The sequence below is a fragment of the Rathayibacter sp. PhB151 genome (assembly GCF_004366415.1).
GTDB classification, from domain to species: Bacteria; Actinomycetota; Actinomycetes; order Actinomycetales; family Microbacteriaceae; genus Rathayibacter; species Rathayibacter festucae.
In genome coordinates this window covers 342,796-399,597 of the sequence record NZ_SOEN01000008.1, presented here as the reverse complement: position 1 = coordinate 399,597, position 56,802 = coordinate 342,796, and the positions used below count along the sequence as shown (strand labels likewise).

Sequence of the window (56,802 nt, the reverse complement as noted above, 5' to 3'; positions counted from 1 at the left end):
GCGGTAGGGCGCGCGGTAGCCGTCCTTGACCGCGGCCGGGATCGCCGGGTGCCCGAGGGCGAGCGTCGTCTCGAGGAACGCGGGCGTGCCGACGGTCGAGGCGCCGAGGACGCCGGAGGCGAGCGCGAGCCGCAGCGGCGCGGGGATGGGAGCGTCGGCCGCCTGGTGGATCGCGGTGTTGAGCAGCATCGTGCCGCGCAGGAGCTCGGGGTGGTCGACCGCCCAGCCGAGCGAGACGACTCCGCCCCAGTCGTGGCCGAGGGTGACGACGTCGCTCAGGCCGAGCACGTCGGTGAGGTTCGACAGCTCGCGGACGCGGTCGGCGAGGGCGTGCAGCTCGCCGGTGCGCTCGGAGAAGCCCATCTCGAGCTGATCGACGGCGACGACCCGCCAGGCCGGCTCGCCGCGGCGGGCGGCCGCGACGGTGGCGGCGGCGAGGGCGCGCCAGAGGTAGGACCAGGTCGGGTTGCCGTGCACGCAGAGGATCGTGCCGAGCGGCTCGACGTCCCCCAGCGCCTCGTGCGTGTCGAGCAGGTGCCAGCGGCGCGGGACGCCGTGCGCGTCGGGCGCGTCGACGAGGCGCGACCAGGACGGATCGAGGCCGTCCAGTCCCGCCGGCGGCAGCTCCGCCGCCGAGGTCGAGCCGAGTGCGCGGCGGATCCTGGCGGCCGGGTGCCGGCCGGCGGCGACGCTCACCAGGCGATCTCGAGCATCGCGGTGTTGATGCCGGAGCCGACGCCCAGCAGCAGGACGCGGTGGCCCGGCTCGAGGGTCTTCGACTCCTGCGCGAGGGTGATCGGGATCGACGCGGGGCCGACGTTGCCGAGGGTCGGGTAGGTGGTGGGGACCAGCTCGGGGTCGATGCCGACGGCCTTCACGAAGGCGTTGGTGTGCACGTCCGACACCTGATGCATGATGTAGCGGTCCATCCCGCCCCAGCTCCAGTCGCGCTTCGCCTCCTTCCAGGCGGAGACGACGAGCTCCATGCCGCCCTTGAGCAGCGCCTTCGCGTCGGTGAACATCCCGTCGACGCTGCCGACGCAGAGCTCGTTGAACTGGGTGGCCGCGCGGGTGATGCCGCCCAGGATCCGGTGGCCCTTGGGGTGCTCGTCGGCCGGGCCGAGGATCGCGGCCGCGGCGCCGGACCCGAGGGTCAGGCTCGCGAACTCGCTCATGAAGTCCTTGCGCTTGATGCCCTCGCGGCTGAGGCGCTCGATGGTGTTGACCTGGATCTCGTCGGCGTCCTCGCCGTCGATGATCATCGCGTACTTGATCTGGCCGGAGTCGATCAGCTGGGCGGCGAGCGTCATGCCGTTGACGAAGCCGAGGCAGGCGTTCGCGATGTCGAAGTTGATCGCGGAGGAGGGCAGGCCGAGCCCGTGGTGCAGGCGCACGGCGACCGAGGGCTCGAGGTGCTTGCGGGTGACCGAGGTGTTGATGATCAGCCCGATCTGGTCGGGCCGGATGCCGGCCTCGGCCAGCGCGCGCTTGCCCGCCTCGATCGCGGCGCCGTCGAAGCCCTGCTCGGGGCCCCAGTTGCGCCGCTCCTGCACGCCCGCGACGCGCTGGAGGAGTCCGGTGGGGAGTCGCAGCCGCTTCAGCGCCGGCGCCAGTCGCGCGTCGATCTCTTCCGACGTGGTCACCCGGGGGGCCATCGTGGTTGCGACGGACAGCAATGCGACGTTGCGGTGCGTGGTCGTTGCGTTTCCGTCCAACGGAACTCCCTATCGAGTTGTCGATCTCGGCATGTGCCCCCGTGATTTTACGCTGTCGTTCACCCGACGCTTGCTGGACGCGGGCTGGACGGCGGCGACATGCACACTCCGGGGGCCTGCTGCGCGCTCTGGCGCGGAATCGCGCGCGTTTTCGCGGAGGTGCTCCACGATGGCCACAGCCGACCCTCCGGTGTCAACCACCCGACGCTCGGGGCACCTCCGGCTCGCAGAACCGACTTCGGCTCGCAGGAACAGCCGGATTCCACGAGCCGAGGCCGGAATAGCGAGCCGGAGGTGTCGGCGCAGCAACAGGCGGCCGAGGTTCGGCTCGCGGAGACAGCCCCGGCTCGCCAGAACGGCTGGATTCCACGAGCCGGGGCCGAAACTGCGAGCCGGAGGTCCGCGCCACCGACGTTCGGCTCGTGGAAACCGCCCCGGCTCGCCAGAACAGCCGGATTTCACGAGCCGTGACCGAAAGTGCGAGCCGGAGGTCCGGGCCGCGGACGTTCGGCTCGCGGAAACCGCCCCGGCTCGCCAGAACAAGCGGATTCGACGAGCCGTAACCGGAACTGCGAGCCGGAGGTCCGGGCCACCGACGTTCGGCTCGCGGAAACCGCCCCGGCTCACCAGAACAGGCGTATTCCACGAGCCGTAACCGGAACTGCGAGCCGGAGGTCCAGGTCACCGGCATTCGGCTCGCGGAAACAACCTGGGCTCGCCAGAACACGCGGATTCCACGAGCCGAGGCCGGAATCGCGAGCCGGAGGTGTCGGCGGAGGATCGGGCGGCCGAGGTTCGGCTCGCGGGACCAGCTCCGGCTCGCCGGAACAGCCGGATTCCACGAGCCGTGACCGAGAGTGCGAGCCGGAGGTCCGAGCCGTCGACGCTCGGCTCGCGAAAACAGCCTCGGCTCGCCGGAATTGGCGGATCCCGCGAGCCGAGGCCGGAATCGCGAGCCGGAGGTGTCGGCGGAGGAACGGGCGGCCGAGGTTCGGCTCGCGGAGACCGCCTCGGCTCGTCGGAGTCCGCCGGTCTCGCGAGCCGTAGCCGGTTTCGCGAGCCGGAGGTGCGAACGGAGGTGCGAACGGAGGGGAGCCGGAGGGGAGGTGCGGACGACAGCCGCGGGGTGCGCGAGCGGGGTCAGGTGCCCATCGCCCAGGGCTCGCGGTCGCCGCGGAGGCGGGCGGCGAGCGCCATCGCCTGCTCGTCGGTGAGGGTGGCGACGTAGTCGACGACGCCGCGGGCCCGGCCGAGGCGCTGCAGAGACTCCGCGTCGACCCGCGGGCGGCCGCGCTCGCCGGCCGGCAGCCACTCGGGGCGGTCGGCGCGGAGGCGGAAGTAGCCGTCGGTCGCCAGCTCGATCAGGTCGAGCAGCTTCTGCGGGGCGCGCGGGCCGTCGCGCGGGTCGTCGAGCCAGGCGTCGAGGTGGGTGACCAGCGTCCCGAGCACTTGCGACTGGCCGCGCTGATAGGTCGCGAAGTCGGGCCGGTCGATCACGAAGCGGGTGTGCACGAACTTCAGCACCGCGACGTCGTGCCAGGCGTCGGGCAGGAGGGTCAGGTGCCCGGAGCGCACGTTCGGCTCGGCGAGCACGAGCACCGAGCGCTGCAGCCGGCCGATCCAGGAGGAGACGAACGACTCGATCGCCCGCTCGGTGCGGGTGGAGCCGTCGAACGGGACCGCGAGCAGGCCCTCGACCAGCTCGGCCGAGACCCGCTCGACGGAGGAGCGGAAGTGCTCGTCGCTGGCGATCCACGGGTCGCGGGCCACCAGACGGCGCCGCAGCATCTCCAGCGAGTGGCCGGGGGCGCGCGCCCACAGCTCGTCGGCGTCGAGGGCGGCCAGCGCGTTCTGCTCGCGGAGGAAGGCGCGGAACTCCACGGCGACGGCCGCCTGCTGCAGCACGCCCGCGCGGTAGAAGTCGTCGAGGTCGTGCAGCGAGTAGGCGATGTCGTCGGCGACGTCCATCACCGAGCACTCGAGGGTCTGCTGCCAGGGCGCGATCGCGGTGAAGCCGGTGCGGGAGTCGAGCAGGTCGTCGAGGTCGAGGGTGTAGGCCGAGAACTTGGGCGGCGCGGTCTCCCAGCGGCTGGCGGTCGAGCCGCGCGGCAGCTCGGTCGGGTCGGCGGTCTCGAGGTCCGGGCGGCAGACGGTGCGGCCCCACGGGTACTTGAGGACCGCGGCGCGCGAGGCGGCGGTGAGGTTCAGCCCCGCCTCGACCGTCTCGCAGACGTCGAGCTCGGAGAGGATCCGGAACGACTGCGCGTTGCCCTCGAAGCCCTCCTCGAGGCCGAGCTTCTCGCGGGCCAGGCGGTCGAGCGCCTGCTCGCCGAGGTGCCCGAACGGCGGGTGGCCGAGGTCGTGCGCGCTGGCCGCGGCCTGCACCACGACCGGGTCGCAGCCGCCGAGGCGCTCGACCAGCTCGCGCTGAGCGGTGTCGGTGGTGGTCAGCTGCATCGCGATCGCGCGGGCGACGGCGGTGACCTTGATGGAGTGGGTCAGCCGGTTGTGCACGACCTGGCCGACGCCGGAGGGCGAGATCACCTGCGTGACCGCGGAGAGCCGGGCGAAGTAGGGCGAGAAGCGGATCCGCTCCAGGTCGACCCGGTACTCCGGGAACTCCTCGCCGGTGGCGAAGCGGTCGACGGGCTCCGGCGTGCGGCGGTCGCGGCGGGTGTCGTGCGCCCGGTCGTCCGCGTGCGCTCGGTCGTTCGCGGGGGGCAGTGCCGGTGTCGCCTCGTGCATGGGCCCACCCTACGGGCGGAGCTCCCCCGGCTCTCCGCGGCCCGGCTCGTCCCGCCCCGGCTCCTCGCGCTCGAAGCGACCGCGCGGCGCCACCGCGATCAGCACGGCGGCGGCGACCACCGCGCCGAGCACGTACGCGGCGATGTCCAGCCAGGAGAAGGTGCTGCCGACGACGAGCCGCAGCGGCGGCCACAGCTCGACCAGTCGGGCGGCCGCTCCGATCGCCTGGAGCTGCTCCATCGCGATCGACCAGGCGAGGGCGATCCCCGCGGCGGTCACCGCCGGGATCCGCGGCAGCAGCACGCAGACCAGCAGCGCGACGAGCACGACGTAGAGGACGCTGCCGGCGACGTCGGCGAGCAGGCCGACCAGGAGGAAGCGCAGGGCGAGCCCGAGCGCGAGCGCGCCGATCGCGGCGAGCGCGAACGGCAGCCGGGCCCTCATCGAGCGCCGTGCGCGCGGCGCACCCGGTCGAGGGCGAGGAGGAAGGTGCGGTCGTCGGCGACGGTCCAGCCGAGCGGCCCCGGTGTGGCGACCACGAGCGGCACCAGCACGCGGCGGCGCGCCCGCGCGGCGAGGGCGGCGGCGGAGGCGCGGGCCGCCTCGGAGACCAGGCCGCGGAAGCCCTGGCCCGCGGCGGCGCCCCGCTCCGGCCGTGCCGCCGTCACAGCGAGCACGACGGCGCGGACGCGGAAGGCGCCGTGCGCGACCGTGCCGACCTCGACCGAGAGGACGTCGCTCCAGTCCGCGATGGCCAGGGCGTCGGCACGCTCCCCGGCGAGCGCCGGTCCGTCCGGACCCAGGGTGACGACGCCCGTGGCGTCCGGTGCGACGGCGGCGGCCGGGGCCGCGATCCGCCGCAGCGCCCGGTCGAACTCGCGGCCGCGCAGCAGTGCGACCCCGTCGGCGACCGCCGCGAACTCGGCCAGCCGCCGCCGGTTCGCCGGGGACGTCTGCCGCAGCTGCGCGGCGAGCGCGCCCCGCGCCCGGCGGACCTCGGCCGGCGAGGTGATCAGTGCGGTCGGCTCGAAGCGGCGCCGCGGGGGCAGTGGATCGGAGGGCAGCGGATGCGCGGAGGCGTGCGGCGGCGGGGCGCCCCAGTCGGGCGTCGGTGCGGCGGCCATGTCCCCTCCCCCGGAGCACTCGGGACCGCGGCGCTCCTCCGTCGATTCTCCCGCCTTCCGCCTCCGCCTTGCCCGCGAGCGCCGACGGGCTTACGATGGGAGTACCCCCGGGGGGTATCCCTCCACCGGGTCCCCCGCCCCACGCAAGGAGAACAGCATGACCGCGCACCTCGATCTCGGACTCACCGCTAAGGGAGCCGTCGGCGGGTCCGGGGGCGGCTGCGGGTCGGGCGGCGCCTGCGCCTGCGGCGGTCACGACTCCGCGCACGCGTCCGGGCACGGCTCCGCCGCCGGCGGCGCCTCGGTGCAGAGCTTCGGCGTCGCCGGGATGACCTGCGAGCACTGCGTCCGCAGCGTCACCGAGGAGCTCGCCGCCTACCCCGAGGTCGACAGCGTCGACATCTCCCTCCTCCCCGACGGCGTCTCCACCGTCACCGTCGGCTCCTCCCGTCCGCTCGGCCGCGAGGAGATCGCGGCCGCCGTCGCCGACGCCGGGTACCGCCTCGCGCCCCTGGCCTGACGTGGCCGACGCAGCCGCGACCGGCCGCTCGGAGAAGCCCGCCGAGCTCGAGCTCGCGATCGGCGGCATGACCTGCGCGTCCTGCGTCGCCAAGGTCGAGCGCCGCCTGGACGCCCTCCCCGGCGTCCGAGCGAGCGTCAACCTCGCCCTGGAGCGCGCCACGCTCGCGCTGCCCGAGGGCACCACGGCCGCCGACGCGATCGCCGCGGTTGAGGCCGCCGGTTACACGGCCACGGTCTCCGGAGCGGCGCCCGCGGCGGACGACGGCACGGACGGAGGCACGGACGACGGCGCCCCGTCCCGCGAGGAGGAGGCCGCCGAAGCCGAGCGCCGCGTCCTGCGCACCCGCCTCACGGTCTCGGCCCTGCTGGCCGCGCCGGTCGTGCTGCTGTCGATGATCCCCGCGCTGCAGTTCGCGAACTGGCAGTGGCTCTGCCTCACCCTCGCCGCGCCCGTCGCCGTCTGGGGCGCCTGGCCGTTCCACCGCACCGCCTGGCGGGCGCTGCGGCACGGGACGACCACGATGGACACCCTGATCAGCCTCGGCACCACCGCGGCCTTCGCCTGGTCGCTCTACGCCCTCTTCCTCGGCGACGCCGGCCGGCCCGGAATGAGCATGCCGTTCGAGCTGCTCGGCACCCGCTCCGGCCACGACGAGATCTACCTCGAGGTCGCCGCCGCGGTCCCCGTGCTGGTGCTGGCCGGCCGCTGGCTCGAGGCCCGCTCCAAGCGCGACGCCGGCGCCGCGCTGCGCGCACTGCTGAGGCTCGGCGCGAAGGAGGCGACCCGCGTCGCCGCCGACGGCTCCGAGGAGCGCGTCCCCGCCGCGACCCTCGCGGTCGGCGACCGCTTGCGCGTGCGGCCCGGTGAGGTCGTCGCCGCCGACGGCACCGTCCTCGACGGCTCCAGTGCCGTCGACGCGAGCCTGCTGACCGGCGAGAGCGTGCCGGTCGAGGTCGGGCCCGGCTCCGTCGTCACCGGCGGCGTGCTCAACGCGCACGGCGTGCTCACCGTCCGGGTCGACCGCGTCGGCTCCGACACGACCCTGGCCCGGATGGGCCGCCTCGTCTCGCAGGCGCAGGCCGGCAAGGCGCGGGTGCAGCGCCTCGCCGACCGCGTCTCCGCCGTCTTCGTGCCGGTCGTCGTCCTGCTCGCGCTGGCGACCCTCGTCGGCTGGCTGCTCGCCGGGGCGGACCTCGCCGCCGCCGTCTCACCCGCCGTCGCCGTGCTGATCGTCGCCTGCCCCTGCGCGCTCGGCCTCGCCACACCGACCGCCGTCCTCGTCGGCACGGGCCGCGGCTCGCAGCTCGGCATCCTGATCCGCGGACCCGAGGTGCTCGAGACGAGCCGCCGCGTCGACACGGTCGTCCTCGACAAGACCGGCACGCTGACCACCGGCGCCTTCACCGTCGCGGCGGCGAGCGACGACGAGTCGCTCCGCCTGCTCGCGGCCGTCGAGCGCGGCTCCGAGCACCCCCTCGCCGCCGCGATCGTGCGCGGCGCGGAGGAGCGCGGGCTGAGCATCCCGGAGGTGACCGGGTTCCGCGCGAGCGCCGGCTTCGGCGTCCGTGCACGGGTCGACGGCCGCCTCGTCGTCGCCGGGCGCCTGCGCTGGCTCGACGAGCAGTGGGGCTACGCACCCGGCGACCTCGCCGCCCGCGCCGAGCAGGCCGCGGCCGACGGCGGCACCGTCGTCGGGATCGGCTGGGAGGGCGAGCTGCGCGGCTTCGCCGTCCTCCGCGACGAGCCGCGGCCCGAGGCGGCGCGCACCGTCGCGTCGCTCCGCTCCCGGGGGCTCCGCGTGCTGATGCTGACCGGCGACAACCCGCGCGCGGCGTCGGCCGTCGCCGCCGCGGTCGGCCTCGACGAGGTGATCGCCGAGGTGCTGCCGGAGGAGAAGCTCGCGGTGATCGAGCGGCTGCGCTCCGAGGGCCGCACGGTCGCCTTCGTCGGCGACGGCGTGAACGACGCGGCCGCCCTCGCCGCCGCCGACCTCGGCATCGCGATGGGCGCCGGCTCCGACGCGGCGATCGAGGCGAGCGACGTCACCCTGGTCGGCGACGACCTCGCCCGCGTGCCCGACGCGCTCCGGCTCGGCCGGCGGACCCTGGGCGTCATCCGGGGCAACCTGTTCTGGGCCTTCGCCTACAACGTGGCGGCGATCCCGCTGGCGATGGCGGGCCTCCTCGGCCCGCTGGTCGCGGGAGCGGCGATGGCGTTCTCCAGCGTCTTCGTGGTGCTGAACAGCCTGCGGCTGCGCTCGTTCCGCGCGGAGTGACGTGCACGGAGTGACGTGGTTGGCTGGGTCCATGCGCACCGAGACCCGCCAGGGCGTCCCCCTCCTCCTCGTCGACGACGACGGGCCCGCCCTCTCCACCTCGGAGGACGCGCTCGCGGTCATCGGCGAGATCTACGGCAGCGACGCCGAGACGATCGTCGTCCCGGTCGGCCGCCTCGATCCGGAGTTCTTCCGGCTCCGCTCCGGCATCGCCGGCGAGTTCGTGCAGCGCTTCGTGATGTACGGCAAGCGGCTCGTGGTCGTCGGCGACATCACCGAGCAGGTCTCGGCCTCGAGCACCCTGCACGACTTCGTCGTCGAGTCGAACCGCGGCGACCACCTCTGGTTCGTCCCCGCGCTCGACGCCCTCGACGCCCGCCTCCGCGACTCCGCGACGGCCGAGGAGCCCGGCGCCGACGGCGGGGTGGAGCCGACCCCCGGCCCCGCGCTCTGATGCCGGACGGGCGACCCACCGCGCCGATGCTGCGGCTCGACGGCCCCGTCCGGCTGCTGCTGCTCGCCGACACGCACCTCCCCAAGCGCGCGAAGGCACTGCCCGACGAGGTCTGGCGGGCGGTCGACGAGGCCGACCTGGTCGTGCACGCCGGCGACTGGGTGGACGAGGCGGCGCTCGACGCCCTCGAGTCGCGGGCCGCGCGCCTGCTCGGCGTCTGGGGCAACAACGACCCCGCCGGGCTCCGGGCGCGCCTCCCCGAGGTCGCCCACGCGGAGATCGCCGGCCTCGACGTCCGCGTCGTGCACGAGACCGGCCCCGCCGCAGGGCGGGAGGCGCGCGCCGACGCCGCCCACGCCGGCGCCGACCTGCTCGTCTTCGGCCACAGCCACATCCCCTGGGACTCGCGGACCGCGGCCGGGATGCGACTGCTCAACCCCGGCTCGCCGACCGACCGCCGCCGTCAGCCGGCCTGCACGTACCTCACCGCGGTCGCCGAGGACGGCGAGCTGCGCGACGTGCGCCTCGTCGCGCTACCGGTCCGCGTCCCCGCCCGCTGAGGGCCAGCCCTCCTGCCGCGCGAGCGATCCTTCCCGCCGCGCGAGCGCGGGGCTACGCTCGCCGCATGATCGAGGACGCCGTTCCGCTCGTGAGCCACCGGGTCGGCGACGGCCCCGCCCTCGTCCTGCTGCACCCGGGCGGCACCGATTCGCGCTCGCTCGAGCCGCTGGTGGCGCAGCTGCAGGGCGACTACACACTGCACCTGCCCGACCAGCGCGGGCACGGCCGCACGGCCGACACCGGCGCTCCCCTGAGCTTCGCCGCGATGGCGCGCGACACGATCGCCCTGATCGAGTCGCTGCCCGGCGCCCCCGTGCACCTCCTCGGCCACAGCGACGGCGCGATCGTCGCCCTGCACGTCGCCCTCCGTCGCCCCGACCTCGTGGCGAGCCTGGCCTTCTCCTCCGGCGTCTTCCACCGCGACGGCTGGCTGCCCGGCGTGCTCGACGGCGAGGCTCCCGACTTCCTGAGGGACGGCTACGCCGAGGTCTCACCCGACGGCGCCGCGCACTGGGACGTCGTCGTCGCGAAGCTCGACGCGCTGCACGCCAGCGAGCCGGAGCTCACCACCGCGGACCTGCGCGGCCTCGCGGTGCCGACGCTCCTCCTCTTCGGCGACGACGACGAGATCCGCTCCGAGCACGTCCTGGCGATGTACGACGCGATCCCGGACGCCGAGCTGGCCGTCGTCCCGCGCGCCAGCCACGGCGTGATCGTGGAGAAGCCGGACCTCGTCGCCCGGCTGGTCCGCGACTTCCACGACCCCGGAAAGACCGACGGCTTCGCGCCGATCCGCCGCGCCTGAACGCCCGCCTTCGAGACCGCTCAGCCGCGGCACGACCGGTTCGGGCCGGCGGCGCAAGGGGGTCACAGCGGAATACGGTCGGCCTAAGCTCTCGGAGATGACCAGCTCACACGACCACCCCGATTCCGCGCACCTGCGTCCGGACGGTCTCGACGACGCCACCGTCGCTGCGCTGGGCAAGCTCTCCGAGGCGCTCGAGACCGTCGAGCACGCGCGCGGGCTCCTCTACGGCTTCCACCGGCTGACCGGCGCCGCGGACCTCGCGCTCGGCGAGGCAGTCGACGCCTTCCGCGAGGCGGGGCGCGACGAGCTGGCCGACACCCTGGAGAAGGAGCTGGTCGGCCGCAACGTCATCGAGGGCCGCTGGACGTTCCAGATCGTCGAGGACTACGACGACGGCTACTACGCCGCCTTCCGCGACCAGGAGCGCGCCGCGCGCGACGAGCTCGCCGCCGGTCGCCGCCACCTCTTCGAGTCCGAGATGAAGGAGGACCGTCGCTCGCACGGTCTCCGCCACCACGAGTCCCGGCCGGATCCCGAATGAACTCCGTGATCCGGATGCACGCCTCCCCGATGCGCGTGCGCGCCGTCACCCCCGGCTCCGAGCGGCGCGGGGCACCGACGCCCGCTCCCACGACGCGGCGCACCAGCCTGAGCATCGACGGCCGCCGCTTCCTGCTCGCCCTCTCCTTCGACACCGAGGAGCTGGAGAAGAAGCTCGTCGAGGCCGTCCGCGAGCGCGGCGGCATGGTGAGCTTCACCGTCGCCGGTGACCGCGAGGTCTGCGTGCTCGTCTCCCCGGGTGTCGCCGTCATCCTCGAGCACGAGGACGTGCCGGTCGACGAGTTCGATCCGGACGACGCCTCGGTGCAGTACGACGACGTCGAGTACCTGACCTAGGTCGCGGGCCGCTCCTGCGCGGCTCTGCTCCTGCGCCACTCCGCGCTGTCCGGTCTTCTCGAGTTCCTCGTTATTGACACGAGTAAACCCGCGTGCTGAACTGGGTCCGCCGCGCCACCGATCGTCGTCGGCATTAGGAGAGAACCATGACCTTCACCCTCGGAATCGTCGGCGCCGGCCAGTTCAGCCGCCACTTCGCCGATCTCTTCCACCGCCACCCCGGAGTCGGCGCGATCACCGTGACCGACGTCCTCGACAGCCGCGCGGAGACGCTCGTCGAGTCGGAGGGACTGGCCGGGACGCACGAGAGCTTCGAGGCGATGCTCGCCGATCCGGCGGTCGACGCCGTCGCCCTGTTCACGCAGCGCTGGACCCACGGGCCCCTGGTCGCTCGGGCGCTCCGCGCGGGCAAGCACGTCTACTCCGCCGTCCCGATGGCGAGCGACGCCGACGAGATCGCGGAGATCATCGAGCTGGTCTCCGCGACCGGCCTGACCTACATGATGGGCGAGACCAGCCAGTACAACCCGGCCACGGTCTTCGCGCGGCGCAAGCACGAGGAGGGCGCCTTCGGCCGAGTCTTCTACCTCGAGGGCGACTACCTGCACGACATGGACCACGGCTTCTACGACGCCTACCGCTACAGCGGCGGCGACGACTGGAAGTCGACCGCCAGCTACCCGCCGATGTGGTACCCGACCCATTCCATCGGCGGCGTGCTCGGAGCCGTGCCGATGCACGCGACCAGCGTGAGCTGCACGGGCATGCGCGACCACCTCGACGACGGGGTCTTCGACACCGACGTGAGCATGTTCGGCAACGACTTCTCGAACATGACGGCGCTGTTCGAGCTCGACGGCGGCGGCTCCATGCGCATCAACGAGTTCCGCCGGGTCGGCTACCCGTCCTTCCTCCGCGAGAGCCGCTTCCGCTTCTTCGGCACCACCGGCGTCTTCGAGCAGCTCGTGCAGACGAGCGTCTGGCAGACCGGCGAGGGCGTCGAGGACGTGACCGAGCAGCTCGCCACGACCGCGACGATGGCGGACGACGACCCGCGCCTCGAGAACGTCTCGCCCGCCCTGCGCGCCGCCTTCGTCAGCGGCCACGCACCGGTGCACGAGGAGGAGGCCGCACGCCTCCCCGGCGAGCTGGAGGGCGCGCCGAACGGGCACGAGGGCTCGCACCACTTCCTGGTGGACGACTTCGTCCGCGCCGTCTCGACCGGCACGCTGCCGACCGTGAACGCCTGGGTCGCCGCTCGCTACACCCTGCCCGGACTCGTCGCGATGGAGTCCGCCCGGCAGAACGGGGCCCGACTGCCCATCCCCGACCACGGCGACGCCCCGGTCGCGGTCGGCGAGCCGCTCCCGGCGTCGGCACGGGTCTGACGCACTGAGCGGGGGGCGGGCGCCGTGCCCGCCCCCGCTCAGAGTGCCGGGTCCGGACTCCCGGCGAGGAACGGCTCGAAGGCGTCGGCACCGTCCGGGCCGACCCAGTCGTACTCGAGGACGTCGTCGCCCGCCGACCACCGCGACGGCGTCGGCGAGTGCAGCCAGTCCAGCGGAGCGACTCCCCCGGGCGTGCCGCCGTCCAGCGCCAGCCGCAGCGCCTGCGCGAGGTCGGCGTCGACGGCGTCGGTCCGCGTCGCGGGATCGACGGAGACGAAGAGCGCGGTCCCGCTGCGGGCGATGAGGTCGAGGAACCGGCGGTTCAGCGCCCAGTCGGTGGCGGTCGTGCTGGGCACGCAGTCCGCGTCGAGGGTGAAGAACGCGTCGTGCTGCGCGAGGCGGAACGCCAGCGCGTTGACGCCGACGCGGCGGGTGCGGTCCCAGTGCAGGCCGGAGGTGTCGTCGCCGACCCGCTGGGCGTGCACGAGCCCGGCGGCGAGGTGCCCGACGATGTTGCAGCCGAGCACGAGCGCCTCGCCGGCGGCCGCGCGCACCGTCGCGTAGAAGCGCACGAGCGCCTCGGCCGTGGTGACGGAGGGGTCGTGCAGCGCGGGCCCGGAGCCCGGCGCCGCGCCGAAGTCCGGTCCCCACGAGCCGAGGAGGTCGTAGGTCGAGAAGTCGTGCTTGATCAGCTCGAAGCCCCAGGCGCTGAGGCGGGCCGTGTCCTCCGCGACGAGCTCGAGGACGGCGGGCGAGCTGGGGTCGAGGGCGAGCGCCCCGTCCCGCCCGGCCCGCACTCCCTCGATCGGCTCCTCGCGCGTCAGGAGCGGCCGGAACCAGACCCCCGGCCGCACGCCCTCGGCGCGGACGGCCTCCGCCGCCTCGGCCATGTCGGGAAAGCGGTCCGGGCGACCCGCCCGCCAGGGACCCGGTGAGGCCGCGAGGCCGTCGGCCGTCCCGGCGGAGCTCCAGCCGTCGTCGACGACTCCGAACGGGCGCACCGCGTGGTCGCCGACGAGGTCCGCGATGGTGCGCGCGTCGCGGACGACGGCGGCGAGGCCGAAGTCGCGCCCGTAGGCGTAGTACCAGTTGTTCGCGCCGACCAGGGGCCCGCCCGTCGTGAGCGGCTGGGGGCAGAGCCGGCGGAGCAGCGACCGCTGGACGGCGAACGCGCCCTCCCTCCCGGAGACGACGTGCACGATCGCCGCGGTGAGCACGCGGTCGCCGGGGACGACCGCCGCGCCGCCGCTGCGCAGGTCGAGGGTCAGCGTGACTCCCCGTCGGTCGACCTGCCAGAAGGCGAACGAGGCGCCGCCCACCTCGACGCCCCAGCCGTCGGTCGTGCCCGTGCGCGGGTGGTGCACGAGGGCCGTCCAGGGCAGGATCCGCTCGGCGCGGACGCCGCGCCACTCGAGCTCGCCGTAGGAGCGCTCCCACGCGTCCCCGAGCACCAGGCAGTCCTCGGGGATCGCCGCGGCCCAGCGCAGCCGCACCCGAGAGACGGCGGCGACGGCTCCGACCTCGACGCGCAGACCGCCGGAGCCGGTCTCGACGAGGTGGACGCGGACGCCCGAGCCTCGGACGTCGGCGAAGGCGCCGTCGGGGTCGATCTGCACGGCGATGCGTGCGGGATCCACGGGCGGAATCGTCATGATGCTCTCTCTCCGACCCGGCAGCACTGCTCGGAGCCGAGCATGACTGTAGTTATGTAAGTACATTCTTTCAACAGTTGAATTCCTCCCGGTTACTCGTGTAGCTTCCTTCGCAGCACGCTCCCTCCGCACCGCGGAACGGGCGCCACCTCACCTGCTCGGACTATGACGAAGGAGTCATCTCTTGCTGCTTTCACGACGGTCGACCGCGCGACGAACCGGGTGCGCACGATGACGGCTCTCCGCGAGGGGCGCACCCGGCAGGGCAGCGGGAAAGGCACCGGACAAGGCACCGGCGCGGTCCGGATCCGCCCGACGATGTCCCTCGGGCGACGCCGCGCGCGCCGCTCCGAGCTGCTCGTCGCGCTCGCCTTCATCCTCCCGGCGGCCGTCGGCTTCGGGGCCTTCTACGTCGTCCCCACGATCCGCGGCATCTACCTGAGCTTCACGGACTACAACCTGATGAGCGCGCCGTCGTACATCGGGTTCGACAACTACGTGCGCCTGGCGACGGACCCGCTGTTCTGGAACTCGGTCGGCGTCACCCTCGAGTACGTCCTGATCAACATCGTCGTCCAGACGGTCGTCGCGGTCGGCCTCGCCGTCCTGATGCACCGCCTCACCCAGTCCGTGGTGATCCGCGGGGCGATCCTGCTGCCCTTCCTGATCTCGAACGTGATCGCCGCGATGATCTGGTTCCTCCTGCTCGACTACCAGCTCGGCCTCGTCAACAGCGTCATCGAGAACCTCGGGCTCACCCGCATCCCGTTCTTCGCCGACTCGAACTGGGCGATCCCGACGATCGCGCTCGTCAACGTCTGGCGGCACATGGGCTACACCGCGCTGCTGGTCTTCGCCGGCCTGCAGCTCATCCCGAGCTACGTCTACGAGGCGGCCGCGATCGACGGCTCGAGCGAGTGGCGCTCGTTCTGGAAGATCACCCTGCCGCTGCTGCGGCCGGTGCTCGCGCTGGTCCTCGTCGTCACCGTGACCGGCTCGTTCCAGGTCTTCGACACGGTCGCCGTAACCACCCGCGGCGGCCCGGTGAACGCCACACGGGTCATGCAGTACTACATCTACCAGGTCGGCTTCGGCGAGAACGACTTCGGCTACGCCAGTGCGATCTCGGTCGTCCTCCTCGTCATCCTCGCCGGCGTCGCGCTGATCCAGCTCCGGCTGCTGCGCGCCGATCAGTCCGACCTCGCCTAAGGAACGCCGATGACCACTGCAGCTCCCGTCGCCCTCGATCCCGCCGCCGCGGCCTCCCCCGCGCCCGCTCCCCGGCGCACCCGGCCCGCCCGCCGGCCCTCCGTCGGCCGCGTCGTCGCCTGGATCGCGCTGATCCTCGCCCTCGTCGTCACCCTCTTCCCCTTCTACTGGATGGTGCGCACCGCGTTCTCGACCGGGAACGCCCTCGCCACCGACACCACCTCGCTGCTGCCCGTCGACTTCACCTGGGGCGCCTTCGCCCGGGTCCTGGGCTTCTCCACCCAGGAGCAGGCCCTCGCCGAGGGCGGGTCGGGCGCCTCCGTGAACTTCTGGCTCTACCTGCGCAACTCGGTCGCCTACGCCACCCTGGTCACCCTCGGCCAGCTGCTCTTCTGCTCGCTGGCCGCCTACGCCTTCGCGCGACTGCGCTGGCCCGGCCGCGACGCCGTCTTCTTCCTCTTCCTCACCGCGCTGATGGTTCCGCCGATCTTCACCGCCCTGCCCAACTTCGTCCTGATGCGCGATCTGGGGCTCCTCAACTCGTTCATCGGACTCTCGCTGCCGACGCTGCTGATGACCCCCTTCGCGGTGTTCTTCCTGCGTCAGTTCTTCCTCGGCATCAGCCGCGAGATCGAGGAGGCGGCCGAGCTGGACGGCGCGGGGAAGCTGCGGATCTTCTTCCGCCTCATCGTGCCGATGAGCACGGCGCCGCTCGCGACGCTGGGCATCCTCACCTACATCAACACCTGGAACGACTACTTCTGGCCCCTGCTCGCCGGCAACACCGAGGAGAGCCGGGTCCTCACCGTGGCCCTGGGCGTCTTCCGCTCGCAGACCCCGGGCGGCAGCCCCGACTGGGCCGGACTGATGGCCGCGACCCTCGTCGCCGCCATCCCCGTCCTCCTCCTCTTCCTCGCCTTCGGCCGTCGCATCGTCGACTCCATCGGCTTCTCGGGCGTCAAGTGACGCGCCCGCGCTCCCCTTCTCCTCTCCCTTCCTCCTCCCCTCTCCCCTCCTCTTCTCCTCTCCCTTCTCCTCTCCCCTCCCTTCCCTCCCGTGCAATGAAGCAGCAGACAGGAACCAGCACCATGACCCGCATCCTCCGACGATCCGCCGCCGTCCTGGCCGGCACCACCGTCCTCACCCTCGGACTCACCGGCTGCGTCGGCGGCTCCGGCGGCGCCGCGAGCGGCGGCGGCGACAGCGCCGACATCGACACCAGCTCCGCCTCCGGCACCATCGACTACTGGCTCTGGGACAACAACCAGAAGGCCGCCTACCAGCAGTGCGCCGACGACTTCCACACCGCCAACCCGGACGTGAGCGTCACCATCTCGCAGTACTCCTGGGACGACTACTGGACCAAGCTCACCAACGGCTTCGTCGCCGGCACGGCCCCCGACGTGTTCACCGACCACCTCTCGAAGTTCGCGGACTTCGTGAACAACGGCCAGGTCGTCTCGCTCGACGGCGTCGTCGAGAAGGACGGCGTCGACGTCTCGCAGTACCAGAAGGGCCTCGCGGACCTCTGGGTCGGCGAGGACGGCGAGCGCTACGGACTGCCCAAGGACTGGGACACCACCGCGATCTTCTACAACCAGGCTCTCGTCGAGGACGGCGGCTACACCGCCGACCAGATCGCCGGCCTGGACTGGAACCCCGACGACGGCGGCAGCTACGAGAAGGCCATCGCGCACCTCACCGTCGACGTCAACGGCGTCCGCGGCGACGAGCCCGGCTTCGACAAGACCCGCGTCGCCGTCTACGGCCTGGGCCTCGACGGCCAGTCCGGCGGCGGCAACGGCCAGACCCAGTGGTCGATGTACGCCGGCACCACCGGCTGGAGCTACACCGACAAGAACCCCTGGGGCACGAAGTACAACTACGACGACGAGCGCTTCCAGGCGACCATCGGCTGGATGGCGAAGATCATCGACGAGGGCTACATGCCCTCCCTCGCGGCCGTCACCGGCAGCGACTCGACGCAGACCTTCGGCGCCGGCAAGTACGCGATGATCACCAACGGCTCGTGGAACATCAACTCCTTCTACGGCCTCAAGGACATCCAGGTCGGCACCGCGCCGACCCCGACCGGCCCCGACGGCAAGCGCGCCACGATGTTCAACGGCCTGGCCGACTCCATCTGGTCAGGCTCCGACAACAAGGCCGCCTCGGCCAAGTGGGTCGAGTACATGGCCTCCGCCGACTGCCAGGACGTCATCGGCGCCGCCGGCGTCGTCTTCCCGGCCATCCCCTCCGGCTCGGACGCGGCCCAGGCCGCCTTCGCGGAGCGCGGGATCGACGTGACGGCCTTCACCGGCCAGGTCGACGAGGGGACCACGTTCCTCTTCCCGATCTCCGACAACGCGGCGAAGATCAACGGCATCATGCAGCCGGCGGTCGACGCGGTGTTCGAGGGCCAGGCCGACCCGTCCTCCCTGTCGTCGGCGAACGACCAGGTGAACGCGCTGTTCCAGTAGCGCTTCGGCCAGACTGGCGGAGAGGGGGCGATCGTGTCCCCCTCTCCGCCGATCGTCGCTTACTCGAGGAGACCCCGTGCCGGACATCACCACCCCCCGCAAGCGCCCGACCCGCAACGACGTCGCGGAGCGGGCGCAGGTGAGCTCGGCCGTCGTCAGCTACGTGATGACGGGGGCGAAGCACGTCACTCCCGAGACGGCGAAGCGCGTGCGGACGGCGATGGAGGAGCTCGGCTACCGGCCGAACTCCACCGCTCGCGCCCTGCGCACCGGCCGGACGCACACCCTCGCGCTCATCGTCGCCGACGTGAGCAACCCCTTCTTCTCCGAGTACGCCCTGCAGCTCGAGATCGCCGCGACGGAGCGCGGCTACGCGCTGCTCATCGCGAACTCGCACGAGAGCCTGGAGACGGAGGTGCGGCTGCTCGACGAGATCTCGCAGCGCGGGGTCGACGGCGTGATGCTCTCGAGCGTCCGCCACGCCAGCGACCGCTCCTCCCTCGACTCGCTCCCCGTCCCCGTGATGTGGATCGACGCCTTCCATCCCGCGGACGGCGCCGCCAGCGTCGGGGTCGACATCCGCCACAGCGCGCGGACCGTGGTGCAGCACCTCGCCGAGGTGCACGGCTGCCGCTCCGTCGGACTCGTCATCGGCGCGAGCTCGCAGCAGACCACCGACCCGCGCGTGCTGGGCTGGGCCGAGGCGATCGAGGAGATCGGCCTCGAGCCCGGTCCGGTGGTCACCACGACCTGGACGCGGGAGGGCGGGATCGAGGCGGCGCGGATGCTCCTGGACACCCCGAACCGGCCCGACGCCGTCTTCGCCGGCTCGGACCTCCTCGGCATCGGCGTCCTCCGCGGCGCGGCCGACCTCGGCCTCCGCGTCCCGGAGGACCTGCGGATCATCTCCTACGACGGCACCGCGGAGTCCGCGTTCAGCGTTCCGCGGCTCACCTCCTTCAAGCAGCCGGTCCGCGAGATGGCCCGCGCTGCGATCGACACCATCATCGACTTCACGCCCGACAAGGCGCACCACACGCTGTTCCGCGGGGAGCTGCTCCTCCGGGAGTCCTGCGGCTGCACACCGTCCGCGCCCTGAGCCGGGCAGAACAGCCCTGAGCCGGGCAGAACAGGAAGAATCACCGTGACACTCGCCACCTCCTCGACCGGAGTCGTCCTCCGCAGCGCTGGAGTCGCCCTCGTGCTGGACCTCAGCGACTCCCGGCTCCCGTCGGTCGCGCACTGGGGGGCGGACTGCGGGCCGCTCGATCGGGCGGCGTTCGACGCGCTGGTGCTCTCGGGCGTCGCCCCGGTCGGCCCGAACGACATCGACGAGCCGATCCGTCTCGCGGTGCTCCTCGAGCACTCCACGGGCTGGACCGGTCGGCCCGGCCTCAGCGGATCCCGCGCGGGGGCCGCCTGGTCGCCGGCCTTCCGCACCACGAGCCTCGAGCTCGACGGCGCCGCCCTTGCGGCCGGCGAGATCGCGGACGCCGGCGCGGGCACGCTCGTGGTCCGCGCCCAGGACGACGTCGCCGCGCTCGGCCTCGAGATCGTGATCGTCCTCGACCCCTCCGGCGTGCTGCGGATGCGGGCGGCGCTCACCAACCTCGGCGAGGACGGCTACCAGGTCGACGAGCTGCTGCTCAGCCTGCCCACCCCGCCCTCGGCGAGCGAGATCCTCGACTTCGCCGGCCGCTGGGGCAAGGAGCGCGTGCCGCAGCGCTCGGCCGTCATCGTCGGCGCGCACCGCCGCGAGGGCCGGCACGGGCGGACGGGGGCGGACGCCGCCACTCTGCTCAGCGTCGGCGAGCCCGGCTTCGGCTTCGCCCGCGGCGAGGTCTGGGGCCTGCACACCGCGTGGTCCGGCAACCACGTCCACCAGGTCGAGCGCGTGCACACCGGCGTGCAGACCCTCGGCGGCGGCGAGCTGCTGCTGCCCGGCGAGGTCCGGCTCGCCCACGGCGAGACCTACACCGGACCGTGGATCCACGCCGTCTACGGCGACGGACTCGACGAGGTCGCGCGGCGCTTCCACCGGCAGCTCCGCGCCCGGCCGGGCCACCCGCACTCGGCGCGGCCCGTCACGATCAACGTGTGGGAAGCCGTCTACTTCGACCACGACCTCGACGCGCTCGTCGAGCTGGCCGACCGCGCCGCGGACCTCGGGATCGAGCGCTTCGTGCTCGACGACGGCTGGTTCGGGAGCCGCCGGGACGACCACTCCGGCCTGGGCGACTGGACCGTCTCGAGCGACGTCTGGCCGGACGGACTGCACCCCCTGGTCGACCACGTGCGCTCCCTCGGCCTGCAGTTCGGGCTCTGGTTCGAGCCCGAGATGGTCAACCCGGACTCCGACCTCGCCCGGGCGCACCCCGAGTGGATCCTCTCGACCGGCGAACGGATGCCGCCCGAGTCGCGCTGGCAGCAGGTCCTCGACCTGGGCGATCCGGACTGCTTCGCCCACCTCCGCGACGCGATCCTCGCGATCCTCGACGAGTACGACATCGGCTACATCAAGTGGGACCACAACCGCGACCTCACCGACGCGGGCCGGCGCCCCGACGGCGCGCCGGGCGTGCACCGCCAGACGCTCGCGGTCTACCGGCTGATGGACGAGATCCGGGCCCTGCACCCGGGGCTCGAGATCGAGTCCTGCTCCTCGGGCGGAGCGCGGATCGACCTGGAGATCCTGGAGCGGACCGACCGCGTCTGGGTCTCCGACAACAACGACCCGCTCGACCGCCAGCAGATGAACCGCTGGACCGGCCAGCTGCTGCCGCCGGAGCTGATGGGGACCCACATCGCGTCGGGGGCCTCGCACACGACGGGCCGCGTGCACGACCTGTCCTTCCGCGCTCTGACGGCGCTGTTCGGCCACCTCGGCGTCGAGTGGGACCTGCGCTCCGCCGGCGACGAGGAGCTCGAGGAGCTGCGCCAGTGGATCGCCCTGCACAAGCGGCTCCGGCCGCTGCTGCACGGCGGCGACCTCGTCCGCCTGGACCACCCGGACGAGACGATCGCGGTGCACGGTGTCGTCGCTCCCGACCGCTCGGCCGCCGTCTTCGCGTACGTCTCGCTGGCCCGCGCCGGCGTCGTCTCCCCCGGGCGGGTCCGCCTGCCCGGCCTCGATCCGGAGTCGGTGTACCGGGTCGCCCCCGTCGTCATCGGCGCGCGGGACGCCGCGGTCCGCGACGCGATCTGGTGGCCGCAGGACGGCGGGGCGTTCGAGCTGTCCGGCGCCCTGCTCGGCCGAGCGGGACTCGTCCCGCCACTCCTGCACCCGGAGCGCGGAGTGCTCTACGAGGTGACCCGGGTCGGGAGCGTGCAGCCGTCCGCGAGCTGAGGCGGGTGACTCCCTTCGGACGGGCGCGGGCGGGGCGGGCGCTGTCAGCGCGGGCGCGGTAGGTTCGCTGCGATGAACACCTCGCGACGGGTCACTCGGCGCGACGTCGCCCGCCTGGCCGGCGTCAGCGACGCCGTCGTGACGTACACGCTCACCGGGACCGCGCCCGTCGCCGAGGCGACCGCGGCGCGGGTGCGGGCGGCGATCGCCGAGCTCGGCTACCGGCCGAACGCCACGGCGGCCGCCCTGCGGACCGGGACCTCGCGGACCATCGCCCTGCTCGCCCCGGTCGGCAGCCGTCGGGTGTTCACCAATCCGCTCTTCACCGAGCTGGCCAGCGCCGTCGAGGACGCGGCGCGCAGCCGGGGACTCGATCTGCTCGTGGTCACCTCGATCCCGGACGTCGACGCCCTGCACGCCCGACTCCGCGATCTGACGGCGCGGCAGATCGCCGGGGTGCTCCTCCTCGCGGGCGGCCCCGTCGACCGGACGTCGATCGACGCCTTCGGCGTGCCCTGGCTCCAGCTCAACAGCAGCGACGAGTCGGGGGCGAACGGCGTCGGCGTCGACCTGGAGGCCGGCGCGGCGGCGGTGACCCGCCACCTCCTCGAGACGGGGCGGCGCCGCATCGCCTTCGTCGGCGACGTCGAGCAGGACGACCGCGGCCGGTTCGAGGCCCGTCGGCGCGGCTGGGAGTCGGCGTGCCTCGACGCCGGGCGGGAGCCGGGTCCCGCACTCCGCAGCGACTACTCCCGCGAGGGCGGCTGGGCCGCCGGCCGGGTCCTGGCCGGGCTGTCGCCTCGGCCCGACGCCGTCTTCGCCGCCTCCGACCTGATCGGGATCGGCGTGCTCCGCGCGCTCCGTGACGCGGAGCTCCGGGTGCCGGACGACATCGCGGTCGCGAGCTTCGACGGCACCTGGGAGGGCGAGTACAGCGCACCGCCGCTCACCTCGCTGCGGCAGCCGCTCGAAGCGCTGGCCGAGGCCGCCCTCGACCGCCTGGTCGGCGGCGTGACCGGCTCGACCCTCCTCGAGGGCACCCTCGTCGTGCGCGCCTCCTCGGGCTAGGCGGGACGCGCTCGGGCTGCTCCGACGGGTTCAGACCGCGCCCGTCGAGGCCCACAGGTGGAACGCCGCATGGGCGCGGTGCGGACGCCAGGCCTGCGAGGCCGCGTCCGCCGCCGCCGTGCCGATCCCGCCGAGGGCGCGGCGCAGCACGAGGTCGCCCGCGGGGAACGCGTCCGGGTCGCCGAGCAGCCGGAGGCCGAGGTAGTCGGCGGTCCACGGGCCGATGCCGGGGATCGCGAGCAGGAGCCTGCGCTGCTCCGGCAGATCGCCCGCGCGGTCGAGCACCAGCCCGTCGGCGAAGGCCGACGCGACGGCACGGACGGTCGCGGCGCGGGCCCGGGTCACGCCGATCGCGGCGCGCAGCTCCTCGATCGGTCCGGCGAGGAGCGCCTCGGGCGTCGGGAACGAGTGGAGGCCCCGCTCGCCCTCGCTGCCGAACGCTGTCACGACGCGCCCGCCGAAGGTCCTCGCCGCCGCGACCGACACCTGCTGGCCGAGCACCGCCATCACCGCGGCCTCGAACGGCTGGGGATACTGCGTCGCCCGCAGTCCCGGCCGGGCGGCGACCATCGGGGCCAGCAGCGGATCGCGGGCGAGGGCGGCGCCGATCGCCTCGACGTCGGAGTCGAGGTCGAACCAGGCGCGGACCAGCGGGAGGACGGCGGGGTCGGTCGTCGTGACGCGGACGCCGGACGAGGTCAGCTCGAGCGCGAGCGGCACCGCCCGCGACCCGACGGTGACGAGGCGCTCGAGGCGCCGACCGTCGTCGGAGACCCGCTCGACCCCGGGCAGTGAGTGGTGCAGGAGGAGGTTCGCGGCGCCGACGACGTCGAAGGGGCCGTTCGCGCCGAGGTCGACGGGGCGCGGGTCCACGGGTCGGGAGTCTGCGGCGCTGGGGTCGACGGCGTTCAGGGGAGGAGCACCACCTTGCCGCCGGCGCGGCCCGACTCCACCAGCGCGAGCGCCTCCACGGCCGAGGCGAGCGGGAAGGAGCGGCCGAGCACCACCTCGAGCTCCCCGCGGCCGGCCCGCTCGAGCAGCGGTGCCCGGGCGGCGTCGCGGAGGGCCGTGCCGGGATCGGCGCCTTCGCCGCCGCCGAGCAACAGGACGCCGAGCGCCGCGCCGCGCTCGAAGCCGGCGACGGTGGCGATCCGGGAGCGGTCGGCGACGAGCGCGACGGAGGCGTCGAGCGCCTCGTCGGTGCCGGCCGTGTCGAGCGCGACGTCGACGCCCTCGGGCGCCAGCGCGCGCACCCGCTCCACCAGCCCCTCCCCGTAGCGCACGGACTCGCCGCCGAAGCGCTCGACGATCGCGGCGCCCCGCTCGCTGGACGTGCCGACGGCACGCGCGCCGCGCTCGCGCACGAGCTGGACGAGGAGGCTGCCGACGGCGCCGCTCGCCCCGTGGATCAGGACGGTGTCGCCGGCGGAGACGTGCGTCGCCTCGAGCAGGTGCACCGCGGTCGTGCCGGTGAGCAGGAGTCCGGCCGCCTGCTCCCAGGCGAGGCCCGGCGGCTTCGGCAGGACCGCGGCGGCCGGCACGACCAGCTCCTCGGAGTAGCCGCCGGAGACCCGGAAGGCGACCACCTCGTCGCCGACCGCGACGGTGCCGAGGGGCCCGGCCGCGTCCTCCCCCACCGCGGTGACCACTCCGGCGACCTCGCTGCCGGGGCGGACGGGGGTGCGTCCGCGGCCGAAGAGACCGCGGAGGAGCTTCGCGTCCGCGGGATTGACGCCCGCGGCGCGCACACGGATGCGCACCCGGCCGGGACCGGGCTCGCCGGGCTCGACCGTCACCGCGTGGAGGGCCTCGGGCCCGCCGAACTCGTCCGCCTGCATCGCCAGAACCACGGGGACCGCCTCTCGCGCGGGCCCCGATCGCCGGCGACGATCAGGAGGGGTCCGGGCGCGCCCGACGCTAGCAGCAGCGTCCGACACCGGCCGGGGCCCGCCGCCGAGGCGGCCGGGGCCGAGGCCGAGGCCGATGGATGTCGGACATCCGAGAACGCGCGTTCCCTCTGCGCCTACGATGGAGGGATGACGCCGCCGACCCTCGAAGCAACGCCTCCCCGCGAGGCGATCCTCGCGGCTGCCGACCGCCTCTACTACGAGCGCGGGATCCAGTCGGTCGGGATGGACGCGCTGCGCACCGCCGCCGGCGTCTCGCTCAAGCGCCTCTACTCGGAGTTCCCGAGCAAGGAGTCGCTCGTGCTGGCCGTGCTGCAGGCCCGCCACGAGCAGTGGACCCTCGGCGTGCGCAGCCGGGTCGCCGCCGCGACCGGCGCCCGGCCGAAGCTCCTGGCGATCTACGACTTCCTCTTCGACTGGTTCTCCGAGGACTCCTTCCGCGGCTGCAGCTTCATCAACGCCTTCGGCGAGTTCGGCTCGTCCAACCCGGCGGTCGCGCAGCTGGCCCGGGAGCACAAGGACACCTTCCAGAGGTTCCTCGCCGTGCTGACCGAGGAGGTCGGCGGCGGCGCCGAGCTGGCCGCGCAGCTCGCCCTCCTGGCCGAGGGCGCGCAGACCACCGCCGCCATCTCGGGCACCCCCGAGCCCGCCCTGCACGCCCGCCGCGCCGCCGAGATCCTGATCGACGCCGCGACCCGCACGTCCTGACGCCGCGCCGCATCCCCTGCTGATCGAGCCGCCCGCAGGGCGTATCGAGATCCACCGTCATCAGCGAGGCCGGTCTGCAGACCCGTCCTTCAGACGCAAGTGGGTCTCGATACGCGCGCTGCGCGCGCTACTCGACCAGCAAGAGAGTGCCCGTGCCGGCCGAGCGCCGCGCAGGGCAGCCGGGCATGCTGGTCGAGTAGCCCGGAGGGGCGGCCGGGCATGCTGGTCGAGTAGCCGCCTCCGGCGGCGTATCGAGACCCACCATCACCGAGACATCCGGGAGCGAGCCTCCTCCACACCCGTGATCCCACGGCGTTGTCCCCGGTCAGCGCATGGTTCCGATCCGGCCGTCGGTGGTCCCTGCTTCAATACGCGTATGTCAGAAGATGAGAATGCGGCAGCACTCGCGGAGGTGCGCGACTGCTTCACCGACGCCGCCGCCGCCGAGCGCGCCGCGTCCCCGACGCGCTTGAGGGCTGCGGAACGGATGCACCGGGGCTACCGCGTCGCGCTCACCGTCCCGGAATCCTTCGCCCGCGGCGCGACGCGCAGCGAGACCCGCGACCTCGTCGAGCGCTCCATCCGCGCCGAGCTGGCGGTGGCGTTCGGCGTGTCCGAGCGGGACGTCTCCCGACGCCTCGAAACCGCGCAGATGCTGATGGAGCACCTGCCCCTCACCCGCGCCCTGCTGAGAGACGCGCGGATCCTCTGGCAGGCCGGCGAGGCCATCTGCAGAACCGCGAGCAGCCTCCCGGAAGCCTCCCGCGCGGCACTCGACGAGCGCGCCGCCGACGCCGTCGTCACGATGACGACCACACAGCTGCGCCGCGCCCTGCCCCGCTGGCGGGAGGAGCTGCACGAGCAGCCCCTCGCCGAGCGGCACGCGCGTGCCCGCGAAGACCGCGCGGTGTGGGTCACCCCGGACGTCGACGGCATGGCGACGCTCTGCGTCCACGGTCCCGCGCCGGCGGTGACCGGCGCGTACGACCGGCTGCGCCGCATCGCGCGCACCCTCCGCGACGACGGCGATCCGCGTACTCTCCAGCAGCTCAGCGCCGACGCGGCCGTCGATCTCCTCTGCGACGGCGACATCGCCGGCACGACACCGGACCCTCATCATCGGCCGGACCCGACGTTCGTCCCAGGAGTGCGAGCCGAGGTCCGGCTGACCCTCGCCGCGTCGACGGCCGTGGGCCTGGACGACGCTCCCGCGGACCTCGACGGCTACGGCCCGGTCCCCGCACCGATCGCCCGCGAGCTGATCCGCACGGCCGCCTCCTTCACCCGGGTCCTGACCGATCCGGAGACCGGCGCCGTCGTCTCCGTGGGCCGCACCTACCGGGTCCCTCCGCCGCAGATGCGCCTGCACCTGCAGCTGCGGGACCAGACCTGCCGCTTCGCCGGCTGCACCCGGCCCGCCAGCACAAGCGAGGCCGACCACACCCTCGAGTGGCGCAACGGCGGCGAGACGTCTTTGGAGAACCTCGTCTCGCTCTGCACGTCCCACCACCACATCCGGCACGGGGACCAGTGGACGTACGTCAGACACGACGACGGAACGATCGTCTGGACGAGCCCGACCGGCCGGCGGATCAGCAACCGGCCACCGCCGCTCCCCGGCCGACCACCCGAGCCGCCACCCGGGCCCCGCTTCGCCGATGTACCCGCACCGTTCTGACGGTGGGGGATCTCGATACGCCCGCTCCGCGGGCTACTCGATCAGCATGAACAGCGCGCAAGCATGCCGGCGCACGTCCGCACATGCTGGTCGAGTAGCCCGAAGGGCGTATCGAGAACCGCCGCGCCGGAGTGCTCACGCGGGATCTCGATGCGACCGCTCCGCGGGTGACCCGATCAGGCGCGTCAGGCCTCGCCGCCGCCCGGCGGGCCGACGACGAGCAGCGCGGCGAAGACCGCGGCGACAGCGGCCAGCACCAGGGCGGCCGCGAGGACCGGGCGGCCGAGCGCCCAGCGCAGCAGCCGGCTCGGGAGCCTCCGGTCGCGCGGGTCGGCGCTCGCCTCACGGCGCCAGTCCCCCTCGAGGAGCCCCCGCCGCTCGAAGCCGCGCTCCAGCGGGATGGTCGTGTACGGCACCACGGCGCTGGCCAGCGCGAGCAGGGTCGCTCCCACGGTCCAGCGCTGGTTCACCGCGAGGACGAGTGCGGCCGCCCCGTAGGCGAGGAACGCGAAGCCGTGGATCGGGCCGGCCACGCTCACGGGCCAGTCGCCGACTCCGACGGCGTACTTGAGCAGCATGCCGACGAGCAGGAGCGTCCAGGTCACCGCCTCGAGGATCGACAGGATGCGGAAGAGGCGGCGCGGGCTCATGGGATCGGCTCCGTTCGGGTCCGCGGCGGTGCAGCGGACGGTCGGCGTCGGTCGACGGTCAGCGGGTCGACGGTCACCGGGAGACTACGACAGCACTCCTGCCTGCCACCTGGACAGCGCAGCACCGCGGGGACCCGGCCTCGCCGTCGACGGGCCGGCCGAGGGGGCGCGTCGACCGAGGAAGCGCTGCCGGGGCGACAGGTCAGCCGAGACGGCCGAGCAGCGCGAGCGTCGAGGCGACGCCGACCGCGACCGCCGAGAGCGCCGCGATCGCCCCGTGCACGCCGCTGCGCAGCGGTGTGGCCCGCGGCTCGTCGCGCAGTCCGGACCACAGTCGGCGCGCGACCTCGTCGGCGCTCGGGCGGGCGGCGGGGTCGAGGCGGGTCATCTCGGTCAGCAGCCCGCGCCAGCGCTCGGGCACCGAGTCGGGGACGACAGGGGCGTGGTGCATCCGCTGCAGCGAGATCTCCAGGGTGGTGCCGGTGTAGGCGCGACGCCCGGAGACCGCCTCGAGCAGCACCAGGCCGAGGGAGTAGACGTCGGACGCCGGGCCGACCGTCCCGGAGCCGAGGCTCTCGGGGCTGAGGTACGCCGCAGTCCCGACCAGGACGTCCGAGCGGGTGAGCCGCGCGTCGTCGACGGCCCGGGCGATGCCGAAGTCGCTGAGCTTCGCCTCGTGCCCAGCACCGGCGGCGACCACGGACCGCGTGCGGACCAGGACGTTCTCGGGCTTCACGTCCCGGTGCAGGACGTCCCGCGCGTGCAGGTGCGCCAGAGCGTCGGCGAGCTGAGCGCCGACCTCGGCGAGCAGCTCCTCGTCGCCCGAGGCGAACCAGCCGGCGGCGGGGTCGGCCGGGTCGAAGTACTCGAGGACGAGGAAGGCGAGCGCGCCCTCCTCCGTCGCGATCTCGCCCTGGTCGAGGATCTCGACGATCGAGGAGTGGCGGGAGTCGATCAGCAGGCGCACCTCGCGCTCGCGCCGCGACCGCTCGTTCGGAGTGTCGGCGACCTCGCGGTAGACCTTCACGGCGACGGAGCGCGCCAGGTGGAGATCGCGCGCCCGGAAGACCGTCGCGCTGCCGCCCTCGCCGATGCGCTCGAGCAGGAGGTACCGATCGGCGAGAGTCGTGCCGAGGAGGGGGTCCGAGAGCGGGAGGACCGGTGCGGTGTCGAGCATGCCGTCCTCCGTCCTCCAGATTTCGCTAGCTCGTCTAACTAGCTTGTCCATTCGTACCGTCTGGCGTCGCCGAGGACAAGCACCAGGACGGGGTTGTACATGACTAGATCTTCTTGCTACATGACTGTCTAAGCTGTGGTGCATGGACGAGGTCGCGCTGACTCGACCGGCTGCCCTCCGGCACCCGGCCGTCCCGAGCGCGCCCGGGGCCGCCGAGGTCCTCGGCGCGATGCGGGCCTTCCGCACGGCCGAGAGCGCGATGCGCCGACGCACCCGCGGATCGATGGGCATGGGCGAGAACGATCTGCTCGCGGTCCAGTTCCTCATGCGCCGGCAGCAGGGCGGCCAGCACGTCAGTCCGAAGGACCTCGCCGCCTATCTCGGCATCTCCTCCGCCTCGACGACCGTCCTCATCGACCGCCTGGTCAAGAGCGGTCACGTCCTCCGCCAGCCGCACCCGAGCGACCGGCGCGCGATCCGGATCGTCGCCACCCCCACCTCCCACCGCGAGGTGCGCGAGACGCTCGACGACATGAACCAGCGGATGCTGGCCGCGGCCGAGCAGCTCTCCCCCGAGGAGGCGAGCGCGGTGGTCCGCTTCCTGCAGACCGTCCGCGAGATCGTCGAGATCCCCGGCGAGCAGGGCGACGTCCTCGAGGACGACGCCGACCACGAGCTGACCGTCGAGCGACGCCGCGCCTGAGACGCTCGGCCCGGCCGCACCCTCCACGTTCTCTGCCGAGAACGCGTCCTCGGCGTCGGTACTCGGGGCGCGCCCGGCGTCACCGTCCGTTCATCCGGCCCGGCTTGACATCGTTAGTCAAACTAGTAGACAGTCTTTCTAGCGACAGGGACAGGCTCCTGTCTTCGTGCGAACGGGAGAAGACCATGGGCAGCATCATGTACGGCACTCCTCCGGCGGCCATCGAGGTCGACGACCGGACTCTGGCCCATCTGCAGATCGTCATCATCAACAAGTTCCGCCGGGACGAGCGCTTCCTGCTCACCCTCGACGCCAGCCCGAACGCCGGGACCGGCCGCCGCGGCGTCTGGATGCACCCGACCATCCCGCTGCAGTTCGACTTCAAGGGCAGCCGCCAGCCGACGATCAACCCCGAGTGGATCGAGGCCCTGATGGAGCGCGCCAACAGCGGCGCCGGTCTGCGCATCGTCCCCGAGCCCGTCGGCGCGACCGCCGTGCCGCTGCGCCGCGCGGAGCCGGCCGCCTAGCGCACACCGCCTAGCGCGCCGCCTGACGCTCGCCGACTGGCGCCGGTCGCCCCTGAAGGACCGGCCGGCATCGACTTCGCCGATATCTGTCGGACTCTCCGAACTGCCTTGCAAGCGCTTGACATTTCGCGCCACGCCCAGGGCGCAGGCCTACACTTCGAGTGCGGTCCGGGTTCGTTCCGGCGGGCTCGACCCCGTGACCGCGCGCATGACCGGATGCCGGGTAGCGAGCTCCCCCTCTCGTGGGCCCGGCATCCGGGTGCGCGGCGCACCCGAAGCGCTCCCGCGAGGCCTGCCGACAGGAGTCGGCGCCATGCTCGACACGACCACCGCCCCGCGCTCCAGCGCCGGGGCCCCCGGCACGGATCCCGATGACGTCCGACCCGGCGACGAGTTCACCGCCGTCGTCTCCGACGAGCTCGAGTGGTGGCGCGTCGTCGCCGTGCTCGGCATCCGCGTGCTGGCGGAGCGCCTCGGCGTCGGCGACCGGCACAGCTTCACCCTCCGCTTCGTCCGCTACCGCCTGGCTGTCGCGGCCGAGGGCGGCGCCTAGGCGGCCTGTCCCGCCTGCACCGGGCGCCCGAGGCGGGCGAACATCCGGTCGAACACTCGGCGGCGGTCGAACTGCAGGGCGTACTCGCGCGCCGCGACGGCCCGCTGCGCCCGGTCCTCCGCCGTCAGCTCGAGCACCACGTGGTCGAGCAGCGCGGCGATCGTGTCCGGAGCGTCGACCGGGGTGATGAACGCGTGCTCGCCGACCGCCTCGCCGATGCCGCCGGTCAGGGTCGTGATGACGGGACCGCCGCCCGCGAGCATCTTCTCGGCGAGCGCGATGCCGAAGGTCTCGACGAACTCCGGGCGCGGCTTGCTCGGCAGCACGAACGCCGAGCAGCCGGCCATCAGGTAGGGCTTCTCCGCGTCGCCGACGTCGTCGAGGAAGCGGATGCGGTGCGCCAGCGGCGACGCGGCCGCCAGGCGGCGCAGCTCCGCCTCCTGCGGTCCGCGGCCGGCGATGACCAGCTCCCGATCCGTGTGCACGGCGCTGCGCTCGTAGCCGGCGATCAGGTCCTCGACGCCCTTCGCCTCCGTCAGCCGGGAGAGGAAGAGCACGTAGCCGTCGGTGCGCAGCCCGCGGGCGCGCACCACCTCGTCGACGACGGCCGGGTCGAGCCCGGTGTAGGCGTCGGAGTCGATCGCCGGGTAGGAGATCTCGATGCGCGCGCGGCACTGCTCGGCGAATCGGGTGCCGTGCACTGCGTCGATCCGCTCGGCCTCCTCGACGATCAGGTCGCGGGTGTACTCGGAGACGGCGACGCAGTGGTCCTGCGAGAGGTACGAGGCGAAGATGTGCGCGGCGGCGCCGAGGCGGCCCTCCTCCACCGCCCGGCGGACGACGTTCGTCACGTCGGAGCCGACCGCCTCGGCGATCGTCGTGACGTCGACCGGGAGTCCGGTGCTCCAGGCGGCGCGCAGGGCGTCCGCCACCGCGAGGGTGTGCGGGCTGAGGTAGAGGGAGAGGCAGACTGTGGGCACGCCGTCGGTGAACAGCTCGACCAGGCGGCCGACCATGCCGGCGAGGAAGCGGCCGTCCGGCACCTTGTAGTCGCCGACCGGTTCCGGGCGCTCGACGATGATGCCGTCGCTGTAGGGGAGGACGGCGTCGAGCGGCTTCAGCGGGAGGCCGGCGGCCTGGAGCCGCTCGATCGGCCAGGTGACGATCCGCACCTCGTCGAAGCCGCGCTCGAGAGCGGTCTCGGCGAGGTTGCGGGCCTCGACCGAGTGCCCGCAGATCACCGGATCCGCGCGGACCACGATGACGAGTCGGTTCTGCACGGTGTGGGCGTGCGTGCTCTGGTCCATGGTGCTCCTTCAGGGGTGATCGGTGCGGGCGGGAGGGAGGCGGGCGGGGTGGAGGCGGTGGAGGCGGTGGAGGTGCTCAGTGCCGCGGGAACGACGGCGGGCGGTGCTCAGGGGCGCTCCCCCAGCCGGCCGGCTCGGCGCCGAGGTGGAGCGTCAGCTCGCCGCCGCGGTGCAGCTCGGCGGCGGTGATCCAGCTCGCCTCGAGCGGTGCGCCGTTCAGCTCCGCCGACTGCACGTACTGCACGGGGCCACCCGGCACCGGCTCGACGAAACCGGTCGTGCGCAGCTCGACGTCCGCCCCGCCCACCGCGATCGACGCCCGCGCGAAGGCCGGCGCGTTGACCAGGAGCAGCCCCTGCCCGGCGACCGGGAACAGCCCGAGGCTCGCCCAGACGTACCAGGAGCTCAGGCCACCGGAGTCGTCGTTGCCGGGCAGACCGCCGCGGCCCGCGCCGAAGCGCTGGTGCAGCACCCCGTGCACGATCTCGGCCGTGCGGTCGGGCCGGCCCGCGTAGTGGTACGCCCAGGGCGCGTCCATGTCGGGCTCGTTGTTCAGCCCCTCGAAGCGGCCGAGGGCCGAGCCCGCGAGCATCTCCGCGCGGTCCGGGCGCAGTCCCGGCTGCACGACGGGCTCGGCGCCGTAGCCGAAGAACTCGTCCAGCTGCGCGACGAAGGCGTCGTCGCCGCCGCTGATCGCGATGCGGCCGGCCATGTCGTGCAGCAGGCGGAAGGAGTAGTTGTGCCGGGTGCCCTCGTAGTAGGTGGAGTCCTTGAGCAGGCCGGAGCGCAGGTCGTAGGCGTTCACCCACTGCGCCGCCCGCTCCTCGAGCTGGTCGGCGAGGAGGTGGTCGCCGACGTGCCGCGCCACGACGGCGGTGCACCAGTAGCCGTGCGCGAGGTCGAGGGTGTGGCTGATCGGGTGCGCCTCCCCCGCCGCCAGGAACTCCTCGCCGTAGGTGCGCTTGAGGTCCTCGCCCATGTGCACGAGGGCCGCCTCCCAGTCGATGCCGGGCAGGCCGAGGCGGCAGAGGTCGGCGAGGAAGGTGTGCGCGAGCGCGCTGCCCTGGCGGGAGAAGCGGTCGCTGCCCTTGGCCATCCGGTAGCCGATCGGGAAGTTGCCCTCCTCCTCGCAGATGGTGAGCAGCGCCGCGCCGATCTCGACGGCGCGCTCGGGCAGGAGCGCGGTGAGCAGCGGGAGCTGGGTGCGGTAGATGTCCCACATGGTGCTGAGGTCGAAGACGAACGGGCCGTCGCTCGGCCAGAACGGGCTCTCGTCCGGCGCCAGGCAGGGCTTGATCAGCGAGTGGTAGAGCGCCGTGGCGAAGACGGTCTCGCGCTCGGGCGAGGGAGTGTCCACGGCGATCGTGCGCAGGCGCTTCCGCCAGGTCTTGCGGGTGCGGTCGCGGCGCTGGTCGAAGCCGCCGGTCGTCGGCGGAACGTCGCGGTGCAGGTTCTCGCGGGCGCGCTCGGTGCCGCGGAGGGAGAAGCCCATCCGCAGCTCGACGGTCTGGCCGGCCGTGCTCGGCCCGGCCCACATCAGCCCGAACGGGCGCAGGGTCGTCGGGCGGATGTGGTCGAAGTCGAGCCGGGTGCCGCCCGGCATCAGCCGGCGGTCGTACCAGAGCATCTGCCGCCACTGCAGGGCGTCGCACTCGAGGTGGACGGCGAGCGGCGCGCCCTCCATCACGACCTCGCCGGCTGCGACGCCGGGCGAGATCGAGTGCAGCTGCGCGCGGAGCGGGATCGTCGCTCCGGACGGGATCGCGAGACCGCCGAGCGAGAGGTCGACGACCACGCGGGCGCTGCGGTGCTCGGGGAAGGTGTAGCGGTGCACGACCGAGGCGGGGCCGACGGTGAGCTCGGCGCGGATCCCGGAGGAGAGGGTCGCGGCGTAGTAGCCGGGCTCGGCGACCTCGTCCTCGATCGCCCAGCTGCGGCCGAGCTCGTCGAGCGGCTCGAGCATCGGCGTGACGCGGAGGTAGTTGTAGTACTTGCGGATCGCGCCGGTGCCGGACTGCTGGAAGTGCGTGAAGCCCGAGGCGACGAGGCCGTCCTGGATCGTCGGCGGGACGCCCTCGAGCGCAAGGTCGTAGCGGCCGTAGCCGGTCGGGTAGGCGCCGGAGTAGGAGCAGGCGGACACCATCCCGAGCGGGAAGGTCGCGCCCGGGTGCGTGTTGCCGATCTGCGGCTTCGGCGACCACCAGGTCGCAGCGAGCCCGGTCGCGTCCGGTAGCAGGGTCGCCTCGGTGCCGAGGAACGGGTCCACCCGCTCGATCACCGGGTGCCCACCCGTCCGTACCCCGCCGCCGCCATGCCGTGACGCTAGGCAGCGCGGGGAGACGCAGGGTGTCGCCCGGGTGTCGTGCGGGCGACGGGTCGGCGACCGGACGGGGCCGCCGACCCGGCGCCGCGGGCCTCTGGGATCCAGCGCCTGCCGGATCGAGCGCCTACGGGATCAGGCGCTCCGCGCGGTAGCGGTCGAACAGGGCCGTGAAGGAGTCGACGGTGCGGTGGTGCGCGCCGAAGCCGGCCAGGCGCGACTTGCTGATGTCGGTGACCACCTCGATCTGCCGGCCGAGGTCGGCATCGGTGTGCCACCAGGAGGCGACGCGCTCGAGGTCGGGCTCGATCAGGTCGTGCTCGCGGACGAGGCGCTGCCAGACCTCGTCGGCGCCGGCCATCTGCTGCTCGAGGGGCTGCGGCTCCTCGCCGGGGCCGACGGGCTCGACGCCGAAGTGCTCGGCGATCCGCGACCACATCCAGCGCCAGCGGAAGACGTCGCCGTTGACGACGTTGAACGCCTCGTCGCGGCCCGCCTCCGACGTCGACGCCCAGAGCATCTGCTCGGCGAGGACGGTGGAGTCGGTCATGTCGGTGAGACCGTTCCACTGGGTGAGCGAGCCGGGGAAGACGAAGGGCGTGCCCTGCGCGCGGTGGATCGACGCGGCGACGGCCAGCGTGAGGCCCATGTTCATCGCGTTGCCGACCGCGTGGCCGATCACGGTGTGCGAGCGGTGCACCGACCAGGTGAAGCCGTCGCGCTCGGCGGCCGCGAAGAGCTCGTCCTCCTGCGCGTAGTAGAAGTTGGGCGCGTCGAGGCGCTCCTCCTCCTCGTGGAACGGGGTGTCGGGCATCGCGCCCTGGCCGTACGCCTCGAACGGGCCGAGGTAGTGCTTGAGGCCGGTGACCAGCGCGACGTGCTCGAGCGGCGCGTGCGAGAGCGCGGCGAGGAGGTCGCGGACCATGCCGCCGTTGACGGCGATGTTCTCCTCCTCCGTGGCCTGGCGCGACCAGGCGGTGAAGAAGACGTGGGTGGGCTTCTCGTCGACGAGCACGCGGGCGAGGTCCTCGGCCGAGCGGAGGTCGGCGGAGAGCGGGGTGACGCCGGATCGCTCGGCGATCGGCCGGCGGGAGAGGGCGGTCACGGGCCAGCCGCGCTCGGTGAGCAGGTCGACGAGGGCGGAGCCGCCGATGCCGGTGGCGCCGACCACGAGGGCGCGCTGCTCGGGAGTGGGGGCCTCGGGAGTGGGGGCCTCGGACGTGGGGACGGTGGACGGGTCTGCTGCGGAAGTCATCCCTGAGGACAACGCGCGTCCCGGCCCGGCATTCCTGGGCGGGTCAGCCGACGGCGGGCAGCGGCTCGCCGTGGCCGTCGAAGGAGAGCTCGACGCCGGCCTCGGAGCACTCGCGGGCGATCAGGTCGAGGGCGTTCCAGAAGGACGGATTCCGCACCGGCTTCCGGGCGAGGGTGCTCTGCAGTGCATACTTCGCCGAGCGCGCCGCGTCGACCGCGGTCGAGGTGGAGGACTCGTACTTCAGCGCGTCGAGGGCGGCCTCGAACGCCTCGCGGTTCGCCGTCGCGGGGTCCGCCGCGAAGACGTTCCACGACTCCTCGACCGGAGGGCAGAGGGCCGGGTCCTGCGTCTGCCCGGGGAGCGCGCAGCCGGTGAGGAGGAGGACGGGCGCGGCGAGGAGCACCGCCGCCGCTCTGCTTCTCCACCTCATCCGAGTGAGGGTACCGTCCGTCCGGGATCGCAGTGTCGGAGGCACGGGGTAGCGTCGGTGGGTGCGTGCTCCGTGGAAGAACCGTGAACCCGGGGCGCGGCTCCCCCGCGACGTGAAGGTCCTCGGGATCGTCGCGTTCTTCGTGATGCTGGGGTTCGGCGTCGTCGTGCCGGTGCTGCCGGTGTACGTGCGGAGCTTCGGGGTCGGCTACGTCGAGGTCGGGGCGGTGGTGTCGGCCTTCGCGCTGATGCGGCTGGTCGCGAATCCGTTCGTCGGGCCGCTCGTCGATCGGGTCGGCGAGCGCATCGTGCTGGCGGTCGGCATCGGGATCGTCGCGGTCTCCAGCGCGCTCGTCGGGCTCGCCGGCGACTACGCGCACCTGCTGCTGCTGCGCGGGGCCGGCGGGATCGGCTCCGCGATGTTCTCGGTCGCGGCGATGACGCTGCTGCTTCGGACGGCGGATCCGGAGCGGCGGGGCCGGTCGATCGGCTTCTACCAGGGCGGCTTCCTGCTCGGCGGAATGGCGGGACCGGCCGTCGGCGGCGTGCTGACGGCGATCTCGCTGACCGCTCCCTTCTTCTTCTACGCGGGCACGCTCGCGATCGCCGGGATCGTCGGGCTGGTGCTGCTGCAGCGGCCGGACCGGGACGCCGAGGCGGCGGTGACTGCGGTCGCCAAGCCGATGCGCGAGGTCGCGCGCGACCGGCGGTACCAGAGCGCGGTGCTCGCGAACTTCGCGCTCGGCTGGTCGGCGATGGGGGTGCGCGCGACGCTCGTGCCGGTGCTCGTCGTCGAGGGGCTGGGCGACGAGCCGGCCTGGACGGGCATCGCGTTCGCCATCGCGGCGGTGGTGCAGACGATCGCGCTGGCGCCGGCCGGGCGCTTCGTCGACACGGTCGGGCGGCGGCCGGCGCTGATCGGCGGGTTCGCCGTCGCGGCCGTCGCGATGCTGGCGATGCCGCTGGTGCACGAACTGTGGCTGCTGATCGCGCTGCTCTGCGTGTACGGAACGGCGGCGGCGTTCATGGGGACGGCGCCGGGCGCGCTCGTCGGCGATGCGGCGGGCGAGCGCGGCGGGAAGCCGGTGTCGTTCTTCCAGGCGGCGTCGGACCTCGGCGGGGTCGTCGGGCCGCTGCTGGCGGGGGCCCTCGCGGACGCGGCGTCGCCGACGGCGGCCTTCGCGTCGGCCTTCGTGCTGCTCGGGCTGACCGCGGTCGTCGGACTGCGGGTGCCGCGGCGCTGACCGCCGCACCATGCACTTCGGCACGCCGGTGAGACGTCCCGCACTGGTCGAGGCGTCCAGCAGCACCTGGACGCCTCGACCGTTCGAGGACGTCTCGGCGCGAGCGGGGTCAGGTGTTGCGGCCGCGGGCGTCGACGGGCCAGGTGGCGGTGGTGCCGTCGGCGCGGAGGACGCGGTAGTCGTCGGCGAGGTTGACGGCGACGCAGACGTGGTTGGGGGCGATGCGGATCCGGGTGCCGAGCGGCAGGTCGACCCCGGTGATGGTGGCGTGGTGCTCCGAGAGGACGGTGATGCGGGCCTCGGGGTGCTCGAGGAGGCGGCCGAAGCCGGTCGAGGCGGCGCCGCGGTCGGAGGAGAGCACCTTGCTGCCGGCGTCGGCGATCAGGTGGTCGTCGCGGCGGGCGACGATCGTCGCGAGCACGGTGACGGCGATCGACTCCGGGCCGATGGTGCCGATCTCCCACTGCTGCGCGTCGCCGAGGGCCGAGACGCCGGGGCGCAGCTCGGTGAGCACCGTGGCGTCGGCGAACTCGAGGGACGGGGTGGAGCCTCCGCTGATCACGCGGGCCGGGACTCCGGCGTCGGCGAGCGAGACGGCGGCGGCGCTGAGCGCGACGGCCTCGTCGCGGGCGGCGGCGCGGCGGCCGTCGAGGGCGTAGCTGTGCCCGGGGAAGGTGAACACACCGACCACGTCGAGCCCGGCCTCGGCCGCGGCAGCCGCGACGGCACCGGCCTCCTGCGGCGGCACTCCGCTGCGGTGGTGGCCGGAGTCGACCTCGACCACGACCTCGAGGCCGGCGGGGATCGCCGCGGCGAGGCGGCGCGCCGACTCCGCGGAGTCGACGCCGACCCGGACCCGCGCCCGCTCGAGCACACCGCGCAGCCGGGCCGCGCGCTCGGCGTCGAGCCAGAGCGGGTAGGCGATGAAGAGGTCCTCGACACCGCCGGCCGCGAACACCTCGGCCTCCGACACCGTCGCGACGGTGAGGCCGACCGCGCCGGCCGCCAGCTGCCGCCGGGCGATCTCGATCGACTTGTGGGTCTTGGCGTGCGGGCGCAGCGCGACGCCCCGATCGCGGGCCGAGCGGGCGGTGGCCGCGATGTTGCGGTCGAGGACCGCCTCGTCGAGCACGAGCGCGGGCGTGGGGACGCTGTCCGGGATGCGAGGCACGGGGCGATCCTAGGGCGGCTCTCCTCTACGGTGAAGGGGACGACGAGCGGCGGGGGCGGCGACTCGACCGAGCCGCAGACCCGAAGGAGTGCCGCATGCGGGAGCAGGACGCCCGATCCCACCACGAGGAGTCCGCGGCGCGCGCGGCCTCCTTCGGTCGGGGCATGCTGACCGCGACGTACGCGCTCCGGCACGAGAAGGGGCTCGACGTCGTGTTCCTGCTCCGCGGCACCGGCCCCGACTTCCTGATCGGCATGGGCGCCGCCTCGGACGACTTCCGCTCCGTCCTCTCCATCGGCCTCGACAGCCGCGACGGCGTACTCCGCCCCACCGCGAGCCACACGATCGACGGCCGCCGCCGCGGCGTCCCGGCGCGGGTGGTCTTCCGGAGCGACGGAGCCTTGGTCGTCGAGGCGAGCCCGCTGCCGCTGCGCGACCGGCCCGCGTCGCTGAAGTGCTGGTCGTTCGTCCGCTCGGGCGAGGAGGAGCACTACTCCGACGTGGTCGGCTTCGTCGCGCCGTCGCTCGCCGCTCTGCCGCCCGTGCCGCTGAAGACGCGGCCGCGGGCGCACAGGCCCTAGGGTGTGGTCAGACCGGTCCGCCGCCGGTCGCCCGCGCCCGACGGAAGGCCGAGCTCCATGGATCCCGACGACTCCCCGACCCTCGAGCAGGCGTCGCCGCAGCGGCGGATCGTCACCACCCGCACCGGCGCCGTGGTCGCGGTCGGCGTGCTCGGCGCGGTGATGCGCACCGAGGGTGCGATCTACGGCACGGTGCTCTCGATCACGCTGATCGCGGTCGGCTGGGACAAGGACACCGACCTCGACGTCCTGCTGTTCCTGCTCGGCTCGGTGACGGTCTTCTGGGTCGCGCACCTCTACTCCGGGACGATCGCGCGCCTGCCCGAGTCGGATCCGACTCCGCGCACGGTGCTCGCCGCCGTGCGGGACACCGCCCGGCACTCGATCGGGATGATCGCCGCGATGGTCGTGCCGGCGCTGCTGCTCGCGCTCGGTCCGCTCGGGGTGCTGGACGAGTGGACGGCGTACTACCTCGCGCTCGGAGCGGGCGTCGTGATCCTCGCGGCGCTCGGCTACCTGATGTCGGCGCGGCGCGGCAGCTCGTGGAAGCGGCGGGTGCTGAGCACGCTCGTGACGACGCTGCTCGGGTTCGTCGTGGTGTGGCTCAGCACGCTGGTGCACTGAGCTGCAGGTGCACTGAGCTGCTGGTGCACTGAACTGCCGGTGCACGGAACCCTCGACGTGCGACGGGCGCGGCTGCCAAGCTGACGGGATGACCTCTCAGCCCTCCGCGCTCCGCCCCTTCGGCCCGTCGGGCGCCCTGGTGACCCGGCTCACCCTCGGCACCTCCTGGAACCCCGACCGCGTCGGCTCGCTCGACACGGTGCCCGCGCTCGAGCGCGTGCTCGACTCCGGCGCCGGCCGCCCCGTCTCGGTGATCGACACCTCCAACGAGTACGCGCTCGGACACAGCGAGCGGCTGATCGGCGAGGCGCTGCGGGCGCGGGGCGGGGTCCCGGAGGGGATCACCGTCGTCACGAAGCTCGACCGCGACCCGGAGACCGGCAGCTACTCGGCCGAGCGGATGCGCCGCAGCCTCGACGAGAGCCGCGAGCGCCTGGGCATGGACGTGCTGCCGCTGCTCTACCTGCACGACCCGGAGCGGATCTCCTACGACGAGGCCTTCGCCGAGGACGGCCCGGTGCGCGCGCTCGTCGCGATGAAGGAGGCGGGGGTCGCGCTCTCCATCGGCATCTCGGGCGGGCCCGCGCCGATGCTGCGCCACTACGTCGACACCGGGCTCTTCGACGCGGTGATCACGCACAACCGGTTCACGCTGGTCGACCGCTCCTCCGAGGATCTCATCGACGCTTCCGTCGCGCGCGGCGTCGTCGTGGTGAACGCGGCCGTCTACGGCGGCGGGGCGCTCGCGCGCTGGCCCGAGCCGGTCCGGACCTACGCCTACGCGCCGGCGCCGCAGGAGATCGTCGACGCGGTCGCCGCGATGGGCGAGGCCTGCGAGCGGGCGGGCGTGCCGCTCGCCGCCGCCGCCCTGCAGTTCTCGACCCGCGACCCGCGGGTGACGACGACGGTGGTCGGCGCGACGAGCGCCGAGCACTACGACGCGTTCGTCGCGGACGACGCGCTCGACATCCCGGACGCGCTGTTCGAGGAGCTGGAGTCGCTCGCGCCGCCGAGCTCGGTCTGGCAGGAGGCGCCCGGGGCGACCTGGCCGCGCTGAGCGTCGCGCGGGGCGTCCCTCGGAGGGCCGCGCCGGGCGCCGGCGGGGCGGCGGCGTCGCGTCAGGGGGACGGCCGCCGCGCGACAGCGGGCATACCCGGGCCGCTCCGTCGGTTGGCCCTGAGATGACCGACGCACCTCGCACCACCGCCGACTCCCCCGCCCTCTTCCAGCCGCTGACCCTCCGCTCCCGCACGGCGCGCAACCGCGTCTGGGCCGCGCCGATGTGCCAGTACTCGGTGGAGGCGCAGGACGGCGTGCCGACGCCGTGGCACCTCGTGCACCTCGGCTCGCTCGCGCGCGGCGGGGCGGGCGTCGTGATCGTCGAGGCGACCGGCGTCGTTCCCGAGGGGCGGATTAGCCCCTGGGACACCGGGCTCTGGAACGACGAGCAGCAGGCGGCCTGGGCGCCGATCGTCGACTTCCTGCACGGGCAGGGGGCCCTCGCCGGCATCCAGCTCGCGCACGCGGGCCGCAAGGCGTCGACCTACCGCGAGTGGAGCGGGCGCGGCTCCGTGCCCGTCGACGAGGGCGGCTGGGAGACGGTCGCCCCCTCCGCCGTCGCGTTCGAGGGCTACGCGATGCCGCGGGCGCTCGACGCCGAGGAGCTGCCGGGCCTCGTCGAGGCGTTCCGCGCCTCCGCCCGCCGTGCCGTGGACGCCGGCTTCGACGTGATCGAGCTGCACGCGGCGCACGGCTACCTGCTGCACCAGTTCCTCTCGCCGCTTTCGAACCACCGCGAGGACGCCTACGGCGGATCGCTGGAGAACCGCGCGCGGCTCCTGCTCGAGGTCGTCCGCGCGGTGCGGGCCGAGATCGGCGAGCAGCCGCTGCTGGTGCGCTTCTCCGCCACCGACTGGGCCGAGGGCGGTTGGACGCTCGAGGAGACGATCCGGGTCTCGGAGTGGGCGCGCGACGAGGGAGTCGACCTCTTCGACGTCTCGACCGGCGGGCTCGTGAAGGGGACCGACATCCCGGTGGCGCCGCTCTACCAGGTGCCGTTCGCGCGCGAGGTGGGCCGGGCGACCGGCGCTCCCGTCGGGGCGGTCGGGCTGATCACGACGGCCGAGCAGGCCGAGGGCGTGGTGGCGGGCGGTGACGCGGACGTGGTGCTGCTGGCGCGCGAGCTGCTGCGCGACCCGCACGCGCCGTCGCGGATGGCGCGCGAGCTGGGGGCTCCGCTCGGGCTGGTGCCGCCGCAGTACGCACGGGCCTGGCGCTGACACGACGAAGGGCCGGGGGCGTCACCGCCTCCGGCCCTTCACATCGTTCTGCTACTTCTCGTCGGCCTCGCCCTCGGAGTCGCTCGGGGCGTCCTCCTCGGGGTTGAAGTGCGAGTCGCCCGAGACGCCCAGGGCGATCCCGTCCTCGGAGTCGGGGATGGTGCCCTCGGTGCCGAGGCCGCCGTCCTCAGGAGTCCCGGCGTCCGGGGTGCTGTCGTCGGTCATCGTGGCTCAGGCCTCGACGTCGCCGCGCCAGGCGCCGTCCGGCGAGCCCTTGGACTCGATGTACTCCTTGAAGTTCTTGAGGTCCTTCTTGACCGCGTGGCTGCCGGCGCCGACGAGCGAGCCGACGGTCTCGAGGAAGCCCTCGGGCTCCCAGTCGAGCTGCACGGTGACGCGGGTCTCGGTGTCCGAGAGCTTGTGGAAGGTGACGACGCCGGCGTGGTCGGTCTCGCCGCCGGTGCTGTTCCAGGCGACGCGCTCGTCGGGGTGCTGCTCGGTGATGTTGGCCTCGAACTCGCGCTCGACGGGGCCGACCTTCACCTTCCAGACGGTGAGGACGTCGGTGACCTGCTGGATGGACTCGACCTCGTCGAGGAACTTGGGGAACTCCTCGAACTGGGTCCACTGGTTGTACGCGACGGACACGGGGACGTTGACGTCGACGGTCTCGATGATCTGCGACACGGTAGTGCTCCTTGATGTCTCACTCGGTGTGCGGCGGGCCGCTGCTGCGGTCGCCTCCCTCGACGGTAGAGGCGAGCCGCCTGGGAGTTCAGGTGGTTGCGGCTGGACGCAGACGTGGTACAACCCGGGAGCGGGCGGTGGATCTCCAGACGCCCGCTGCGCGGGCTACTCGATCGACAGGAGGCGCGGGCCGCTCCGCATGATGCTGGTCGAGCAGCCGCGCAGCGGCGTATCGAGACCCGCGGGTCATTCGTCGGTGCCGGCGTAGCGGTAGGCGGTGAACGTCGGGGTGCCGGTCGTCGCGTAGAGGCCGAGGACGCGGCCGGTGAAGGAGGTGGCGGTCTCGGCGGTGAAGGAGCGGCCGTCGATGCGGGCGAGGGTGCGGGAGACGCCGCCCGCCTCCGCACGGAGGACGAGGAAGTCGCTCGTCATCTGGCCGGGACCGAAGCCGACACCGCCGTCGCGCTCGGACTCCAGCATCAGCGTCACCGGGCCCTCGGGCAGCTCGGCGGTCCACTCCTGCTCGAAGGAGGGGATCACCGCGCGGGCGGTGATGCGCGTGCCGGAGCCGGTCGACTCCGCCTCGACGGCCGCGAACGTCGTCTCGTCGTAGCGGACGGCGAGCCCGCCGACGCCTGCCGAGACGTCGACCACCACCGAGGCCAGCATGGTCTGCGTGAGCTGGCGGCGGCCGACGAACGTGGGCTGCGGGTGGCGCAGGGTGCGCCCCTCCCCCGGCAGCGACAGCCGGCCGTCCTCGACGCTCGCGAGCGCGGTCGGGAGGCGGCGCACGCCGATCCAGCCCGCGTCGAGCGGCCCGGAGAAGTCGACGTCGTCGCGCAGCGGACCGCGCGGCGAGAGCGCGACCGGCTCGGCGACCGGCCAGCCGTCCACCCAGGTCACCCGGGTGACGAAGGTCTCGCGGCCGAGCGCCGAGAAGGCGCGGGTCGCCCCCCGCGGGCGGACGCCGAGCAGGACGATCAGCGTGGAGCCGTCCGGCCCCTCCACCAGGTCGCCGTGGCCGGTGTTCTGCACCGGTCGGGTGGTGCCGCGGGCGGTGAGGAACGGGTTGCCGGGCGCGGTCTCGAACGGGCCGGTCGGCGCGTCGCTCCGGGCGATCGAGACGCCGTGGCCGCGCTCCGTGCCGCCCTCGGCGATGAGGAGGTACCAGACGTCCCGGCCGTCGACCGAGCGCCGGTACAGGTGCGGCGCCTCCGGGAAGCCGCCGCCGGTGCCCGACCACAGCGAGCGCGGCTCCTCCAGGATGCGGCCGGCCGCGAGGTCGACCCGCACCTGCTGGATGCCGAGGTGCGCGCCGGCCTCCTCGCCGCTCAGGATGAGGCCGGAGTAGGTGACGTACGCGGTGCCGTCCTCGTCCCAGGCGAGGTCCGGGTCGATGCCCTGCAGCGGGCCGCCGTCGGCGTCGGTCAGGACGGTGCCGTCGCTCCACTCGCCGGCCGGGTCCGCCGCGGTGAAGACGACGGTCCCGACTCCCGCGGGGACCGAGACGATCACGTGGAAGAGGCCGTCGTGGTGGCGGATGGTCGGCGCCCAGACGCCGAGGCCGGTGGGCACCTCCTCCACACCGATCTGCTCGGCGCGGGTCGCGACGTTGCCGACGCGCTCCCAGGTCTCGAAGTCGGTGCTGCGGTACACGGGGATGCCGGGCAGGTACTCGAACGTCGAGGTGACCAGGTAGTAGACGCCGTCGGCGCGGACGACGCTGGGATCGGGGTTGAAGCCGGGGATCAGCGGGTTCGGGAACGGGGCGCCGACCCCGCCCTGCGCGACTCCGCCCGGCACGACGCCGCCGCTCATGCGCGCAGCTCCAGCTCGGTCACCAGCGGGACGTCCTCGAGCGAGGTGCCGAGGCGGATCGTGAACGCTCCGGCCTCGTACTCCCAGCCGTCGTTCCAGGTGGCGAGCAGGCGGGTCGGCACGGTCACGGCGATCTGCGCGCTCGCGCCCGCCTCCAGCGTCGCGCTCTCGAAGCCGACCAGCCAGCGCACCGGGCGCTCGACGGCGGAGTCGCGGCGCTCGGCGTAGGCCTGCAGCACCACCTTGCCGGCGCGCTCGCCGGTGTTCACGACGTCGACGAGGAGCGCCACGTCCTCGCCGCCGCGGACGGGCTCGGGCGTCGAGACCGAGACGAGCTCGAACGAGGTGTAGCCGAGGCCGTGGCCGAAGACGTAGGCCGGCTCGACCTCGCTGCGCAGCCAGGCCCGGTAGCCGATGTGGATGCCCTCGTCGTAGTGCAGCTCGCCGTCGGTGGGCAGCGTGGAGAGGACGGGGACGTCCTCGATCGCGACCGGCCAGGTGGTGGGCAGGCGCCCGCCGGGCTCGACCCGGCCGAGCAGGACGTCGGCGACCGCGTCGCCCATCTCCTGACCGCCGAAGTAGCCGACCAGCACGGCCGCGACCTCGTCGCGCCACGGCAGCAGCACGGGGGCGCCGGCGTTCACGACCACGACGGTGCGCGGGTTGACCGCGGCCACGGCGCGCACGAGCGCGTCCTGCTGGCCGGGCAGGTCGAGCGAGCTGCGGTCGTAGCCCTCGGACTCGACCGCGGAGTTGGTGCCGACGACCACGAGGGCGACGTCGGCGTCGCGGGCGAGCGCCACCGCCTCCGCGATCAGCTCGTCGGCGGGGGTGGCGTCGGGCTCGAGGCCGTAGGTGAAGCCGAGCGCGCCCTCGAGGTCGCCCTCGGCATGCACGATGTCGTACTCGATCCGGATGTCGACGGGGGTGCCGGCGGTGACGGTCAGCGGCGCGGAGACCGACGGCGGGGCGAGCAGCGCGGCGCCGAGGTCGGAGCCGACGGCGGCGAGGGTCTCCTCGAGGAAGAGCGCGCCGTCGACGTAGACGCGGGCGGTGCCGGCAACGGCGAAGCCCAGGCGGACGGTCGCGTCGGCGGCGGGGGTGAGGATCGTCGAGAACTCGACGCGGGCCGACGCGGCGATCGGGGCGGTGCCGCCGAACCAGACCAGCGAGGTGGCGCGGCGGTCCTCGACGAACAGCTCCGCGCCGTCCTCGGCGAGGAAGCGGACGCGCTGGCCGGGCTCGCCGGTGACCGGGTTGGTGATCGTCTCGAGGACGAGCGGGGCGACGCCGTCCTGCACCACCGCGCCGAGGGCGTAGTCGACGCGGGCCTGCGGCAGGGCGGCGCGGACGCCGTCGAGCGGAGTGACGACCTTCTCGGGCAGGACCGTCGCGGATCCGCCGCCCTGGGTGCGCGCCTCGCGGGCGTTGTGGCCGATCACGGCGACGGAGGTGAGCGCCGAGGCGTCCCAGGGCAGCTCGCCCTCGTTGCGCAGCAGGACGCTGCCGGCCGCGGCGGCCTCGCGGGCGAAGGCGCGGCCGTCCTCGACGAGGACCGGCTCGGCGACGGCGGGCGCGAAGCCCTCGAGCGCGCCGACGCGGGCGGCGAGGCGGAGGATGCGGCGGACCTTGCGGTCGACGACGGACTCCTCGATCGAGCCGTCCCGGACGGCAGCGACCAGCGCCGCTCCCCACGGGCCGTCGGGGCCGGGCATGACCAGGTCCTGCGCCGCGCGGGCGCTGTCGACGGTGCGGACCGCGGTCCAGTCGCTGATGACGACGCCGTCGAAGCCCCACTCGCTGTTCAGCGGCGTCTCCAGCAGGTCGCTCTCGGTGGCGGTGGTGCCGTTGATCGAGTTGTACGAGCTCATCACGAGCCAGGCGCGGGTCTCGACGATCGCGCGCTCGAAGGCGAGCAGGTAGAGCTCGCGGAGGGCGCGGTCGCCGACGCGGACGTCGACGGTGAAGCGGTCGGTCTCGGAGTCGTTGGCGATGTAGTGCTTGGGAGTGGCGCCGACGCCGTTCTCCTGCACGCCGGCCACGTAGGCCGCGGCGAGATCGGCGGTGAGCACCGGGTCCTCGCTGAAGCCCTCGAAGTGGCGGCCGCCGAGCGGGGAGCGGTGCAGGTTGATGGTCGGGCCGAGGACGACGTCGACGTCCTTGCGGCGCGCCTCCACCGCCGCGGCGGCGCCGTAGCGGCGGGCGATCGAGCGGTCCCAGGAGGAGGAGAGCGCGGTCGCGGAGGGCAGGTTGAGCGAGGGCGAGCGCTCGTCCCAGACCTCGCCGCGCACGCCCGAGGGGCCGTCGGAGACGAGCATGCGGCGCAGGCCGATCCTCTCGATCGGCCAGGTGGTCCAGAAGTCGCGGCCGGTGAGCAGCTGCACCTTCTCCTCGAGGTCGAGGCGCCCGATCAGCTCGGTGAGCAGGGCGTCGGCGTCGGGTCCCTCGGCCGGGATGCGGGGAGCAGTGGAGGTGTCGGTCACGGTGACTCTTTCTCTCTCGGGAGGCGACGTCGTCGTCCCTCAAAACCTAGCAGTAGTGGGTTTCTGACGATGCACCCCGCCCCGGCCCCCTCCGCGAGATGCCACTTATGAGCGCGACACGCCGTGCGATCGCGTCATAAGTGGCATCTCGCGGAGAGGGAGGGACGCGCGCGCGCCCGGGGGTGGGGCGTCAGGGGTGGGCGGCCACGAAGGCTCGGCGCTCGGCGCGGCGGGTGGCCTGGCGGACCGGGTCGGCGACCGGGGCGGCCAGGAAGAGGCGCTGGGTGTAGGCGTGCTCCGGGCGGGAGGTGACCTGGTCGCCGTCGCCCCACTCCACGATCTCGCCGTGGTACATCACGGCGACGCGGTGCGAGAGGTGCCGCACGACGGCGAGGTCGTGCGAGACGAAGAGGTACGCGACTCCGGTGCGCTCCTGGATCTCGGTGAAGAGGTCGAGGACGCGCGCCTGGGTGGAGAGGTCCAGCGCCGAGACGGGCTCGTCGCAGACGATCAGCCGCGGCTCGAGGGCGAGCGCCCGGGCGATCGCGATCCGCTGGCGCTGCCCGCCGGAGAACTCGCGCGGCAGGCGGTCGGCCGCGGACTGCGGCAGCCCGACCTGGTCGAGCAGCTCGCGCACCCGCTTCGAGGCGACCTTGGCGTCGACCTTCCGCACGGTGAGCGGCTCCACCAGGATCTGCTCGATCGTCAGCGACGGGTTGAGCGAGGTGTACGGGTCCTGGAAGACGACCTGGATCTCGGAGGAGAGCCCGCGGCGCTGGCGCCGGTCGAGGTGAGCGATGTCGCGCCCGTTGTAGAGGATCTCGCCGCCGGTGACCGGGGCGAGCCCCAGCACCGCGCGGCCGAGCGTGGTCTTGCCCGAGCCGGACTCGCCGACCAGGCCGACCGTCTCGCCGGGGCGGATGTCGAGCGAGACGCCCTTCAGCGCCTGGAACGGCTTGGCACGGAAGCCCTTGCCCGGGTACTCGACGACGACGTCCTTGACGTCCAGCAGCAGCTCGGACGGTGCGGCGGGTGCGGCGCTCATCGGCTCGACTCCTTCACGGCGGTGGTGGCGACGAGCGGTCCGCGGGCGGGCCCCTCCTCGAGGATCGCGTCGAACAGGGCGCGGGTGTAGGGGTGACGCGGGTCGGCGAAGATCGAGCGCACGGGCCCGGTCTCGACGATCCGGCCGTCGCGCATGACCGAGACGCGATCGCACAGGTCGGCGACGACGCCGAAGTTGTGCGTGACGAGGATCATGCCCATGTTCAGCTCCGACTGCAGCTCGCGGAGCAGGTCGAGCACCTCGGCCTGCACCGTGACGTCGAGCGCGGTGGTCGGCTCGTCGGCGATCAGCAGGTCGGGGTCGCAGGAGACGGCGCCGGCGATCAGCACGCGCTGGGCCATGCCGCCCGAGACCTCGTGCGGGTAGGCGTCGAAGGTGCGCTGCGGGTTGGGGATGCCGACCCGGGCGAGCAGGCCGAGCGCCCGCTCCTTCGCCGCCGCCTTGGAGAGGCCGAGGCAGATCCGCATCGGCTGCACGAGCTGCGTGCCGATGGTGAAGGAGGGGTCGAGGTTCGACATCGGCTCCTGCGGGATGTACGCGATGCGCTTGCCGCGGAGCTTGGTCATCTCCTTCTCCGACAGGTGCGCGAGGTCCTTGCCGTCGAAGACGATCGAGCCGCCGGTGATCCGGCCGCCCTCGGGCAGCAGGCGCAGCACCGACCAGGCGGTCTGCGTCTTGCCCGAGCCGGACTCGCCGATCAGTCCGTGGATCTCGCCGCGGCGGACCGCGAGCGACACGTCGTGGACGACCGTCTTGACCGAGCCGTCGTTCTGGCCGTAGCCGACCGAGAGGTTCGTGACGCGGAGGATCTCCTCCGCACTGCGCGAGCCGGCCTCCTCCTCGTGCACGACGGTCTTCGGCGCCGCGGCGTCCTCGTCGAGCATCGTCTGGATGCCGATGGTGGAGAGGCTGGTCGGCACCGTCGCGGGCGCCGAGGCCGACTTGCGCTTCTTCGAGCGCTTGGCTCCGGAGGCGCTGCGCTCGAGCTCGTCGCGCATCGCGTTGCCCAGCAGGGTCAGCGCGATGGAGGTGAGCGCGATCGCGAGGCTCGGCCAGAGCATCAGGATCGGAGCGTTGAAGACGTTGGAGAAGCCGTCGTTGAGCATCGAGCCCCAGGTGGGGATCGACAGGTCGCCGAGGCCGAGGAACTCGAGTCCGGCCTGGATCGCGATCGCGATGCCGGCGACCAGCGAGGCCTGGATGATGACGGGAGCGCGGACGACGGTGAGGATGTGCCGGGCGATGATCCGGCCGTTGCTGAGGCCGGAGACCCGGGCCGCGTCGACGAAGAGCTCGCCGCGCACCGCGGTGACGGAGGCGTAGACCAGCCGGTGGAAGGCCGGCGAGAGCAGGACGCCGAAGATGGCCATCGAGAGCCACATCGACGGGCCGATGACGGCGCGGGCCGCCAGCAGGACGACGAAGCCGGGCAGCGCCATCACGAGGCCGGAGGTCCAGGCCGAGACGGAGTCGAACCAGCCGCCGAAGTAGCCGGCCAGCAGTCCGCTGGTGACGCCGATCACGACGGCGACCGCGAGCGCCACCAGGGCGCCGGCGAGGCTGAACTGGGTGCCGAAGAGCAGTCGCGAGAGGACGTCGCGGCCGGCGCTGTCGGCGCCGAGCAGGTGCGCGGCGCCGGGCTCGGCGAGCACGTCCTGCAGCGAGGCGCGGTTCGGGTCGGCCGGGGCGAGCAGCGGCGCGAAGATCCCGGAGAGGACGACGATCGCGAGGAAGACGAGCGAGACGAACCCGACCGGGTTGTGCAGCAGGCGGCGGAAGAGGTGCGTGCGGGCGGCGCGCTCCTCCACTCCGACCGACGGGGTGCTGGCGGGCAGCGGAGTCGTGGCGGTCATGAGAGTCGCACCTTCGGGTTGAGCCAGCCCTGGAGCAGGTCGATGAGCAGGTTGACGATGACGACGATGATCGCGGTGACGAGCACGAGGCCCATCACCAGCGGGATGTCGCCCTGGGTGGTCGCGGTGACCGCGACCTGGCCGAGACCGGGGATCGCGAAGATCTGCTCGACGATGACGGCGCCGCCGAGGAGGCCGATGAACTGCACGGCGAGGACGGCGAGCGCGGGGCCGCCGGCGTTCCGCAGCACGTGCTGGAAGACGATCCGGTTGGCGGGGAGCCCGCGCGAGCGCAGCGTCCGCACGTAGTCCTGGCGGAGCGCGTCGATGACGGAGCCCCGGACCTGCTGGGCGACACCGGCGATGCCGCCGATCGCGAGGGCGATGATCGGCAGGGTGACCGTGGCGATCCAGCCGGAGAACGAGTCGGTGAGGTTGACGTAGCCGGTGGGCTTGAACCAGCGGAGGTTGATCGCGAAGACGGTGACGAGGCCCAGCGCGATCAGGAAGCCGGGGATCGCGAAGCCGAGGATCGACACCAGCTGCACGAGCTTGTCGGCCCAGCCGCGGCGGACCGCGGCCCAGACGCCGAGCACGACCGCGACGATCGCGGAGATGATCGTGGCGCCGATGACCAGGGAGAGCGTGACGGTGACGCGGGTGGAGATCGCGGTGGTGACGGCCTGCCCGGTGAACCAGGAGCTGCCGAGGTCGCCGGTCACGGCGTGGCCGAGCCAGCCGAGGTACTGCGACCAGATCGGCTGGTCGAGGCCGAGCTGCGCGGCGCGCTGGGCCACCGCCTCCGGCGTCGCGTTCTGCCCGAGGATGCGGCGGGCGATGTCGCCGCCGCCGAGATAGAGGAGTGCGTAGGCGACGACGGAGATCAGCACCACGAGGATGATCCCCGAGACGACGCGTCGCAGGATGAACCTGGTCATCAGTGGTCCTTCGAACGGAGGAGGGCGCGGGCCTGATCAGCGGATCGGTGACGCGCGGAGAAGAGGGAGCGGGGGCCGGCCGTGAAGCCGGCCCCCGCCGATCCGGATCAGGCCGGGGTGATGTTCCAGAGGTACGGGTAGGCGTTGCCCGTCTGGGTCTCGACCTTGGTGTTCGCGTCGGTCACGAAGCTCGACTGCTGGCGGTACCAGGGGGCGAACCAGGCGTTCTCGACCGTGTAGGCGTTGACGGCCTGGACGGCGGCGGCGTAGCCGGACTCGTCCGCGGTGCGGACGGCCTCGATCAGCGTCTCGAGCTCGGGGTCGGCGTTCTTGAAGGGGTTGAAGATCGCGTTGGGGCTGAGCTCGAAGTTGATCAGGGCCCAGTCGGGGTCCTGCTGCAGCGTGAGCCAGGTGGCGGCGTACTTCGGGGCGAGGACGTCGGCGATGAAGTTGTTGCCGGCGTCCGTGTAGGTGACGGTGATGCCGACCTCGGAGAGCTGCTGCTGGATCAGCGTGAAGGTCGAGGAGCCGATGAGCGAGCTCGAGGGCATGTTCAGCTCGAAGCCGTCCGGGTAGCCGGCCTCGGCGAGCAGCTCCTTGGCCTTCTCGGGGTCGTAGGGGTAGTCGTCGTCGAGCGACTCGTCGTAGCCCTCGGAGGAGGTCGGGAAGATCTGCGTGGTCGGGGTGCCGTAGCCCTGGCCGATGGCCTTCAGCAGCGACTCCTTGTCGAACGCGTAGTTGATGGCCTGGCGGACGCGGACGTCCTTCAGGGCCGGCGCGATGGTGCCGTCGCGGTCGAGCAGCAGCAGACCGGTCCAGTTGAGCTCGAAGGCGTTGACGGTGAAGCCCGACGCCTCGATCTCCTTGAGGTCGTTGTTGTCGACCGTGTTGGCCGCGTTGACCTGACCGCCCTTGATCGCGTTCACCAGAGCGGTGGAGTCGCTGTAGACGTTGATGTTCAGGTTGTCGTAGTGGACCGAGTCCTCGTCCCAGTAGCCGTCGCGCTTGGTGAAGGCGTAGGAGGTGCCGATCACGGTCTTGGCCGCGTCGAGCTCGTAGGGGCCGGAGCCGACCGGGACGGTCTGGATGTCGGCGGACTCGAAGGCGGAGGGCGCCTCGACGAGGCCGGCGTTCTGGGTCAGGTAGAAGAGGAACGTCGGGTTGGCCTGCTTGAGGGTCACCGTGACGGTCGAGGCGTCGGTCGCGACCGCGTCGGCGAGGTCGGCCATCTTGTTCGTGTCGGGCGAGTTGCCGTCGCGGAAGCGGATCAGGTTCTGCGCGACGGCGTCGGCGTCGAGCGTCGATCCGTCGGAGAAGGTCACGCCGTCGCGGATCTTCAGGGTGAGGACGGTGTTGTCCTCGTTGTAGGTCCACTCCGAGGCGAGGCCCTCGGTGATGGTGCCGTCGGGCTCGGCCCGGAGCACGCTGTCGTAGACGGCCTGCATGTAGGGCGACTCGTTGGCCCAGTACGAGTCCGCCGCGGCGAACGTCGACAGGGTCTGGATCGCACCCAGCGTGAGCGTCTCGCTCGAGCCGCTGGAGGCGCCTCCGCCGGAGTCGGCCGCGCAGCTGGTCAGGCCGACCATCGTGGTGACGGCGATCGCAGCGGCCGCCAGCCTCTTCCATCGGAACATCTTCGGTCTCCAGGTTCTCCCGGTTCTCCCATGAACCGGTGCCGAGGAAGCTAACACGAAAAACAGACGACCCCTAGGTTTTTGAGAGAAAAACTTCGGCCCGTTAGGTTTTCGTGATTCTCGTGACCGTTCACATCCGGGAGCGCCTCCGGAACTGTGCTCTGACGGGGGCGTCTCCGAAAGCCGAATCCGCCCGGGGTTTTTGACTAAGAAACCTCAAAGGGTTAGGTTTCTCGCACCGGAGGCTCCGTGCCCCCTCGCAACGATGCGCCTGGAGGCACTTCATGGCACTCCCCACCTCTCCCCCGCGGCGACCGCGCGGGCAGTACGCCAAGACCGCCGCCCGGCGCGCCGAGATCGTGGCCGCGGGCCTGGAGGTCTTCTCCGCGAGCGGCTACCACGCCGCGTCGCTGCGCGAGATCGCCGAGAAGGTCGGGCTGAGCCAGGCCGGCGTGCTGCACCACTTCGCCAACAAGTGGGAGCTGCTCTCGGCGGTGCTCACCCTCCGCGACGACCACTCGATCGTCCGGGTGCCCAGCGGCGACGCCGTCCCCGGCATCGACACGGTCCGCGCGCTGATCGACCTGGTCGCCTACAACACCGAGATCCCCGGCCTCGTCGAGCTGCAGTGCGTGCTCTCCGCGGAGGCGACCCACGCCGACCACCCGGCGCACGAGTACTTCGCGAACCGCTACCGCTTCATCGTCGACCTGTTCACCGGAGCGTTCGGCGACATGCTGACCCGCGGGCAGCTGGTGCCGGGCGTGGATCCGCGCAGCGCCGCGATCCGCGTCATCGCGACCATGGACGGGCTGCAGGTGCAGTGGCTCCTCCAGCGCGACGCCCTCGACATGCAGGCCGAATTCCGGCGCACCGTGCAGACCCTGACCACCGTGGAGGTGTGACCGTGGGCTTCTCCCGCGAATCGACCCTGGCCGCCGTCCTCGACCACGCGGAGGCGGGCGACGTCGTGCGCCGCTTCGTCCCGGGTGTCGTCAACTCGCCGCTGCTGGTGCAGCTGCGCTCCGCGCCCGTCGGGCTGGTCGTCGGGATGGATCCGCTGCTGAAGGCGGACCCCGAGCGCGAGGCCTCGTTCTGGACGGCGCTCGACGCGGTCGACGACTCCGGGGTCGCGGCGCCGCGTCCGGAGCGGGTGGCCGTGCTGCCGCGCACGGACTACGAGGGCGAGGACGTGGCTGTCGCGTCCGCGGTGGTGCGACCGGTCGCTCCCGGCACCGTGTGGGCGCCGGCCGAGGTCGTCGTCGACGGGCCCTCGCACGGGAACCCGTTCGTGGACGTCGAGTTCTCGGCGGAGTTCTCGCTCGGCGACGAGACGGTGCGGGCCGGCGGGTTCTACGACGGCGACGGGGTGTACCGGGTGCGGGTCCTGCCTCCTGCCGCCGGCGTCTGGAGCGTGTCCACCGCCTCCACCGCGCGCTCGCTCGACGGACTCACCGCCTCCGTGCGCGTCGAGGCCGCCCTGCCCGGCGCGCACGGGCCGGTGCGGGTCGCCGACACCTTCCACTTCGCGCACGAGGACGGCACCCGGCACCTGCCGCTCGGCACGACCGCCTACGCCTGGACGCACCAGAGCGAGGCGCTGCAGGAGGCGACCCTCGCGACGCTCGCGGACGCGCCGTTCACCAAGGTGCGGCACTGCGTCTTCCCGAAGGCGTACCTGTACAACACGAATGAGCCGGAGCTGTACCCGTTCGAGCGCGACGGCGACGGCTGGGACTTCGACCGGCCCGTGCCCGCGTTCTTCCGCCGGCTGGAGGAGCGGGTCGCGGACCTCGACGCGCTCGGCATCCAGGCCGACGTGATCCTCTTCCACGCCTACGACCGCTGGGGCTTCTCGGACATGGGCCGCGCGGCCGACGACCTCGTCACCCGCTACGTGGTCCGGCGCCTGGCCGCCTCGCCGAACGTCTGGTGGTCGCTCGCCAACGAGTACGACCTGCTCTGGTCGAAGAGCGTCGACGACTGGGAGCGCCTCGCCGCGCTCGTCGTCGCCGAGGACCCGGTGGGCCACCTGCTCTCGATCCACAACTGCTTCGGCTTCTACGACTACTCCCGGCCGTGGATCACGCACGCCAGCGTGCAGCGGATCGACGTGTACCGGACCGCCGAGAACACCGACGCCTGGCGCGAGCAGTGGGGCAAGCCGGTCGTGATCGACGAGTGCGCCTACGAGGGCGACATCGATCAGGGCTGGGGCAACATCACCGGCGAGGAGATGGTCCGGCGGTTCTGGGAGGGGGCGGTCCGCGGCGGCTACGTCGGCCACGGCGAGACGTATCTCAACGACCGCGAGGAGCTGTGGTGGTCGAAGGGCGGCGAGCTGGTCGGCGACAGCCCGGCGCGCATCGCGTTCCTGCGGCGGATCACCGCCGAGATGCCGGACGGGCGGATCGACCCGCTGCCCTCGGACTGGGACGCGCCCTGGGGCGGGGGCGGCGGCGTGCAGCTGGTGTACTTCGGCTTCAACCGGCCGCGGTTCCGGCAGATCGTGCGCGACCCCTCCGACTCCTGGATCGTGGACGTGATCGACACCTGGGGGATGACGGTCTCGCGGGTGCCGGGGGTGTTCTCCGGGTCGTTCCGCGTGGAGCTGCCGGCGCGGCAGTTCATGGCCGTGCGGCTGACGCGGGTGGTGTCGTGAGCGGGGGCGCGGGTGCTGGCGCGGGCGGGGTCGCGGGCGGGGTGCCGCCGCGGGTGCGGGTGATCTCGGACAACGACTACTCCGGCGACCCGGACGGGCTGGTGCAGCTCGCGCAGCACGCGCTGTCGGAGTCGGTCGAGCTGGCGCTCGTCGTCGGCTCGCGGCTGCGGCCGGGCGACCCGTTCGACGCCTCCGACCGGACCGCCGACAACGCGGCGGCGGCGGCGCGCGAGGTGCTCGCGCTCTGCGGGCGCCCGGACGTGCCGGTGGTGGCGGGGTCGAACGCTCCGGATGCCGATGTGTCGGAGGCGGCGCGTGCGATCGTGGCGGAGGCGCTGCGGGACGACGCGCGGCCGCTGTACCTCTGCGCGGGCGCCGGGCTGACGGAGGTGGCGGCGGCGCTGCGCCTCGAGCCGTCGATCGCGTCGCGAATGACGCTGGTCTGGATCGGCGGGCCCGAGCATCCGGGCCTGGCCGTCCCTCCGCCCGGCGCGATGCCGATCGAGTACAACCTGCTGATCGACGTGCCCGCCGCCGCCGAGGTGTTCGCGTCGGCCCTGCCGATCGTGCAGTTCCCGCGCGACGCGTACCGGCAGCCGCTCGCCTCCGTCGCCGAGCTGCGCGTGCGGATGCGCACCGCCGGCGAGCTCGGCCGGCACCTCTTCAACGCCCTCGACGGCGTCTTCCGGATGGGCGCCGCGCACGGCCTCAGCTTCGGCGAGACCTACGCCCTCGGTGACAGCCCGCTCGTCCTCGCGACCGCCCTGCTCTCCGCCTTCGAGCCCGACGCCTCCTCCAGCCGCACGGCGCGGGTCCCCCGCCCCTCGATCACCCCCGACGGCCAGTACGGCCCCCGCACCGGCGACGGCCCGGACCTCCGCGTCTACACCCACCTCGACACCCGCCTCCTCCTCGAGGACCTCTACGCCAAGCTCGCCCTCCGCGCCGCGGAGGCCTGACCGCGGCCGCGCGCTGCCGACCGCGCAGCGGCACCCCCATGCTGGTCGAGTAGCCGCGCAGCGGCGTATTGAGACCCACGTGTCCAAGCGCCGGCCTCACGCCCCCGCTCTTGCCACGGCGGATCTCGATACGTCCTCTCCGAGGGCTACTCGATCAACATGAAGCACATGCTGGTCGAGTAGCCGCGCAGCGGCGTATCGAGACCCACCCTCGCCATCACGCCGGCCGCACGTCTCCGGCTGATCCGGCGTGCCGTTCGGCACTTTCTGCGGTCATGGACCCGCGGTAGCAGCAGAAAGTGTCCAATGGACGGCACCGATCCGTGCTCAGCCCTCGTCCCATTGCCCACCAGCGGCGATCCGGAGCAGGTCGTTCGCGAAGAAGGTGTTGTGGTGGCGCCGGAGGGGCGAACCTCCGCGACGCATCATCGTCGTGTTGAGCTTGTAGGCGGCCTCGACGAACGGGGCGTAGTCGAGCGCGGTCGCGAAGTCGTGCCACGACTCGAAGAGGTACTGGGCGACGTCGGCGCTCTTGTAGCCCGCGTCGTAGCCGTCCGCGAAGACCTCAGGCTGCTCCCCGGACTCCGCCCCGGCCAGCCGATCGAACGTCTCCGCATCGACGTTGACGACGATCAACAGCACCTCGCGCTCGACCTGGGCGAACACCGTCTCGAGGATCCCGCAGCTGAGCGTGAGCAGTCGTCGACGGGTCTTCGTGCGCTTCGTCGCCGGAAGTGCGGAGACCGTCCAGAGCGCGAACTGCGTGCCGAACGGATCCGCGATCGTCTCGGCCACGTACCGCGCGAGCACCGTCGACATCTCGTCGTAGTCCGAGCGGCGGGCGAGCTCCCAGAAGCGCGCGGGGAGGGTCGATGCGCCCTCCTCGCCGATCCTGCCCCGCTTCTCCCGCTCCCAGGGCAGGAGGATGCTCTTCCCCTCCTCGACGGTGACGCCGAGTACGTCCTCACCGCCGGGCCAGCCGGTCAACGCGAGATTCCGCAGTCGGTGACTCGCCTCCTGACGGCGGATCTCGAGCACCTCGTAGTGATCGAGATCCGCCTGCCGACAGGAGGCGAAGTTCAGCGCGATGACGTCGCCGTGGTGCCGACGGTGGGTGGCGTACCTGCTGACGATGTTCCTCGTCTGCCCGACGTAGCGCTGCCCGTTATCGAACTCGAGCACGTAGATTCCGCAGAGCAGAGTCCGGTCGGTGAAGATCGTCGCTGCCGACCCCGCCTCGCTCATGTCGTAGCGCGTGAAGGAGAGCGGGGCGAGGAGTCCGTCTGTCATAGCGGGACCCTAGCCGCCGGTCTTCCTTACATCGGATCGCCGAACTGACACTTC

51 protein-coding genes (1 of these 51 only partly in view) are annotated in these 56,802 nt (G+C 73.1%); 27 read left to right on the top strand and 24 right to left on the bottom strand.

What is annotated here, in order from left to right; genetic code table 11:
• The 5 genes from EDF35_RS15545 to EDF35_RS15525 all read right to left on the bottom strand — a co-directional run.
• A protein-coding gene (locus EDF35_RS15545; protein WP_243840008.1) for an alpha/beta fold hydrolase crosses the window boundary here: on the bottom strand, nt 1-696 show its beginning. It extends 2,001 nt beyond the left edge of the window; 696 of the gene's 2,697 nt are visible here — the first part of the coding sequence; it begins with the start codon at nt 694-696; its stop codon lies off the left edge, out of view.
• A complete protein-coding gene (locus tag EDF35_RS15540) occupies nt 693-1,715 on the bottom strand; it encodes a 3-oxoacyl-ACP synthase III (protein WP_123446645.1) in 1,023 nt (340 codons plus the stop codon). The genes EDF35_RS15545 and EDF35_RS15540 overlap by 4 nt, the downstream gene beginning before the upstream one ends.
• 1,140 nt (nt 1,716-2,855) lie before the next feature.
• Nucleotides 2,856-4,460 (bottom strand): dGTP triphosphohydrolase, encoded by a 1,605-nt coding sequence (gene dgt / locus EDF35_RS15535; RefSeq protein WP_123446646.1) that lies wholly within the window; start codon nt 4,458-4,460, stop codon nt 2,856-2,858.
• 9 nt (nt 4,461-4,469) lie between these two features.
• Nucleotides 4,470-4,904 (bottom strand): DUF2809 domain-containing protein, encoded by a 435-nt coding sequence (locus EDF35_RS15530; protein ID WP_133962981.1) that lies wholly within the window; start codon nt 4,902-4,904, stop codon nt 4,470-4,472.
• Entirely contained in the window at nt 4,901-5,584 is a 684-nt protein-coding gene (locus EDF35_RS15525; RefSeq protein WP_123732799.1) for a hypothetical protein, read from the bottom strand. Before EDF35_RS15525 ends, EDF35_RS15530 begins: the two co-directional genes overlap by 4 nt.
• Before the next feature lie 157 nt (nt 5,585-5,741).
• On the opposite strand from EDF35_RS15525, the gene EDF35_RS21275 reads away from it, so the two are divergent.
• From EDF35_RS21275 to EDF35_RS15485, 8 genes are all read left to right on the top strand, one after another.
• Nucleotides 5,742-6,104: a heavy-metal-associated domain-containing protein gene (locus EDF35_RS21275; protein WP_133962980.1), complete on the top strand. Its 363-nt coding sequence runs from the start codon at nt 5,742-5,744 to the stop codon at nt 6,102-6,104.
• Nucleotide 6,105: 1 nt separating this feature from the next.
• Nucleotides 6,106-8,382 carry a heavy metal translocating P-type ATPase gene (locus EDF35_RS15515; RefSeq protein ID WP_279587529.1) on the top strand — a complete coding sequence of 759 codons (2,277 nt, stop codon included), beginning with the start codon at nt 6,106-6,108 and terminating at the stop codon, nt 8,380-8,382.
• 31 nt (nt 8,383-8,413) lie between these two features.
• Nucleotides 8,414-8,836 (top strand): DUF4180 domain-containing protein, encoded by a 423-nt coding sequence (locus EDF35_RS15510; RefSeq protein WP_123446650.1) that lies wholly within the window; start codon nt 8,414-8,416, stop codon nt 8,834-8,836.
• Nucleotides 8,836-9,396 (top strand): YfcE family phosphodiesterase, encoded by a 561-nt coding sequence (locus EDF35_RS15505; protein ID WP_243840007.1) that lies wholly within the window; start codon nt 8,836-8,838, stop codon nt 9,394-9,396. Before EDF35_RS15510 ends, EDF35_RS15505 begins: the two co-directional genes overlap by 1 nt.
• A gap of 65 nt (nt 9,397-9,461) precedes the next feature.
• On the top strand, nt 9,462-10,202 hold the full coding sequence (locus EDF35_RS15500; RefSeq protein WP_133962979.1) for an alpha/beta fold hydrolase: 741 nt from the start codon (nt 9,462-9,464) through the stop codon (nt 10,200-10,202).
• A gap of 97 nt (nt 10,203-10,299) precedes the next feature.
• Nucleotides 10,300-10,746 carry a hypothetical protein gene (locus tag EDF35_RS15495; RefSeq protein ID WP_133962978.1) on the top strand — a complete coding sequence of 149 codons (447 nt, stop codon included), beginning with the start codon at nt 10,300-10,302 and terminating at the stop codon, nt 10,744-10,746.
• Nucleotides 10,743-11,102: a hypothetical protein gene (locus EDF35_RS15490; protein ID WP_123446653.1), complete on the top strand. Its 360-nt coding sequence runs from the start codon at nt 10,743-10,745 to the stop codon at nt 11,100-11,102. Before EDF35_RS15495 ends, EDF35_RS15490 begins: the two co-directional genes overlap by 4 nt.
• Before the next feature lie 146 nt (nt 11,103-11,248).
• Entirely contained in the window at nt 11,249-12,490 is a 1,242-nt protein-coding gene (locus tag EDF35_RS15485) for a Gfo/Idh/MocA family oxidoreductase (protein ID WP_133962977.1), read from the top strand.
• 38 nt (nt 12,491-12,528) lie between these two features.
• Here the strand turns inward: EDF35_RS15485 and EDF35_RS15480 are convergent, their stop codons facing one another.
• Entirely contained in the window at nt 12,529-14,127 is a 1,599-nt protein-coding gene (locus tag EDF35_RS15480) for a hypothetical protein (protein WP_208323082.1), read from the bottom strand.
• Between the two features lie 333 nt (nt 14,128-14,460).
• Here EDF35_RS15480 and EDF35_RS15475 point away from each other — a divergent pair, with 333 nt between their 5' ends.
• From EDF35_RS15475 to EDF35_RS15450, 6 genes are all read left to right on the top strand, one after another.
• Nucleotides 14,461-15,351 carry a sugar ABC transporter permease gene (locus EDF35_RS15475; protein ID WP_133963049.1) on the top strand — a complete coding sequence of 297 codons (891 nt, stop codon included), beginning with the start codon at nt 14,461-14,463 and terminating at the stop codon, nt 15,349-15,351.
• Nucleotides 15,352-15,360: 9 nt separating this feature from the next.
• A complete protein-coding gene (locus EDF35_RS15470; protein WP_133962976.1) occupies nt 15,361-16,317 on the top strand; it encodes a carbohydrate ABC transporter permease in 957 nt (318 codons plus the stop codon).
• Between the two features lie 122 nt (nt 16,318-16,439).
• On the top strand, nt 16,440-17,831 hold the full coding sequence (locus EDF35_RS15465; protein WP_123705398.1) for a sugar ABC transporter substrate-binding protein: 1,392 nt from the start codon (nt 16,440-16,442) through the stop codon (nt 17,829-17,831).
• A gap of 76 nt (nt 17,832-17,907) precedes the next feature.
• On the top strand, nt 17,908-18,930 hold the full coding sequence (locus EDF35_RS15460) for a LacI family DNA-binding transcriptional regulator (RefSeq protein WP_133962975.1): 1,023 nt from the start codon (nt 17,908-17,910) through the stop codon (nt 18,928-18,930).
• 45 nt (nt 18,931-18,975) lie between these two features.
• Complete coding sequence (locus EDF35_RS15455; RefSeq protein ID WP_133962974.1) at nt 18,976-21,177, top strand: alpha-galactosidase; 2,202 nt, start codon at nt 18,976-18,978, stop codon at nt 21,175-21,177.
• A gap of 72 nt (nt 21,178-21,249) precedes the next feature.
• The gene (locus EDF35_RS15450; protein WP_133962973.1) at nt 21,250-22,245 is read left to right on the top strand and encodes a LacI family DNA-binding transcriptional regulator; all 996 of its coding nucleotides are present in this window, start codon (nt 21,250-21,252) and stop codon (nt 22,243-22,245) included.
• A gap of 30 nt (nt 22,246-22,275) precedes the next feature.
• On the opposite strand, the gene EDF35_RS15445 is transcribed toward EDF35_RS15450, so the two are convergent.
• Both EDF35_RS15445 and EDF35_RS15440 read right to left on the bottom strand, forming a co-directional pair.
• Nucleotides 22,276-23,118 carry an AlkA N-terminal domain-containing protein gene (locus EDF35_RS15445; RefSeq protein WP_133962972.1) on the bottom strand — a complete coding sequence of 281 codons (843 nt, stop codon included), beginning with the start codon at nt 23,116-23,118 and terminating at the stop codon, nt 22,276-22,278.
• Between the two features lie 35 nt (nt 23,119-23,153).
• Complete coding sequence (locus tag EDF35_RS15440; protein WP_243840006.1) at nt 23,154-24,095, bottom strand: NADP-dependent oxidoreductase; 942 nt, start codon at nt 24,093-24,095, stop codon at nt 23,154-23,156.
• Nucleotides 24,096-24,281: 186 nt separating this feature from the next.
• On the opposite strand from EDF35_RS15440, the gene EDF35_RS15435 reads away from it, so the two are divergent.
• Nucleotides 24,282-24,860 carry a TetR/AcrR family transcriptional regulator gene (locus EDF35_RS15435; RefSeq protein WP_123705403.1) on the top strand — a complete coding sequence of 193 codons (579 nt, stop codon included), beginning with the start codon at nt 24,282-24,284 and terminating at the stop codon, nt 24,858-24,860.
• 376 nt (nt 24,861-25,236) lie between these two features.
• Nucleotides 25,237-26,538, top strand: coding sequence for an HNH endonuclease signature motif containing protein (locus EDF35_RS15430; RefSeq protein WP_133962971.1), 1,302 nt, complete (start codon nt 25,237-25,239; stop codon nt 26,536-26,538).
• Between the two features lie 185 nt (nt 26,539-26,723).
• Here EDF35_RS15430 and EDF35_RS15425 read toward each other — a convergent pair whose 3' ends face one another.
• On the bottom strand, nt 26,724-27,188 hold the full coding sequence (locus EDF35_RS15425) for a DUF3817 domain-containing protein (protein ID WP_133962970.1): 465 nt from the start codon (nt 27,186-27,188) through the stop codon (nt 26,724-26,726).
• Nucleotides 27,189-27,390: 202 nt separating this feature from the next.
• Entirely contained in the window at nt 27,391-28,365 is a 975-nt protein-coding gene (locus tag EDF35_RS15420; RefSeq protein ID WP_166674132.1) for a serine/threonine-protein kinase, read from the bottom strand.
• A gap of 142 nt (nt 28,366-28,507) precedes the next feature.
• On the opposite strand from EDF35_RS15420, the gene EDF35_RS15415 reads away from it, so the two are divergent.
• The 3 genes from EDF35_RS15415 to EDF35_RS15405 all read left to right on the top strand — a co-directional run bounded on the left by EDF35_RS15415 (nt 28,508) and on the right by EDF35_RS15405 (nt 30,148).
• Nucleotides 28,508-29,068 carry a MarR family transcriptional regulator gene (locus EDF35_RS15415; protein WP_123705406.1) on the top strand — a complete coding sequence of 187 codons (561 nt, stop codon included), beginning with the start codon at nt 28,508-28,510 and terminating at the stop codon, nt 29,066-29,068.
• 185 nt (nt 29,069-29,253) lie between these two features.
• A complete protein-coding gene (locus EDF35_RS15410; RefSeq protein WP_123705407.1) occupies nt 29,254-29,595 on the top strand; it encodes an ATP-dependent DNA ligase in 342 nt (113 codons plus the stop codon).
• Nucleotides 29,596-29,908: 313 nt separating this feature from the next.
• Nucleotides 29,909-30,148, top strand: coding sequence for a hypothetical protein (locus EDF35_RS15405; RefSeq protein WP_133962968.1), 240 nt, complete (start codon nt 29,909-29,911; stop codon nt 30,146-30,148).
• On the opposite strand, the gene EDF35_RS15400 is transcribed toward EDF35_RS15405, so the two are convergent.
• The 4 genes from EDF35_RS15400 to EDF35_RS15385 form a co-directional block, all read right to left on the bottom strand.
• A complete protein-coding gene (locus EDF35_RS15400; protein ID WP_133962967.1) occupies nt 30,145-31,455 on the bottom strand; it encodes a glycosyltransferase family 4 protein in 1,311 nt (436 codons plus the stop codon). The two genes, EDF35_RS15405 and EDF35_RS15400, sit on opposite strands and share 4 nt — an antisense overlap.
• A gap of 76 nt (nt 31,456-31,531) precedes the next feature.
• Nucleotides 31,532-33,733 carry a glycoside hydrolase domain-containing protein gene (locus tag EDF35_RS15395; RefSeq protein ID WP_133962966.1) on the bottom strand — a complete coding sequence of 734 codons (2,202 nt, stop codon included), beginning with the start codon at nt 33,731-33,733 and terminating at the stop codon, nt 31,532-31,534.
• A 169-nt stretch (nt 33,734-33,902) separates the two neighbouring features.
• On the bottom strand, nt 33,903-35,030 hold the full coding sequence (locus EDF35_RS15390; protein ID WP_133962965.1) for an SDR family oxidoreductase: 1,128 nt from the start codon (nt 35,028-35,030) through the stop codon (nt 33,903-33,905).
• Between the two features lie 43 nt (nt 35,031-35,073).
• A complete protein-coding gene (locus tag EDF35_RS15385; protein WP_133962964.1) occupies nt 35,074-35,460 on the bottom strand; it encodes a hypothetical protein in 387 nt (128 codons plus the stop codon).
• Nucleotides 35,461-35,521: 61 nt separating this feature from the next.
• Between EDF35_RS15385 and EDF35_RS15380 the strand changes: the two genes are divergently transcribed.
• Complete coding sequence (locus EDF35_RS15380; RefSeq protein ID WP_243840005.1) at nt 35,522-36,703, top strand: MFS transporter; 1,182 nt, start codon at nt 35,522-35,524, stop codon at nt 36,701-36,703.
• Between the two features lie 109 nt (nt 36,704-36,812).
• Here EDF35_RS15380 and EDF35_RS15375 read toward each other — a convergent pair whose 3' ends face one another.
• Nucleotides 36,813-37,874: an alanine racemase gene (locus EDF35_RS15375; protein ID WP_123705413.1), complete on the bottom strand. Its 1,062-nt coding sequence runs from the start codon at nt 37,872-37,874 to the stop codon at nt 36,813-36,815.
• 95 nt (nt 37,875-37,969) lie between these two features.
• Here EDF35_RS15375 and EDF35_RS15370 point away from each other — a divergent pair, with 95 nt between their 5' ends.
• The 4 genes from EDF35_RS15370 (at nt 37,970) to EDF35_RS15355 (ending at nt 41,358) form a co-directional block, all read left to right on the top strand.
• Complete coding sequence (locus EDF35_RS15370; protein WP_133962963.1) at nt 37,970-38,455, top strand: hypothetical protein; 486 nt, start codon at nt 37,970-37,972, stop codon at nt 38,453-38,455.
• 57 nt (nt 38,456-38,512) lie between these two features.
• Entirely contained in the window at nt 38,513-39,079 is a 567-nt protein-coding gene (locus EDF35_RS15365) for a hypothetical protein (RefSeq protein ID WP_133962962.1), read from the top strand.
• A gap of 88 nt (nt 39,080-39,167) precedes the next feature.
• Entirely contained in the window at nt 39,168-40,136 is a 969-nt protein-coding gene (locus EDF35_RS15360) for an aldo/keto reductase (protein ID WP_133962961.1), read from the top strand.
• A gap of 124 nt (nt 40,137-40,260) precedes the next feature.
• Nucleotides 40,261-41,358 carry an NADH:flavin oxidoreductase/NADH oxidase gene (locus EDF35_RS15355; RefSeq protein WP_133962960.1) on the top strand — a complete coding sequence of 366 codons (1,098 nt, stop codon included), beginning with the start codon at nt 40,261-40,263 and terminating at the stop codon, nt 41,356-41,358.
• A 51-nt stretch (nt 41,359-41,409) separates the two neighbouring features.
• On the opposite strand, the gene EDF35_RS20890 is transcribed toward EDF35_RS15355, so the two are convergent.
• From EDF35_RS20890 to EDF35_RS15320, 8 genes are all read right to left on the bottom strand, one after another.
• Nucleotides 41,410-41,583 (bottom strand): hypothetical protein, encoded by a 174-nt coding sequence (locus EDF35_RS20890; protein ID WP_166674131.1) that lies wholly within the window; start codon nt 41,581-41,583, stop codon nt 41,410-41,412.
• Between the two features lie 6 nt (nt 41,584-41,589).
• Entirely contained in the window at nt 41,590-42,045 is a 456-nt protein-coding gene (locus EDF35_RS15350; RefSeq protein ID WP_123446671.1) for an SRPBCC family protein, read from the bottom strand.
• A gap of 246 nt (nt 42,046-42,291) precedes the next feature.
• On the bottom strand, nt 42,292-43,863 hold the full coding sequence (locus EDF35_RS15345; protein WP_133962959.1) for a glycoside hydrolase family 43 protein: 1,572 nt from the start codon (nt 43,861-43,863) through the stop codon (nt 42,292-42,294).
• Nucleotides 43,860-46,319, bottom strand: coding sequence for a glycoside hydrolase family 3 C-terminal domain-containing protein (locus EDF35_RS15340; RefSeq protein ID WP_133963046.1), 2,460 nt, complete (start codon nt 46,317-46,319; stop codon nt 43,860-43,862). Before EDF35_RS15340 ends, EDF35_RS15345 begins: the two co-directional genes overlap by 4 nt.
• A 217-nt stretch (nt 46,320-46,536) precedes the next feature.
• On the bottom strand, nt 46,537-47,391 hold the full coding sequence (locus EDF35_RS15335; protein ID WP_133962958.1) for a dipeptide/oligopeptide/nickel ABC transporter ATP-binding protein: 855 nt from the start codon (nt 47,389-47,391) through the stop codon (nt 46,537-46,539).
• Nucleotides 47,388-49,265: a dipeptide/oligopeptide/nickel ABC transporter permease/ATP-binding protein gene (locus EDF35_RS15330; protein WP_133962957.1), complete on the bottom strand. Its 1,878-nt coding sequence runs from the start codon at nt 49,263-49,265 to the stop codon at nt 47,388-47,390. Before EDF35_RS15330 ends, EDF35_RS15335 begins: the two co-directional genes overlap by 4 nt.
• Nucleotides 49,262-50,203, bottom strand: coding sequence for an ABC transporter permease (locus tag EDF35_RS15325; protein WP_123705420.1), 942 nt, complete (start codon nt 50,201-50,203; stop codon nt 49,262-49,264). Before EDF35_RS15325 ends, EDF35_RS15330 begins: the two co-directional genes overlap by 4 nt.
• A gap of 107 nt (nt 50,204-50,310) precedes the next feature.
• Nucleotides 50,311-51,837 (bottom strand): ABC transporter substrate-binding protein, encoded by a 1,527-nt coding sequence (locus EDF35_RS15320; protein ID WP_133962956.1) that lies wholly within the window; start codon nt 51,835-51,837, stop codon nt 50,311-50,313.
• A gap of 284 nt (nt 51,838-52,121) precedes the next feature.
• Here EDF35_RS15320 and EDF35_RS15315 point away from each other — a divergent pair, with 284 nt between their 5' ends.
• From EDF35_RS15315 to EDF35_RS15305, 3 genes are read left to right on the top strand one after another with little or no spacing between them, the layout of a single operon-like run.
• The gene (locus tag EDF35_RS15315) at nt 52,122-52,742 is read left to right on the top strand and encodes a TetR/AcrR family transcriptional regulator (RefSeq protein WP_123705422.1); all 621 of its coding nucleotides are present in this window, start codon (nt 52,122-52,124) and stop codon (nt 52,740-52,742) included.
• Nucleotides 52,739-54,499, top strand: a complete 1,761-nt coding sequence (locus EDF35_RS15310; RefSeq protein ID WP_243840004.1) for a DUF5605 domain-containing protein — start codon at nt 52,739-52,741, stop codon at nt 54,497-54,499. The genes EDF35_RS15315 and EDF35_RS15310 overlap by 4 nt, the downstream gene beginning before the upstream one ends.
• Entirely contained in the window at nt 54,496-55,458 is a 963-nt protein-coding gene (locus tag EDF35_RS15305; protein WP_208323080.1) for a nucleoside hydrolase, read from the top strand. The genes EDF35_RS15310 and EDF35_RS15305 overlap by 4 nt, the downstream gene beginning before the upstream one ends.
• 327 nt (nt 55,459-55,785) lie before the next feature.
• Here EDF35_RS15305 and EDF35_RS15300 read toward each other — a convergent pair whose 3' ends face one another.
• Nucleotides 55,786-56,748, bottom strand: coding sequence for a GIY-YIG nuclease family protein (locus EDF35_RS15300; protein ID WP_133962954.1), 963 nt, complete (start codon nt 56,746-56,748; stop codon nt 55,786-55,788).
• Nucleotides 56,749-56,802 lie beyond the last annotated feature (54 nt).

Coding starts and splice junctions, on each gene's coding strand:
- EDF35_RS15485 (WP_133962977.1), top strand. CDS start 11,249: ATGACCTTCACCCTCGGAATCGTCGGCGCCGGCCAGTTCAGCCGCCAC.
- EDF35_RS15435 (WP_123705403.1), top strand. CDS start 24,282: ATGACGCCGCCGACCCTCGAAGCAACGCCTCCCCGCGAGGCGATCCTC.
- EDF35_RS15450 (WP_133962973.1), top strand. CDS start 21,250: ATGAACACCTCGCGACGGGTCACTCGGCGCGACGTCGCCCGCCTGGCC.
- EDF35_RS15465 (WP_123705398.1), top strand. CDS start 16,440: ATGACCCGCATCCTCCGACGATCCGCCGCCGTCCTGGCCGGCACCACC.
- EDF35_RS15345 (WP_133962959.1), bottom strand. CDS start 43,863: ATGAGCGGCGGCGTCGTGCCGGGCGGAGTCGCGCAGGGCGGGGTCGGC.
- EDF35_RS20890 (WP_166674131.1), bottom strand. CDS start 41,583: ATGACCGACGACAGCACCCCGGACGCCGGGACTCCTGAGGACGGCGGC.
- EDF35_RS15490 (WP_123446653.1), top strand. CDS start 10,743: ATGAACTCCGTGATCCGGATGCACGCCTCCCCGATGCGCGTGCGCGCC.
- EDF35_RS15335 (WP_133962958.1), bottom strand. CDS start 47,391: ATGAGCGCCGCACCCGCCGCACCGTCCGAGCTGCTGCTGGACGTCAAG.
- dgt (WP_123446646.1), bottom strand. CDS start 4,460: ATGCACGAGGCGACACCGGCACTGCCCCCCGCGAACGACCGAGCGCAC.
- EDF35_RS15320 (WP_133962956.1), bottom strand. CDS start 51,837: ATGTTCCGATGGAAGAGGCTGGCGGCCGCTGCGATCGCCGTCACCACG.
- EDF35_RS15360 (WP_133962961.1), top strand. CDS start 39,168: ATGACCTCTCAGCCCTCCGCGCTCCGCCCCTTCGGCCCGTCGGGCGCC.
- EDF35_RS15505 (WP_243840007.1), top strand. CDS start 8,836: ATGCCGGACGGGCGACCCACCGCGCCGATGCTGCGGCTCGACGGCCCC.
- EDF35_RS15475 (WP_133963049.1), top strand. CDS start 14,461: ATGTCCCTCGGGCGACGCCGCGCGCGCCGCTCCGAGCTGCTCGTCGCG.
- EDF35_RS15410 (WP_123705407.1), top strand. CDS start 29,254: ATGGGCAGCATCATGTACGGCACTCCTCCGGCGGCCATCGAGGTCGAC.
- EDF35_RS15430 (WP_133962971.1), top strand. CDS start 25,237: ATGTCAGAAGATGAGAATGCGGCAGCACTCGCGGAGGTGCGCGACTGC.
- EDF35_RS15470 (WP_133962976.1), top strand. CDS start 15,361: ATGACCACTGCAGCTCCCGTCGCCCTCGATCCCGCCGCCGCGGCCTCC.
- EDF35_RS15510 (WP_123446650.1), top strand. CDS start 8,414: ATGCGCACCGAGACCCGCCAGGGCGTCCCCCTCCTCCTCGTCGACGAC.
- EDF35_RS15415 (WP_123705406.1), top strand. CDS start 28,508: ATGGACGAGGTCGCGCTGACTCGACCGGCTGCCCTCCGGCACCCGGCC.
- EDF35_RS15530 (WP_133962981.1), bottom strand. CDS start 4,904: ATGAGGGCCCGGCTGCCGTTCGCGCTCGCCGCGATCGGCGCGCTCGCG.
- EDF35_RS15315 (WP_123705422.1), top strand. CDS start 52,122: ATGGCACTCCCCACCTCTCCCCCGCGGCGACCGCGCGGGCAGTACGCC.
- EDF35_RS15495 (WP_133962978.1), top strand. CDS start 10,300: ATGACCAGCTCACACGACCACCCCGATTCCGCGCACCTGCGTCCGGAC.
- EDF35_RS15390 (WP_133962965.1), bottom strand. CDS start 35,030: ATGACTTCCGCAGCAGACCCGTCCACCGTCCCCACGTCCGAGGCCCCC.
- EDF35_RS15330 (WP_133962957.1), bottom strand. CDS start 49,265: ATGACCGCCACGACTCCGCTGCCCGCCAGCACCCCGTCGGTCGGAGTG.
- EDF35_RS15420 (WP_166674132.1), bottom strand. CDS start 28,365: ATGCTCGACACCGCACCGGTCCTCCCGCTCTCGGACCCCCTCCTCGGC.
- EDF35_RS15400 (WP_133962967.1), bottom strand. CDS start 31,455: ATGGACCAGAGCACGCACGCCCACACCGTGCAGAACCGACTCGTCATC.
- EDF35_RS15365 (WP_133962962.1), top strand. CDS start 38,513: ATGGATCCCGACGACTCCCCGACCCTCGAGCAGGCGTCGCCGCAGCGG.
- EDF35_RS15355 (WP_133962960.1), top strand. CDS start 40,261: ATGACCGACGCACCTCGCACCACCGCCGACTCCCCCGCCCTCTTCCAG.
- EDF35_RS15525 (WP_123732799.1), bottom strand. CDS start 5,584: ATGGCCGCCGCACCGACGCCCGACTGGGGCGCCCCGCCGCCGCACGCC.
- EDF35_RS15370 (WP_133962963.1), top strand. CDS start 37,970: ATGCGGGAGCAGGACGCCCGATCCCACCACGAGGAGTCCGCGGCGCGC.
- EDF35_RS15325 (WP_123705420.1), bottom strand. CDS start 50,203: ATGACCAGGTTCATCCTGCGACGCGTCGTCTCGGGGATCATCCTCGTG.
- EDF35_RS15500 (WP_133962979.1), top strand. CDS start 9,462: ATGATCGAGGACGCCGTTCCGCTCGTGAGCCACCGGGTCGGCGACGGC.
- EDF35_RS15425 (WP_133962970.1), bottom strand. CDS start 27,188: ATGAGCCCGCGCCGCCTCTTCCGCATCCTGTCGATCCTCGAGGCGGTG.
- EDF35_RS21275 (WP_133962980.1), top strand. CDS start 5,742: ATGACCGCGCACCTCGATCTCGGACTCACCGCTAAGGGAGCCGTCGGC.
- EDF35_RS15300 (WP_133962954.1), bottom strand. CDS start 56,748: ATGACAGACGGACTCCTCGCCCCGCTCTCCTTCACGCGCTACGACATG.
- EDF35_RS15405 (WP_133962968.1), top strand. CDS start 29,909: ATGCTCGACACGACCACCGCCCCGCGCTCCAGCGCCGGGGCCCCCGGC.
- EDF35_RS15385 (WP_133962964.1), bottom strand. CDS start 35,460: ATGAGGTGGAGAAGCAGAGCGGCGGCGGTGCTCCTCGCCGCGCCCGTC.